This is a genomic window from Pseudomonas sp. NPDC096950, assembly GCF_044762525.1.
Taxonomy (GTDB): domain Bacteria; phylum Pseudomonadota; class Gammaproteobacteria; order Pseudomonadales; family Pseudomonadaceae; genus Aquipseudomonas.
In genome coordinates, this window is the sequence record NZ_JBIWEL010000017.1 from 56,401 (window position 1) to 111,727 (window position 55,327).

Consider the following 55,327-nt stretch of genomic DNA (forward strand, 5'->3'; position numbering starts at 1 on the left):
ATAATCATGCGTGAATTGATTCGTTTGATCTCGAGCGCCGGTACTGGTCACTTCTACACTACCGACAAGAACAAGCGTACTACTCCGGACAAAATCGAGATCAAGAAATTTGATCCGGTTGTTCGCAAGCACGTGATCTACAAGGAAGGCAAAATCAAGTAATTGATTTTTCCGACTTATGAAAAAGGCCCGTATCGCGAGATACGGGCCTTTTTTATTGCCTGCGGGTTTTGCGTTGCCTGTTCGGGCCCCTTCGCGAGCAAGCCCGCTCCCACATTGGATCGCGGTCTAATGTGGGAGCGGGCTTGCTCGCGAAAGCGTCGGCCCAGACAACAAAAATCCTCAAGCCTTCTGTTCAAACACCACATAGATTTTGCGGCACGCTTCCAGCACTTCCCAAGTCCCTCGGAACCCTGCCGGAATGACAAAGCGATCGCCCACCCGCAACGTCTTGCTGTTGCCATCGTTGTCGCGCAGCACCGACACGCCCTGAACAATCTCGCAGTATTCATGTTCGGTGTAGTTCACCAGCCACTGGCCGATTTCACCTTCCCACACGCCGGCGCTCATCTGGCCGCACGGGCTGTTGTAGTGGTTGTACACCGCTTGCTCGGGGTCGCCCTTGAGGACTTTGGCCGGGTCTGGCCGATAGCGATCGGGCTGGGTGGTGGCCTGGCTGAAGTCGACGACGTCCTGGATGTTCATTTTGTTGTAATCCCCCGTGATTGCGGCGCGATGGCTGAAAAGACCCAAAGTCTATGTTTATTAAAATGAACACCGCAAGGCCGTTTACCGACCTTGTGTCAAATATATTGAAACAACCCCGGCCACTGGTTTAGGGTGGCAGGTGCCTTGGGCCGAAAGCAGGCTGGCCGGGCAGAATTCCTGAAAGCACCCGCGAAAAACGCGGGGCACTCGTATTCAACAAGAGGAGGACACTCGTATGACCACCCTGACTCGTGCCGACTGGGAACAGCGGGCTCGCGATCTGAAGATCGAAGGCCGCGCCTACATCAATGGCGAATACACCGATGCTGTCTCCAGCGAGACCTTCGAGTGCATCAGCCCGGTCGATGGCCGTCTGCTGGGCAAGATTGCCAGCTGTGACGCCGCCGACGCCCAGCGCGCTGTGGAAAACGCCCGCGCCACCTTCAATTCCGGCGTGTGGTCGCGCCTGGCGCCGACCAAACGCAAAGCCACCATGATTCGTTTCGCCGGCCTACTGAAACAGCACGCCGAAGAGCTGGCCCTGCTTGAAACCCTGGACATGGGCAAGCCGATCAGCGACTCCCTGTACATCGACGTTCCCGGCGCGGCGCAAGCCCTGAGCTGGAGCGGCGAAGCCATCGACAAGATCTACGACGAAGTCGCCGCCACCCCGCACGATCAACTGGGCCTGGTCACTCGCGAGCCGGTTGGCGTTGTTGGCGCCATCGTGCCGTGGAACTTCCCGTTGATGATGGCCTGCTGGAAACTCGGCCCGGCGCTGTCCACCGGTAACTCGGTGATCCTCAAGCCGTCCGAAAAATCGCCGCTGACCGCCATCCGCATCGCCGCGCTGGCCGTTGAAGCCGGCATTCCGAAAGGCGTGCTGAACGTCTTGCCAGGCTACGGCCACACCGTCGGCAAGGCCCTGGCCCTGCACAACGATGTGGACACCCTGGTGTTCACCGGTTCGACCAAGATCGCCAAGCAACTGCTGATCTACTCCGGCGAATCGAACATGAAGCGCGTCTGGCTCGAAGCCGGCGGCAAGAGCCCGAACATCGTGTTCGCCGATGCCCCGGACCTGCAAGCTGCCGCCGAATCCGCCGCCGGCGCCATCGCCTTCAACCAGGGCGAAGTCTGCACCGCTGGTTCGCGTCTGCTGGTCGAGCGTTCGATCAAGGACACCTTCCTGCCGCTGGTGATTGAAGCGCTGAAAACCTGGAAGCCAGGCAATCCGCTGGATCCAGCAACCAACGTCGGTGCGCTGGTGGACACCCAGCAGATGAACACCGTGCTGTCCTACATCGAATCCGGCCACACTGACGGCGCCAAACTGGTGGCCGGCGGCAAGCGCATTCTTCAGGAAACCGGTGGCACCTACGTTGAGCCGACGATTTTCGACGGCGTGAACAACGCGATGAAAATCGCCCAGGAAGAAATCTTTGGCCCGGTGTTGTCGGTCATCGCTTTCGACACCGCCGAAGAAGCCATCGCGATTGCCAACGATACGCCGTATGGCCTGGCCGCTGCGGTATGGACCAAGGACATTTCCAAGGCACACCTGACCGCCAAGGCACTGCGTGCCGGTAGCGTTTGGGTCAACCAGTACGACGGCGGCGACATGACTGCGCCGTTTGGTGGTTTCAAACAATCGGGCAACGGTCGCGACAAGTCGCTGCACGCGTTCGACAAGTACACCGAGCTGAAGGCGACCTGGATCAAGTTGTAAGCACCACACAACGCAGATCCCCTGTGGGAGCGGGCTTGCTCGCGAAGGCGCCGTAACAGTCAACGAAGATGTTAAATGTGATGGCCCCTTCGCGAGCAAGCCCGCTCCCACATTTGTTTTGTGCCGTCTGAAAAATCATATCCACAGGAGCGTGGAACATGCGTTGGGCGACTTATTTCGCCGTGTTGGCGTCTGTCTTGAGTGTCGGGCTGGCCCTGGGTGTCAGCATGCCGCTGGTGTCGTTTCGCCTGGAAAGCTGGGGCTACGGTTCGTTTGCGATTGGCGTGATGGCGGCGATGCCGGCCATTGGCGTGTTGCTGGGAGCGAAGATTTCCAGTCACTTGGCGGCGCGCTTCGGCACGGCCAATCTGATGCGTCTGTGCCTGTGGGGCGGCGCGGTGTCCATTGGTTTGCTGGCGCTGTTGCCGAGTTATCCGATCTGGCTGGTGTTGCGGCTGATGATCGGGGTCATCCTGACTTTGGTCTTCATTCTCGGCGAAAGCTGGATCAATCAACTGGTGGTCGAGCAGTGGCGTGGGCGCCTGGTGGCGTTGTATGGCAGCAGCTATGCCTTGAGCCAACTCGGCGGGCCGTTGCTGCTGGGGGCATTGGGCACCGAGCATGATTACGGCTTCTGGGTCGGCGTCGGCTTGCTGCTGACGGCACCGTTGCTGTTGCTGGGCCGCAGTGGCGCACCAAGCAGTGAAGCCAGCAGCGTGACCTTCGGTGATTTATGGACCTTCTGCCGGGGTCTGCCGGCGATTGCCTGGGCGGTGTCACTGTTCGCCGCGTTCGAAGCGATGATCCTGACCCTGTTGCCGGTGTATTGCCTGCGCCAAGGGTTCACTGCAGAAATCGCCTTGGCGATGGTCAGCACCGTGGTGGTCGGCGATGCATTGTTGCAACTGCCGATCGGAGCCTTGGCAGATCGGCTGTCACGGCGCAGTTTGTTTACCGGGTGTGCCGTGGTCCTGCTGGTTTCGAGCCTGGCGATTCCGCTGCTGATCGATACGTTGCTGATCTGGCCGTTGTGGGTGCTGTTCGGGGCGAGTGCCGGTGGCTTGTTCACCTTGTCGCTGATCCTGATCGGCGAGCGTTATCGCGACGATGCACTGGTGCGGGCCAATGCGCATATCGCGCAGTTGTGGGGGATTGGATGTCTGGTCGGACCGTTGGCGGCCGGGGCGGGGAGTCAGTGGATTAGCGGGCATGCATTGCCGTTGTTGATGGCCGCGGGGGCGTTGGGGTTGGTGATTCTGCTGATGCGCCAAGGCGCGTTTGGTGCGGTGGCCGAGCCGGCATAAAAACCTGTGGGAGCGGGCTTGCTCGCGAAGAGGGAGTGTCAGTCTCTATCTATGCGGCCTGACACACCCCTTTCGCGAGCAAGCCCGCTCCCACAGGGTTACAACATTCGCTCCAATCCTACGGTGGTGCTCATCCACGCATTAAACCGTCGCCACCAACTCCCCGGTTCCTTGGTCAGCGTGTGCAGTTTGCCGTTGTCCTCGGTCACCCAGACAATCTGCCCGTTCTCCAGTTTCGCCTCATAGCTGAGCGGTGGCGCCATGCCTTGCAGGGCCAGTTCGCGCACATGCGCGGCCAGTTCCGGGCTGTCGACCAGCACGCCGACTTCGGTGTTCCACAAAACCGAACGCGGGTCGAAGTTGAATGAGCCGATGAACGACTTTTGCTGATCGAAGATCATCGCCTTGCTGTGCAGGCTTGAATCCGAGCCCTGATAGGCCGAGCGCCGGAACAGGTGCGGACCACTGCCGCTCCCCGCACCGGGCTGACGCCGCAGTTCGAACAACTTCACGCCATGTTCCAGCAAGGCCTTGCGATACGGTGCATAACCGCCGTGCACCGCCGGCACGTCGGTGGCTTCCAGCGCGTTGGTCAGCAGACTGACCGAGACACCCGCATCGGCGCGCCCGGTCAGGTACACCAGCCCCGGTTGGCCGGGCACAAAGTAGGCCGAAATCATGATCAGCTCTTTGCTGACCCCGTTCAGTTCCGGCGCCAACTGCGTGGTCAGCAACAATTGCGGGTCGGGTTCGCCCTTGGATAGCACCTTGCTCGGCGCGTCCCACAGCGCCTGGTTCCAGGCCCAGATCAGCTCCCGGCGCCAGATATCCAGGCGCGGGTGCTTGTCGTAGACCATCAGCTGTTGGTACAGCGCGTGGTTCTGCTTGCGGGTTTCTTCCAGGGATTCTTCCAGGCGCGTGCGGGTGTTTTGCAGATCCTTGGCGGTCGGTTTGCTGGAGAGGAATTCGTCGATCGGCTTGCTCAGGGCGCTGTTCCAGTATTGGTCGAAACTGTGCCCGAGCTGCTCGGCCACCGGCCCGACGCTGAGCATGTCGATGTCGGTGAAATTCAGATTCGGCTCGGCATCGAAATACTCATCGCCCAGGTTGCGTCCACCGACGATGGCCGCGCTGTTGTCCGCCAGCCACAGCTTGTTGTGCATGCGCCGGTGTTGCAGCGACAGGTCGAACAAGCGGCCCATGGTCCGCGTCACGCCGGTGCTGCGGCCCAGGTGCAGCGGGTTGAACAGGCGAATCTGAATCTGCGGATGGGCCGCCAGGGTAGCGATGATTTGGTCCAGGCCATCGCTGGTGGTGTCATCAAGCAGGATACGCACCCGCACGCCGCGATCGGCTGCCTTGAGCAATTCCTCCACCAGCATTCGCGTACTGATGCCGTCGTGGACGATGTAGTACTGCAAGTCGAGGCTGGTTTGCGCGTTGCGGATCAGCTCGGCCCGGGCCATGAAGGCTTCGGTGCTGTTGGAGAGCAGGCGAAAGCCCGATTGCCCCTTATGGGGCGCAGCTTGGGCCTGGATCGAGCGACCGAACGCCGAACTCGCCGCCGGCAATGCCTGGCTGGGCTCACGGGGGACGTCGAGGCTCACACAGCCATTGAGCAGCAAGGCGAGCAACAGAGCGAAGGGCAGGGCCGGGTTGACTCTCAAATCGGATCGTCTCAGGTGATTGCAAAGGCCGAAGTATGGCACGTCATCGCGTTTGCAGGACGCGAAGCCTGTGGTTGTCGGACGGTTCTACGTGAACCCTTAGAAACTACAAAGCCTGTGGATAAAACCACTTTTATTTGCCTTCTTTTCCTACATAAAAGTCCTACAAAACCCGGAATGATGGCGGGGCATTGGATGCGTTGGCAGGCTGTGGCTTTTTCCTGGCGCGGCCCGGGCGTCCATGTTTCCAGCTATTTCACAGGTAAGTGATTATGAAGAAGTTGTATTGGGTAAGCGTTTTCGCTGCTGCATTGGCGCCGATGGCGGCGCAGGCTGCCAGCGTTGATCTGACAGTCTCCGGCACGGTCATTCCGACCTCGTGCATTCCGGCTTTTGCCGGCGGAAGCAATGTCGATCTGGGTCGAATCTTTTCCGCCACCTTGAACCCTGCCGCGCAAAACAACCTGCCGCCACGGGACATCACCCTGAAGATCGCTTGCGATGCGCCGGCAGCGGTGGAAATCGCCGTTACCGACAACCGTGCTGCCACCAAAGTACCGGGCCTGACCTTCAATGGTCGCACCAATAACGATCTCTACTACGGCCTGGGCAGCACGCAAGGTATCGGCATCGGTGGCTTTGGTCTGTTGACCGGTCAACCATTGACCGATGGCAACCCGCAAATGTTCCTCGTGCGTTCGCCGGCCGACCCGACATGGCGCCCGCCAGTCAGCGGCCTGGTTTCCAACGCACCGGTTTCCTACTCCTGGGGCCCGAGCGCGGCGGCAGGTCCGGCCGCAGCCCGTCTGCACACCTTCCCGATGAAAGTGGCCGCGGCCATTCGCGCCACCTCCGAGCTGCCACCGACCACCGACGAGTTCCTGCTCGATGGTTCGGTCACGTTTGACGTGTATTACCTCTGAGCCGACGCAGCCCCTGCGTCACTGTGCTCTGAACCTGCCGGATTGACGGGGTTTGCCTGGCGCAAACCTGGGCGGCGGCTCGCCTGAAAAACAGGCGTCATTGCATCACCGGGTATCGGCCGGCACTGGATTCAACAGCGTCGGTCGATGCCTTCTGGAGCCTTTCATGTATCCCTTTAAATTCTTCAAGGTGCGCGGCGCCGTTGCCGCTGTGTGCCTGTCTTTTGCGAATCCGGGTGCGCATGCCGCCGGAATGATCCCGGAAACGCCCGTGGTGGTGGTCGACCAGGGGTTGGGCGAGGCGACCCTGAACGTCAAAAACTCCGATGACCAACCGGCGCTGCTGTACAGCTCCATCGAACATATCGCCGAGGACGATGAGCCTCTGTTGCTGTTGAACCCGCCAGTGGCGCGGGTCGAGCCGGGCCAGAGCCAGCAAGTGCGCTTCATCCTGCACAGCGCCAAACCCCTGGAAACCGAACGGCTCAAGCGTGTGGTGCTGGAAGGTATCAAGCCTCAACAGAATTCGAGTGGTGCACACGTCAGCCTGGGGATCCGGCAGAACATCCCGGTCATCCTGCGTCCAGCCAATCTCCCGGTCGAACGCATGCCCTGGAAGCACTTGGTCTGGACCGGCGCCGGCGACCAAGTGCGGGTCAGCAATCCCAGCCCCTATGTGGTGCGGCTGGCCAGGTCGGTGAACCTGATTCCCGGCGGCGCAACCCTGGACCTGGGGCGCACTTATATCCTGCCGGGGGAGGTGCTGAGCTTCAGTGCTCCGTCGATTCTGGCCACCCATGTACGGCTGTTTCCCGCGACAACCTATGGGTTTGCCGTCGGCAACTACGATGCGCCGCTGAGTCTGCAATAGTGAGTCAGGTGAGCGGTTGGCGCCTGGCCGGTGGCTTTGCCCTGTTCATGCTGGCGATGGAAAACGCTTGGGGCGAGGCACTCACCGAGTTCGATCAGTCTGTGCTCAAGGCGCGGGGCATTGATCTGAAAGTCGCCGAGCATTTTGCTCGTGCGCCACGCTTTACGGCAGGGCGCAATCGTGTGGCGTTGCAGGTCAATGGCGCACCTTCGGGGCAGGTGGTGGCGACGTTCGATGACGCGGGGCAGTTGTGTTTCGATGCGAATCTGCTGGATCAGGCCGGGATTGCTGCGCCATCGGATGTGCCTGCGAGCGCTGACAGCACGCAGTGCTTGCGGAGTCTTGAGGGTCTGGCGGGGGTGCAGGTTCGGCTCGACCCGGGCCAGCAACAAGTACAGCTGTTGGTGCCAACCGACCTGCTACTGCCATCGGCGCCACACTCGCGAACCTGGTCCACGGGTGGAATGGCCGGGTTGTTCAACTACGACGCGCTGATGCTCACCAGTTCTGCCGCGGGGCAATCCAGCCAGTTCCGCAGCCTGGGCACCGAGTTGGGGTTCAATGCGGGTGACTGGGTGGTGCGCAGCCGACAAAACTACACCTCGTTTCAGGGCGTGGAGCGTTTCGAAACGCTGTACACCCAGCCGTCGCGGACCTGGGAGCGTTTTCAGGCCAACGTGCAACTGGGCCAGCTCAACATGCGTTCGTCGCTGTTTGCCGGGGAAGCGTTCACCGGCCTGCAGATTCTCCCGGAAACGGCCCTCGCATTCCGTAATGAAGGCCTTGGGGGCGGGACGGCGGTGCAAGGGGTGGCCTATTCGCCGGCGCGGGTCGAGGTGCGCCAGAGTGGCGTGGTGATCTACACCACCCTCGTGCCCAGCGGGCCGTTCACCCTGCGTGACTTGCCGTTGCTCAGCAATCGGCTGGACCTTGAGGTCAGCGTCTTCGAGGAGAACGGCGAACAGCGCGACTTCCGCGTACCGGCGGCCAACGTACGCCCCATCAGTGTCGGGGCGTTGCCCGGTTATGGCATCGCGGCAGGCAAGGTCCGACGGTTTGACGGGGACGAGCGCGAGGCGCCGTCATTCTTTGCCGTGAGCAAGGACTGGCAGTGGGGGCCTGCGACTCAGTTGAGTGGTGGATTGATGGGCGCGGGTCAATATCAGTCCGTGGGCTGGGGCTTGCAGCAGGCACTGACGCGTAGCTCGGTGGTGAGCTTCCAGCAGCTGAGTTCGCGCACGCCACAAAGCGGTCACGGGCGGGAGCTGCAAGCCACGTTCAGCACGGCATTGGGCCCGGGATTGTCCGCCAGCCTCACGGCGAGCCAGCGCAGTCATGGGTTCCGCCACTTGGCCGACACCGGATCGGAGGAGATTGCCGATGGATTCGGCAGTCATTCTGAACGTCAGTGGGGGGCATCGTTGCGCCATTCCAACCCGCAATGGGGAGCGTTTTCCGGATCGGTCACGCGCTATGCCGTGGCGGGCGGGCAGGACCGTTCGCGCATCAGCACCTCATGGTCGCGGGCGTTCAGTGGGGCAAATCTGTCATTGAGTTTGCAGCGCGACAGCGGTGACAACGCCCGTGGCACGGGCCTGTATGCCAACCTCAGTCTGCCCCTTGGGCGCAACCGCAGCCTCAGTACCTACGGGCGCCATGATGAGCGAAGCGGCCTGCGCACCGGTGCCCGCTACACCGAACAGCTCAGCGATACCTTGGGCTACAGCCTCGGTGCCGACCGTTCCGACAGTGGCCAGACCGATTTCAACGGGCGCCTGAATGCCTTGCCCCGTTACACCAGCGTTGATCTGGGTTATTCACGCAGCGGCGTCGGCGCCAGCAGTTACGACCTCACCCTGCGCGGCGGCGTGGCCATCCATGAAGGAGGGCTGACGCCATCGCCTTATCCGCTGCGTGACACCTTCGGTCTGCTCAAGGTCGGCGAGGCGGCCGGGGTCAAGGTCAGCACGCCCCAGGGTCCGGTCTGGACCGATGGCGGTGGGCGGGCGGTGGCGGCGAGCCTGCCGGCCTACCAGACCAGCCGGATTGAAATCGATACCGTCAGCCTGCCGCGCCACCTGGACGTGCTCAACGGCTATCAAGAAGTCGAAGCCGGACGCGGCGCAGTGCCTCGACTGGATTTCAGCGTGGGTTCGGTGCGCCGGTTGATGCTGCATGTGCGCACGGCCGAGGGCGACTGGGTGCCCAAGGGTGCATCGGTGCATGGTCATCAGGGCGAGTACCTGACCAGTGTGGTGGACGCCGGACTGGTGTACCTGGCCGACGCACCTGGCGATGTCCGGTTGCAAGTGATGCTGCCGGATAGCCGGCCTTGTCATCTTGAACTCGACGCCGCCGAGCTTCCCGAGTCGTCGATGCCTTACGCCACTGCCGAGGTGGTTTGTCGCGCGGGTTAGTGATCGCTTGGCGTTTCCGCCAACAGTTTGATCGCCGCCGCACCCACCTTGCGCACCGCCTCTTCAATCTGCGCCGTCGGTTTGGCGGAGTAATTCATGCGCAGGCAATTGCGGTATTTGCCCGAGGCCGAAAAGATGCTGCCCACGGCAATCTGTACGCCTTGGTCGTGCAGCGCACGATTCAGTTTCAGGGTATCGAAGCCTTCCGGCAGTTCGACCCACAGCATGAAACTACCCTGAGGACGACTGGCCCGGGTGCCAGTGGGGAAGTAGCGTGTGACCCAATCAATCATCATGTCGCGATTGCGCTGGTATTGGGTACGCATCCGCCGCAAATGCGGTTCGAAGTGGCCACCCTTGAGGAAATCGGCGATGGCGATTTGCGCTTGTGGCGCGGTGGAGCCGGTGCTGATGTATTTCATGTGCAGCACCCGTTCCAGATAGCGGCCCGGCGCTACCCAACCGATGCGCAGCCCCGGCGCCAGGGTCTTGGAAAAGGAACTGCACAGCAGGACACGGCCGTCTTCGTCGAAGGATTTGATCGTGCGCGGACGCGGGTAGGTGTAAGCCAGTTCGCCATACACATCGTCCTCGATGATCGCCACGTCGAAGCGCTGCGCCAGGTTCAACAACGCCCGTTTGCGCGCCTCCGGCATGATGTAGCCCAAGGGGTTGTTGCAGTTGGGGGTCAACTGTATGGCCTTGATCGGCCATTGTTCCAGGGCCAGTTCCAGCGCATCGAGGCTGATGCCGGTGATCGGGTCGGTGGGGATTTCCAGGGCTTTCATGCCCAGGCCCTTGAGGGTTTGCATGGCGCCGTGAAAGCTCGGTGAATCTACCGCGACGATGTCACCGGGTTCGCAGATGGAGCGGATGCTGGTGGACAGCGCTTCGTGGCAACCGGTGGTCACCACCAGGTCGGCGGCGCTCAACTGGCAGCCGGAATCGAGCATCAGCCGGGCAATCTGTTCGCGCAGTTCGAGGTTGCCGTGGATGTTGTCGTAATACAGGCCGGGCATGTCCTGGCGCCGGCTGATCTGCGCAAGCCCGCGCAGCAGCGGTTTCATGGTCGGTGTGGTGACGTCCGGCATACCGCGGCCTAGTTGCACCACGTCTTTGCGCGGCACGGCGCGAATCAATTCCAACACCTGATCCCACTGGGATATGTCCACCGGACGTTGCGCCGGACGGCCGACGGCGGGCAGCTCCGGCAGCTCGCGGCTGACCGGCACAAAGTACCCGGATTTGGGTTTCGGTGTCGCCAGTCCGCTGTCTTCCAGCACCCGATAAGCCTGCTGAACGGTGCTCAGGCTGACCCCGTGTTCAACGCTCAACGCTCGCACCGACGGCAGTCGGTCGCCGGGACGATAGAAGCCCTGTTCGATACGCGTGCCGAGCAATTCGGCGAGATTGACGTAGAGGGTCATGACACTGCCTCGGTGCAGGTGATTCGGTTAACCAGTACAGATGGGGCAAAAATACAGGATTCAGAGCTTTTGATGGTCAATCTGTATGGAAATAATACAGTTGCTTTGAATCTGTAATGCTTTTCGCCGTCCGCGCATCATGAAACCTCTGGCTACCCAAGTAAACAGGAGCGATCAACATGAACGGCTTGAGCGATGTGCGGCTGACGTTACACAGTCAGGAACTGGCAGCAGGGCAGAACCACGGCACCCGTGAGGTGATGCGTAATGCGCCGTCCTGCCTGAGTCGCTGGGATCTGTTCTGGCATCGTCTGCACACGCGCAAGGCGTTGCTGAACCTGACCCCGGAGCAGTTGCGAGATGTGGGGTTGAGTCGGGAGGAGGCGCTGGAGGAGGGGCTTAAGCCTTTTTGGAGGATTTGAAGTCTGTGGTGTTCTTGCAATTCGCGAGCAGGCTCGCTCCCACAAGGGCGCCGCTGTACCTGTGGGAGCGAGCCTGCTCGCGAAGGCGTCAGTAGGCGAGGCGCGCTATCAAACCAACTCTTTAAGCCGATGCCACAGCATCCCCAACGCCAACAACGGCGAACGCAAATGCCGGCCACCGGGGAAGGTGATGTGCGGCACCTGCGCAAACAGATCAAACCCGCCACTGTGCTGCCCACTGATCGCCTCGGCCAACAACTTGCCCGCCAGGTGCGTGGCATTCACCCCGTGACCGGAATACGCCTGGGCGTAATACACATTCGGCTGGTCCTTGAGCCGGCCGATCTGCGGCAAGCGGTTGGCGCCGATGCCGATCATGCCGCCCCACTGATAATCGATCTTCACCTCGGCCAGTTGCGGGAACACCTCCAGCATCTTCGGCCGCATGTACGCGCCGATGTCCTTCGGGTCCCGACCGGAATAATGGCAGGCGCCGCCGAACAGCAAGCGGCGATCCGCCGAGAGCCGGTAGTAATCCAGGGCCACGCGTTGGTCGCACACCGCCATGTTTTGCGGCAACAGGGCGTGCGCCTGTTCTTCGCTCAACGGCTCGGTGGCGATGATGTAGCTGCCGGCAGGCAGCACTTTGCCGCTGAGTTCGGGGTTGAGATTATTCAGGTAAGCGTTGCAACCGAGCACCAGGGTCTTGGCGCGAACCGTGCCCTGGGCGGTATGGACCTTCACTTCGCTACCGTAATCGATGCGGGTGACCGCCGACTGTTCGAACAGCTTCACACCCAATTGCAGCGCGGCCGCGGCTTCGCCGAGGGCCAGGTTCAGCGGATGCAAATGCCCGGAACCCATGTCGATCAAGCCGCCGACGTAACGATCCGAACCCACCACGCTGTGCATCTCGTTGGCTTGCAGCAGACGGGTTTCATAGCGGTAACCGAGGCTGCGCAGTTCTTCGGCGTCTTCGGCGAAGCCTTCGAGATCGCGAGGTTTGTTGGCGAGGTCGCAATAGCCCCAGGTCAAATCGCAAGGGATCTGAAAACGCGCGACACGCTGTCGGACGATTTCCACCGCTTCCAGGCCCATGAGTTTCATCTGACGCACGCCGTCGGCGCCGATGACATTGGCGAACTGATCAAGGCCATGGCCGACGCCGCGAAGCAATTGCCCGCCATTGCGCCCGCTGGCGCCCCAACCGATCTTGTGCGCTTCCAGCAGCGCCACGCTGAGGCCGCGTTCCGCCAGTTCCAACGCCGTGTTCAACCCGGAGAACCCGCCGCCGACTACGCATACGTCCGCAATCAACTCGCCCTGGAGCACCGGGTGATCGGGCTGCGGCAAGCTGCTGGCGGCGTAGTAAGAGTCGGTGTGCCGGGCAGGGGCATTCATGCGTGGGTTCCTGATTCTGGTGTTTGAAAAAGTTGACGGAGCATAAGCCGGACCTTCCGGCGCGGGCAACATTGGTCGGGCGGCGCTGTCTGGATCGGGGCTTTTGCGTCAGAATCGCGCTCTATTCCGCTTTTGGTCACCGCTTCGATGAGCTGCAACAGTCAGAAAATTCGCACGCTACGGCAGCAGATTCCCTCGTTCGAGTGCGTGCCCGGCTGTCATGACTGCTGCGGTCCGGTGACCACCTCGCCGGAAGAAATGTCGCGCCTGCCGCGCAAGACCCGCGCCGAGCAGGATGCGGCGATGGACGAGCTCAATTGCGTACACCTGGGGCCCAACGGTTGCACCGTGTATGACGAGCGGCCGCTGATCTGCCGGCTGTTCGGCACCACCAAAACCTTGCCATGCCCCAATGGGCGCGGGCCGGTGGAGCTGATTCATCCGCGGGTGGAGAAGCAGATTCATGAGTACATGGCTTCGACGCGGCAGGTTCTGGTCTAAGGGACGACCGAGTCGCCTGCCTTCGCGAGCAGGCTCGCTCCCACAATGGATCTGTGCAAGACACAGAATTTGTGGCCAATGAAGATCACTGTGGGAGCGGGCTTGCTCGCGAAGAAGTCCGCCCAGGCACCGCTGGGCTCAATCCGGAATCGGCAAGCTCAAGCTCTCTTTCACTTCTTCCATCACGATATAGCTCTTGGACTCCCGCACATGGGGCAGTTTGAGCAGGATGTCGCCGAGCAATTTGCGGTACGACGCCATCTCGGAAATCCGCGCTTTCACCAGATAGTCGAAATCCCCTGACACCAAATGGCATTCCAGCACATGGGGCAGTTTCAGTACCGCGCGTCGGAACTCTTCGAAAGTGTCGCCGGATTTGTAGTCGAGACTGATCTCTACAAATACCAGGAGACTACCCTTGAGGTGCTGCGGGTTGAGCCGGGCGTTGTAGCTCATGATGATCCCTTCGCGTTCCAGGCGCCGGACCCGCTCAGTGCAAGGCGTGGTCGACAGGCCGACCTTTTCCCCCAGCTCGGTGAAGGAGATGCGCCCGTCCGCTTGCAGGATCCGCAAGATGTTGCGGTCGATCTTGTCCAGCTCACGTTTGGTCTGAGTGTTGGTACGCATAGGGGATGCGCCTCCGTGAAAAGGGTTTTTGCCGAGAATTGTCGCCAAATATAGGCACTTATATAGTGAAATGCACTGGCTAATCTTTTTTAAACTGCCCACATCTTCGGTCTGCACAACACACGTCAGCGGTAAGCCGCGATGAGGGATATGAAAATGCGCGTTATGGTCTTGGGTAGCGGCGTCATCGGTACCGCCAGTGCTTACTATCTGGCACGTGCCGGGTTTGAAGTGGTGGTCGTGGACCGGCAGCCGGCTGCGGCCATGGAGACCAGTTTCGCCAACGCCGGGCAAGTGTCGCCAGGCTATGCCTCGCCGTGGGCCGCGCCGGGTGTGCCGCTCAAGGCCATCAAATGGCTGTTGCAACGCCACGCGCCGCTGGCGATCAAGGCCACCGCTGACATTGACCAATACTTGTGGATGGCGCAGATGCTGCGCAACTGCACCGCCAACCGTTATGCGGTGAACAAAGAGCGCATGGTCCGTCTGTCCGAGTACAGCCGTGACTGCCTCGACGAATTGCGCGCCGAAACCGGCATTGCCTACGAAGGCCGTAGCCTCGGTACGACACAGTTGTTCCGTACCCAGGCTCAGCTTGATGGCGCCGCGAAAGACATCGCCGTGCTGAAAGAGTCCGGCGTGCCGTTCGAACTGCTCGACCGCGCCGGCATTGCCCGGGTTGAACCGGCCCTGGCCGCCGTCACCGACATTCTCGCCGGTGCCCTGCGCCTGCCGAACGACCAGACTGGCGACTGCCAGATCTTCACCACCCGCCTGGCCGAAATGGCCGTGAAACTGGGTGTGGAATTCCGTTATGGCCAGGACATCCAGCAACTCGACTTCGCCGGTGATCGCATCAACGGCGTGTGGATCGACGGCAAGCTGGAAACCGCTGACCGTTACGTCCTGGCACTCGGCAGCTACTCGCCGCAATTGCTCAAGCCGCTGGGCATCAAGGCCCCGGTGTATCCGCTCAAGGGTTACTCCCTGACCGTGCCGATCACCAACCCGGCGATGGCCCCGACCTCGACCATTCTCGACGAGACCTACAAGGTCGCGATCACCCGTTTCGACAACCGCATCCGCGTCGGCGGCATGGCTGAAATCGCCGGTTTTGACCTGTCGCTGAACCCGCGCCGGCGCGAAACCCTGGAGATGATCGTCAACGACCTTTATTCTCAGGGCGGCGATCTGGCCCAGGCGAGTTTCTGGACCGGCCTGCGTCCGACCACCCCGGACGGTACGCCGATCGTTGGCGGAACCAAATTCAGCAACCTGTTCTTGAACACTGGCCACGGCACGCTCGGTTGGACCATGGCCTGTGGTTCCGGTCGCTTGCTGGCTGACCTGATGGCGAAGAAAACTCCACAGATCAGCGCCGAAGGCCTCGATATTTCTCGTTATGGCAGCAAAATCAAGGAGTCCGCAAAACATGGCAATCCAGCGCCAGCTCACCAATGAACGCATGAGTCAGATCGTAGCCCACAACGGTACGGTGTACCTGGCGGGGCAGGTCGGCGATGACATGAGCGCCGGGATTGAACAGCAGACCCGTGAAACCCTGGCCAACATCGAGCGCTTGCTCGACCTGGCCGGCACCGACAAGAGCCACATACTGTCGGTGACGATTTACCTGAAAGACATTAACGCCGATTTCGCCGGTATGAATTCGGTCTGGGACAAATGGCTGCCAAAAGGCGTCGCGCCAGCCCGTGCCACCGTTGAGTCGAAGTTGTGCGAACCGGAAATCCTGGTTGAGCTGTCAGTGGTTGCCGCACTGCCTTAACCCGTTGTAACGATCCCTCTCCCGGTGCTGTTGGCGGTTCACGCCGCCAGCCAGCGCCGGTTTTTTATTCCCATGACCGCCTAGAAGTCTGCCGCCATGCGTCCTGCCCGTGCCCTGATTGACCTTCAAGCCCTGCGTCACAACTACCAGATCGCCCGTGAAGTCACGGCGGGGGCCAAGGCCCTTGCGGTGATCAAGGCCGATGCGTACGGCCATGGCGCGGTGCGTTGCGCCCAGGCGCTGGAAGCCGACGCGGACGGGTTCGCAGTGGCCTGCATCGAAGAGGCTTTGGAGCTGCGCGCCGCGGGCATTCGGGCGCCGGTGTTGTTGCTGGAAGGTTTTTTCGAAGCTGATGAACTGGCACTGATCGTCGAACATGACTTCTGGTGCGTGGTGCATTCGCTGTGGCAGCTCGAAGCGATCGAGAAAGCCACGCTGTGCAAGCCGATCACGGTCTGGCTCAAGCTCGATTCGGGCATGCACCGGGTGGGCTTGCACCCAAAGGATTATCAGGCCGCCTATCAACGGCTGCTGGCCAGCGGCAAAGTGGCGAAAATCGTCTTGATGAGTCACTTCGCCCGGGCCGATGAGCTGCACGCGCAGGCCAGCGCCGAGCAGGTGGCAGTGTTCGAAGCGGCGCGTCAGGGTTTGGCCGCCGAAGTCAGTCTGCGCAACTCGCCGGCGGTACTCGGTTGGCCACAGATCACGAGCGACTGGGTGCGTCCGGGCATCATGCTCTACGGCGCCACGCCTTTCGAAGAAGCCAACGCCGTGGCCTCGCGCCTGCAACCGGTGATGACCCTCGAATCGAAAGTGATTTGCGTGCGCGAACTGCCGGCCGGCGAGCCCGTCGGCTATGGCGCGAAGTTCATTACCCAGAAACCGATGCGCATTGGCGTGGTGGCGATGGGTTATGCCGATGGCTATCCGCGCCACGCGCCAACCGGTACGCCGGTGCTGGTCGCCGGGCAGCGCAGCCAGTTGCTTGGCCGGGTGTCGATGGACATGCTTTGCATCGACCTGACCGATGTGCCGCAAGCCGGTCTCGGTTCGACCGTCGAGTTGTGGGGCAAAAACGTCCTGGCCAGCGAAGTGGCCATGGCCGCGGACACGATTCCTTACCAGATCTTCTGCAACCTGCGCCGGGTGCCGCTGCTCTATTCCGGGGCTTGAGGCTAAGCACTCCAGACCGGAAGTCGCCTCGCTGAACAGGATTCAGGCCCAAGTGTTGTAAATACTGAACGCTGTCGCCATGATAACGCTCAATATTCCTACAACCTGAATCCCTGGAGGCTCCAGCATTGGACGTCGGTGAACGACTGCAATCCATCCGTAAGCTCAAAGGTCTTTCGCAGCGTGAACTCGCCAAGCGCGCGGGCGTCACCAACAGCACGATTTCGATGATCGAGAAAAACAGCGTCAGCCCCTCGATCAGTTCGCTGCGCAAAGTACTGGGCGGGATTCCCATGTCCATGGTCGAGTTCTTTTCCGAAGAAATCCTGCAGGAAAAACCGACCCAGATCGTCTACAAGGCCAACGAGCTGATCGATATTTCCGATGGTGCCGTGACCATGAAACTGGTCGGTCGGGCGCACCCGAGCCGGGCCATCGCATTCCTCAATGAAATCTACCCGCCTGGCGCCGATACCGGTGACGAGATGCTCACCCACGAGGGCGAGGAAACCGGGATTTTGGTGGAAGGGCGACTTGAACTGGTGGTCGGCGCTGAAACTTTTGTGCTCGAAGCCGGCGACAGCTACTACTTTGAAAGTACCAAGCCGCACCGTTTCCGGAATCCGTTCGACGCACCGGCGCGACTAATCAGCGCAGCCACGCCGGCGAATTTCTAAGAAAAGAGGCGTCCTGCCAGCACTGCCGAGGCGCCCGAGCTGTTTTCCACCGCACAACAAGACCCCTTCGACTTTGGGGTTGTTTCAGTGCGGCGGGCTTGCCGTTATACTTGCGCCCGCCTGCGAACCGTGGCCGCGGGCGTGAATAGCCACCATTGAGGGTGAACGCGTGAACCTAATTATGAAAATGCTGGCTGCACCAGCAACTGTATTGGCCCTTTGGGCTGTGAGCGCACAAGCTTCTACCACTGACGACATCGCCAAACGCCTTGAGCCTGTCGGCCAGGTCTGTGTAACGGGTCAGGAATGCAAGGGGATGGAAGTCGCAGCTTCGGCTGGTGGCGGTGGAGCCAAGACCCCGGATGAAGTGATTGCAAAACATTGCAACGCTTGCCACGGTACCGGCCTGCTGGGCTCGCCGAAAATCGGCGACGCGGCTGACTGGGGCAAACGTGCCAAAGAACAAGGTGGTGTTGACGGCCTGCTCGCCAAAGCGATCTCGGGCATCAACTCCATGCCGCCAAAAGGCACCTGCGCCGACTGCTCGGATGACGAGCTGAAAGGCGCGATCTCGAAGATGTCCGGCCTGAAATAAGCCTTAATCTTCAGCGAAAAGCCGCTTGCGAGCGGCTTTTTTGTGCCTGCTGATCCGCGCAGGAGCTGCCGCAGGCTGCGATCTTTTGATCTTGTTTTTTAAGATCGCAGCCTGCGGCAGCTCCTACACAGGTTTTTGGTGTTGGCTGATCAGCTTTTTTGTGGCCAATGCAGCAAAGACCCGGCAAGCTCGGTCCAACCCCAATTCACGGAACGTGCGGGAGGATCAGATGGTGCAGTTGTGTTCTATCGAACAAGCGGTCGATGACGTACTGGCGCGGTTGCCGGCGCATATTCACATGGGCCTGCCCCTGGGCCTGGGCAAACCCAACCACTTCGTCAACGCGCTGTTCCAACGCATCGCGCAACTGCCCGAGCGGCGGCTGACGATCTACACCGCCCTGTGCCTTGGCCGTCCTTCGTTGGGTGATGGTTTGCAAAAGCGCTTCCTCGAACCCTTCATCGAGCGGGTCTTCGGCGATTATCCGGAATTGGATTTTCTCGCCGAGCTGCAAAAAGACAACCTGCCGCCCAACATCCAGATCCAGCAATTCTTCATGCAACCCGGCAGCCTGTTGCACAGCGCCCAGGCCCAGCAGGACTACGTCAGCAGCAATTACAGTCACGCCGCGCGGGACATCAACGCCGCCGGGCTGAACCTGGTGGCGCAACTGGTGGCCAGCCATGCCGACCACCCGGATCGCCTGAGCCTGAGTTGCAACCCGGACATCACTCTCGACCTGTTCCCGATGATCGCCAAGCGCCGCGAGGCAGGGGAGACCATTCTGGTCGTCGGCCAGGTACACAACGATTTACCCTACATGCCCGGCGACGCGGAAGTCGGCATGGACGCGTTCGACCTGCTGATCGACGCGAAGGACAACACTACGCTGTTCTCCACGCCGAACATGCCGGTAGGTTTCCAGGACCATTTCATCGGCCTGCACGCCAGCACGTTGGTGCGCGATGGCGGCACGTTGCAGATCGGCATCGGCTCCATGGGCGATGCGTTGACCGCGGCATTGCTGGCGCGCCAGGCGGATAACGCCGGGTACAAAGCGTTGCTGGCGGACCTGAACCTGAGCCAATGGGCGCAGTTAATCGAGCGCGAAGGCGGCGTCGAACCGTTCGCCAAGGGCCTTTACGGTTGCAGCGAAATGTTCGTCAACGGTTTGCTGGTGCTGGCCGACGCCGGGATCGTGCGGCGCAAGGTTTACCCGGACGTGCCGACCCAGCAACAGGCCAACGACGGCACCCTCGACGAAGCGGCGCAAACCGACGGCATCTCGGTGCATGGCGGGTTTTTCCTCGGCCCGCGCAGTTTCTATGAGCGCCTGCGGGAGTTTCCCCAGAGCAAGCGGCTCGAATTCAACATGACCCGCATCAGCTACATCAACGAACTCTACGGCCAGGAAGAGCTCAAGCGTTTGCAGCGCCTGGATGCGCGGTTTATCAACACCGTGTTCACCATGACCCTGATGGGCGCCGGCGTCGCGGATCAACTGGAAGACGGACGGGTGCTCAGTGGCGTCGGCGGGCAGTACAACTTCGTCGCCCAGGGCCATGCGCTGGAAGGTGCACGTTCGGTGCTGATCCTGCGTAGCTGGCGCGAGTCGGGCGGCGAGGTCAATTCGAACATCGTCTGGGAATACGGCCACTGCACGATCCCGCGGCATCTGCGGGACATCGTGGTCACCGAGTACGGCATCGCCGATTTGCGAGGCAAGACCGATGCAGCGGTGATCGAAGCGCTGCTCAACATCAGCGATTCGCGCTTCCAGCCGGGGCTGATCGAACAGGCTCAGGCGGTCGGCAAGTTGCCGAAGAATTTCCGCATTGACCCTCGGTTCGCCGACAACAGCCCGCAGCGTTTGCAGGCGATTCAGGCGCGACACCCGAACCTGTTTCCGGAGTATCCGCTGGGGTGTGATTTCACTGAGGTGGAGCGGGACGTGTTGCGGGCGCTCAACTGGTTGAAGAGCAAGTTCAAGCTGAGCGAGATTCTGGAACTGGGCAAGGCTGCGCTGGATGCGCCGGAGGCTTCGCAATACCCGGAACATCTGGAGCGGATGCAACTGACCAACCCGGAAGGGCTGAAGGAGGATTTGTTTCAGCGGTTGTTGCTGACGGGCCTGAAGGCCACCGGGCAATAACTGCGCAAACAAAAACCACTGTGGGAGCGAGCCTGCTCGCGAAAGCGTCGGGTCAGTCAAAGATGATGTCGACTGACACTCCGCATTCGCGAGCAGGCTCGCTCCCACAGGGAGATTGTGGTGTGGCTTTATTCGATGAAGGTCACGACACCGCCAGCCAGGGATTGCACCCGAGCCAACGATTCAACCCGATAACCCTGCGCATCCAGCTCCGCACGCCCACCCTGGAACGACTTCTCGATCACGATCCCCAAACCGGCCACGGTCGCGCCGGCCTGTTTGATGATCGAGATCAGCGCTTGGGACGCCTTACCGTTGGCCAAAAAGTCATCGATGATCAACACGCGGTCGCTGCTGGTCAGGTGACGCGGGGAGATCGCCACGGTGCTTTCGGTCTGCTTGGTGAACGAGTAAACGGTCGCCGACAGCAGGTTTTCAGTCAGGGTCAGGGATTGGTGCTTGCGGGCGAAGATCACCGGCACGCCGAGGTTCAGGCCGGTCATGATCGCCGGGGCGATGCCCGAAGCTTCGATGGTGACGATCTTGGTGATGCCCGAATCCTTGAACAGCGTGGCGAATTCGTCGCCGATCAGCTTCATCAGGGCCGGGTCGATCTGGTGGTTCAGAAAGGCGTCGACTTTCAGGACCTGATCGGAAAGCACGATGCCTTCTTCGCGAATTTTCTTGTGCAGTGCTTCCATGAAGCTTTCCTCTAAGGACGCTTGTGCGTCCAGGGCTGGTTAAAAAGTAGTCGATTCTAGCGCTTTAACATCGCGCGTATATCCGCCAATGCGGTGTTGCCGCGAACGGCTTTGACTTCCACGGGGGTGTCGTCGTTGCCTTCCCACGCCAGGTCGTCCGGCGGCAGTTCATCGAGGAAGCGGCTGGGCGCGCAATCGATGATCTCGCCGTATTGCTTGCGCTTGGCGGCGAAGGTGAACGCCAGGGTCTGACGCGCCCGGGTAATCCCGACGTAGGCCAGCCGGCGTTCTTCTTCGATAGTGTCGGCCTCGATGCTGGAGCGGTGCGGAAGGATTTCCTCTTCCATACCCATGATGAACACGTAGGGAAACTCCAGACCCTTGGAGGCGTGCAAGGTCATCATCTGCACGCCTTCGGCGCCGTCCTCCTCTTCCTGCTGACGCTCCAGCATGTCGCGCAAGACGAGTTTGCCGATGGCGTCTTCGACGGTCATCTCGCCTTCTTCGTCTTTCTCCAGGGTGTTTTTCAACGCCTCGATCAGGAACCAGACGTTACCCATGCGGTAGTCGGCGGCCTTGTCGCTGGAGCTGTTGGTGCGCAGCCAGTTCTCGTAGTCGATGTCCATGACCATGCTGCGCAGGGCCGAGATCGGATCTTCGCCGGCGCACTGCTCGCGGACCTTGTCCATGAAGCGCTTGAAGCGCGACAGGCGATCGGTGAAGCGCGTGTCCAGATGTTCGCCCAGGCCGATTTCGTCGGTGGCGGCGTACATCGAGATTTTGCGTTCGGTGGCGTAGTTGCCGAGTTTTTCCAGGGTCGTCGAACCGATCTCCCGGCGCGGTACGTTGATCACTCGCAGGAAGGCGTTGTCGTCGTCCGGGTTCACGATCAAGCGGAAGTAAGCCATCAGGTCTTTCACTTCCTGGCGTCCGAAAAAGCTGTTGCCGCCGGAAAGTCGGTAAGGAATCTGATGGTGTTGCAGCTTCAGCTCGATCAGCTTGGCCTGGTAGTTACCGCGATACAGGATCGCGAAATCGCTGTACGGCCGATCCGTGCGCAGGTGCAGGGTCAGCAGTTCCACGGCCACGCGCTCGGCTTCGGCGTCTTCGTTGCGGCAGCGGATCACGCGGATTTCATCGCCGTGACCCATCTCGCTCCACAGTTGTTTTTCAAACTCGTGGGGATTGTTCGAGATCAGCACGTTGGCGCAACGCAGGATGCGGCTGGTGGAGCGGTAGTTTTGTTCGAGCATGACGACTTTCAGGGACGGGTAATCGTCCTTGAGCAGCATCAGGTTTTCCGGGCGGGCGCCGCGCCAGGCGTAGATCGACTGGTCGTCGTCGCCCACCACGGTGAACTGGTTACGCGTGCCGATCAGCAGTTTCACCAGCAAATACTGGCTGGCGTTGGTGTCCTGGTATTCGTCCACCAGCAGGTAGCGAACCTTGTTCTGCCACTTTTCGAGGATGTCGGCGTGTTCCTGGAACAGCTTCACCGGCAACAGGATCAGGTCGTCGAAGTCCACCGCGTTGAACGCCTTGAGCGTGCGCTGGTAGTGGGTGTAGACGATGGCGGCGGTCTGCTCCTTGGGGTTGCGCGCATTTTCCAGGGCTTCGGGCGGCAGGATCAGGTCGTTTTTCCAGGAGCCGATCATGTTCTTGATCTCGTCGACGCCGTCGTCGCCCGAGTATTCCTTCTGCATGATGTCGGTCATCAAGGCTTTGACGTCGGTCTCGTCGAAGATCGAGAAGCCCGGTTTGTAGCCCAGCCGCACGTGTTCCTTGCGGATGATGTTCAGGCCCAGGTTGTGGAAGGTGCACACCGTCAGGCCACGGCCTTCGCCGCCCTTGAGCAGGGTGCCGACCCGTTCCTTCATCTCGCGCGCAGCCTTGTTGGTAAAGGTCATGGCGACGATGTACTGGGCACGGATGCCGCAGTTCTGGATCAAGTGCGCGATCTTGCGCGTGATCACGCTGGTCTTGCCGGAGCCTGCACCGGCGAGCACCAATAGAGGGCCGCCGACGTAGTTCACGGCTTCTTGCTGCCGGGGATTGAGTCGGGACATACAGGATCAGGGAGTCATTTGCGAAATGGGCCGGCATTTTAACAGGCTCAGCGAATTGTGCTGCTCTCTCCGACTTGTGACGCAGCACGCGATCTCTAATTGCCGGTTTTGTTACTTTCACGCAGGATGCGCGGAGAATTTGCGGCTAATGTACGTAATTCCAGATACACAGCCGTGTTTGATAACCGATGTCATTTGGTCATTGGTTACCGTCGCGGCATAATGCCCGCCGCCTACATCTATTGCAGAGTCTAGGGAGCTAGCTTGTCTACGCCTGTCGAACCCTTGCGTTTGCTGCTACTGGCCGAAGAGCCGGCGTGGGCAGCGTTGTTGCGCGAGTGTCTGGCTCCAATGGGGAGCTCGGCAGTGCTGATCAGCGCGCCGAGCTGGGAGTCGGTCAGCAGTCTGTTTGAAGACAACCGCAGCGCGGTGTTATTGACGATCCCGGCCCTCCAGCCAGCGCCCGGCCGTTGCAGCCTGCCGACGGTGTTGCTGCTCGAACACGAGCCGCTGACTCCGCCCGACGGCGTGAGCGACTGGCTGGTGCGCGATGTGCTCGACCCCGGCATGCTGCGCCGCTGCCTGCGCCATGTGCGCGAGCGCGGCGTGCTGGAAAACACCCTGCAACGCCTGGCCGAACAAGACCCGCTGACCGGCATCGCCAACCGCCAGGGTTTCCAGACCTTGCTGGCGGCGCGCCTGGCGGAAAACGACGGTCGCGGCCTGGCCCTCGGGCATCTCGATCTCGACAACTTCCGTCACGCCAATGACGCCCTCGGCCATCAGGCCGGCGACCGCTTGATCCTGCAAGTGGTCGCGCGGCTGAAAAGCCAGCTCGAGGCTGGCGATCAACTGGCGCGCCTCGGCAGTGATGAATTCGCCCTGCTGATCGACACCCGCCGCGCGCCACAACGCGCCGAATGGATGGCTGAACGCATTACCGAAGCCTTGTCCGAGCCCTACTGGGTCGACGGCGAAAGCCTGTTGATCGGCTCCAGCCTTGGGATTGCCCATGCGCGGGCCCAGGCTGGCGCCGACCCGTTGATGTGGCACGCGCACATTGCGATGCAGCAGGCCAAAAGCACCCAGGGCTGCACTTTTCACATCTTCAACGAACGCATCAACCGTAATGCCCGCAGCGTGGCCGACCTGGAAAGTGAGCTGCGCCGGGCCTTGCGTCGCGATGAGCTGGAACTGCATTACCAGCCGCGCCTGAACCTTGAAGACGGCAAGATCGTCGGCCTTGAAGCGCTGGTGCGCTGGCGTCACGCCGAACGTGGCTTGCTGCCGCCGAGCGAGTTCGTGCCGCTGGCCGAGCAAAGTGGGTTGATCGTGCCGTTGGGTTACTGGGTGATTTCCCGGGCCCTGCGCGACATGCAGGCGTTGCGCGAACGGGGTTTGCCGGCGCTGCACATGGCGATCAACCTGTCGTTCCGGCAGTTTCAGGACAGCCAGTTGCTTTCGACGCTTAGTCGTTTGATTGCCGAACGTGGTGTCGAAGCGCAATGGCTGGAATTCGAACTGACCGAAACCGCCGTGATGCGCCGCAGTGATCTGGTCAAGCAGACCATGGATGCCCTCGGACGCCTGGGCGTGCGCTTCTCGCTGGATGACTTCGGCACTGGATTCTCGTCGTTCGTGCACCTCAACAGCCTGCCGATTACCTTGCTCAAGGTCGACAAGAGCTTCGTCGGCGGCATGGAAGAGCGCGAAGAGAACCGCAAACTGGTGCACGCCATGATCAACCTGGCGCACAACCTCAACCTGGAAGTGGTGGCCGAAGGCGTGGAAACCCCGGAGCAGCTGGATTTGTTGCGCGGGTTTGGCTGTGATCAGGTGCAGGGGTATTTGATCAGCAAGCCGTTGCCGTTGCCTGAGCTGGTGGAATACCTGACCTTCGGCTCGAGCCAACAGCCCGCGATGGAAGTCGTGAGCTAACCCAGAACCCAATGTGGGAGCGGGCTTGCTCGCGAAGAGGCCGTGTCAGGCAACATCACTGTCGACTGACACTCCGCCTTCGCGAGCAAGCCCGCTCCCACAGGGGATCTCATTTCCACAGAGGGATCTCAGTCAGGCTGGGCGACCTGAAAATGCTGCGGCGACGCCGGCTCCCGCCGAATCATCCGCTTCATCTTCCACTCAAACGCCAGCGTCAGACTCACCGCCGCGCACGCCAGCCCCAGCGCCAACCCCCACCAGACGCCCGTCGGCCCCCAATTCAAGTTGAAGGCCATCATCCACGCAGCCGGCGCGCCGATCAGCCAATAGCAACCGAGCCCGACCAGAAACGTGGTCTTGGCATCCTTGAGCCCGCGAATGCAGCCCATGGCGATGGTTTGCGTGCCGTCGAACAGCTCGAACCACGCGGCCACCGCCAACAGGCTCACGGCCAGGTCGATGACCGGACGAAACGCCGGGTCGTTATGGTCCAGGAACAAGCCGATCAACTGATTCGGCAGCAACCAGAAGACCATGGCGAAGGCGAGCATCGAGGCGCCGCCAAACGCGATCCCGACCCGGCCGGCCAGCCGTGCATCGAGCAACTGTCCGGCGCCGTAGTGCTGGCCGATGCGCATGGTGATCGCATACGAAAGTCCCGCCGGCACCATGAACGCCACCGAAACAATCTGCAGGGCAATCTGATGCGCCGCCAATTGCGTGCTGCCCATGGTGCCCATGCACAGCGCGGCGAACGCGAACAACCCGACTTCCACCGCATAAGTGCCGCCAATCGGCAGGCCCAGGCGCCACAGTTCTTTCAGGTACTGGCGATTCGGCCGCGACAGGCCCTGGCGCAGTGGATACGCGTCATACGCCGGATGCCGACGAATGTGCAGCGCCAGCGCCACGGCCATCAGGTTGGCGACGATCGCGGTCACTAGACCGATCCCCACCAGACCCATTTTCGGCAAACCGAACATCCCAGTGATGAACGCGTAGTTGAGGGCGAAGTTGGCCACGGTGCCGCCCAGGCTGATCACCATCACCGGCGTCGCCCGGCCGATCGCGCTGGTGAAACCGCGCAGGGCCATGAAACTCAGGTAGCCGGGCAGGGCGAACGGCAGGAACGTCAGAAACAGCCCGGCTGAGTGGACGTTGGTTTCGGTCTGGCCAAACATCAGCAGCACCGGTTTGAGGTTCCACAGCAGCAATCCCGCCACCAGCGCCATCAGCCAGGCCAGCCACAATCCGGCTTGCGTCAGCCGCGCCGCGCCGACGATGTCGCCCGCGCCCTGACGGATCGCCACCAAAGTGCCGACTGCCGCAATCACGCCGATGCAGAAAATCGACACGAACGAGTAAGTCGCCGCGCCCAGGCCGCCGCCGGCCAGCGCCTCGGGGCTCAGGCGCGCCATCATCAAGGTGTCGGTGAGGACCATCAACATGTGCGCCAACTGCGAGGCAATCAACGGCCCCGCCAGCCGCAGAATGGCCCAGAGTTCGGTACGTGCTGGATGCTGCATGGTCATCACGCTCCTCTGTTACAGCGAACTGGAAAGGCTCGATTCTCGGCGCTTGGCGGGGTTTGCACAAAGGGATAAAAAGGATGGGTGGCATGATTAAAGCTCATCCAGCGGACTTTCTGATAAGTTGGCCTCATCCCGCTATAAGAGCTTTCTCCATGTCTCGTCGGCTTCCTCCGTTGTATGCCCTGCGCGCATTCGAAGCGGCGGCGCGGCACAGTTCGTTTACCCGTGCGGCGGAAGAGCTGTCGATTACACAGAGTGCGGTCAGTCGGCATATTCGTACGCTCGAAGAGCATTTCGCCTGTCGGCTGTTTCACCGCAGCGGACGCAACCTGCAATTGACCGAATCGGCGCGGCTGATCCTGCCCGGCATTCGTGAAGGCTTCACCGCCCTGGAACGTGCCTGCAACACCTTGCGCGCCGAAGACGACATCCTGCGCATGAAAGCCCCGTCGACCCTGACCATGCGTTGGTTGCTGGCGCGGCTCAGCCGCTTTCGGCACTTGCAACCGGGCAACGAGGTGCAACTGACCAGCGCCTGGATGGACATCGACACCGTGGACTTCAACCACGAACCGTTCGATTGCGCCGTGATCCTCAGCAACGGAAATTTCCCACCGGACTGGGAGACGACTTTGCTTTTTCCCGAAGAGTTGATTCCGGTGGGCGCTCCCAATCTGCTGGACGACCAGCCTTGGGACGTTGCGCGGCTGGCCAGCACCGAATTGCTGCACCCGGCACCGGATCGTCGCGACTGGCGCAGTTGGCTGGAACGCATGGGGTTGTCTGATCAGGTGTCGCTCAAGGGCGGGCAGGTGTTCGACACGCTGGAGCTGGGCATGATCGCGGCGGCCCGAGGTTATGGTGTGTCGATGGGGGATTTGTTGATGGTAGCGGAAGACGTGGCGCAGGGTCGTCTGAGTTTGCCGTGGCCGACCGCCGTCGCCAGCGGTGAGAAATATTACCTGGTCTGGCCGAAAACCCGCCCCGGGGGCGAGCGCATGCGCCGGCTCAGCGATTTCCTGCAAGGGGAAGTCCGGGCCATGGAGTTGCCGGACGTTGAACGTCTGAGCTGAAACGATATAGTGGCTATGCGCTATAACCGTGTTAATAACTCAAGTATTGAGTTTTGCCGCCGAAAATCTGCAGGTGGAACCTTCGTGCAGGTTTCACGTTAGTCCCACTATTCGAAATTTTGCTGAGCGTCGAGCCGGATCAAGGAGGATCCGGTCGCTCGGCCAGGAGCTGTCATGTCTCAACCCCGTGCCCGGATCGCCTCACAGCTTGGTCTTGCGCTTGCCGTGATTCTGGCGATTGTCATCAGCGGCAGCACCGTGTTTGCCCTGCGCTCGCTGGACACCGCCAACCTCGCCACCCGCGAAGAGCATCTGGCCAGCGAGGCGCGGTTGCTGGCGGATCAGCTCAGTACGTTCCACGGCACGCTGCGGGAAAGCACCCAGCGCCTGAGCGGTCTGTTCGAAAAGCGCTTCAGCGCCGGCATCAGCGTGCATCCGGACGAGCCAGTAACGGTGGCGGGCGTGCAGACCCCGGGCCTGCATCTGGGCAGCGAAGTGTTGAACAACAACTTCAAGGAAGTCGACGAGTTCAAGCAAATGACCGCCGGCGTGGCCACGTTGTTCGTGCGCAGCGGCGAAGACTTCGTTCGGGTCAGTACATCCCTGAGCAAACAGGACGGCAGCCGGGCTATCGGCACTTTGCTGGATCACGCTCACCCGGCCTATGCACGGTTGATCGCGGGGCAGAGCTACGTCGGTCGTGCGTTGTTGTTTGAACGCTCCTACATGACTCAGTACACCCCCGTGCGTGACAGCAGCGGTAAGGTGATTGCCGTGCTGTTCGTAGGATTCGATTACACCGACGCGCAGAATGCGCAGTTCGAGAACTTGAAACGCTTCCGCATCGGCAAGACCGGCTCTTTGGCGCTGCTGGACGAACAGGGCAAGTGGCTGGTGCCGATCGCTGGCGTGCAAGCGCTGGATAAGGCTGCCCCGACCATTACTGCACTGGCGAAGACGCCGGGTAAAGGCGAGTTCTGGAGCGACACCTCGGAAGATTTCTACAGCCTCGCCGTGCCTTTCGAAGGCGGGCCGTGGTCGGTGGTGGCGAGCATGCCGCAAGCCGAAATCAGTGCGGTGACCTGGAGCGTCGGTATTCAACTGGCCATCGGCAGCCTGTTGGCGATGTTGATCGCGGTGGGTTCGGCGGTCTGGTTGCTGCGCAGCAAACTGGCGCCGCTGGGGGATCTGGTGCGTCAGGCCGAAGCCTTGGGCGCCGGTGATTTGAGCGTGCGCTTGAACGTGTCGAGCAACGACGAAATCGGTCAGTTGGCCCGGGCTTTCAACCAGATGAGCCAGGCGCTGTCGACCATGGTCGAGCACATCCGCAAGGCTTCGGTAGAGGTCAACAGCCGTGCCCAGGCCTTGTCCGGTTTGTCCGGTGGTGCTTATGAAGGGATGGAGCAGCAGTCCGGCGAAATCACCAGCATGGCTGGCGCTGTGGAAGAATTCAGCGCGACCTCCCTGAACATCGCTGACAACATGAGTAACACCCAGCGCATGGCGCAGGAAAACGCACAGCAAACTCAGATCGGTCGTACATCGATGCAGGAAGCGTCTTCCTCACTGGAGCAAATCGCCGGCGCATTGAACAGCACCGCGACCGTGATCAACACCCTCGGCCAGCGTTCCCAGGAAATCGGCGGCATTGTAGGGGTGATTACCGCGATTGCCGATCAGACCAACCTGCTGGCCCTCAACGCCGCCATCGAAGCCGCCCGTGCCGGCGAGCAAGGCCGGGGTTTTGCGGTGGTGGCCGATGAGGTGCGCAACCTGGCTTCGCGCACCCGTGAAGCGACGGATGAAATCTCCGGGATGATTCAGAGCATCCAGCAGGAAACCGGCAACGCGATCAGCACCATGGAGCAGGGCAATGTGCTGATGCAGGAAGGCTTGTCGCGAAATGCCAACGTCGCGTCGGCACTGGCGCGGATTGATGAGCAGAGTCGTTCGGCGGGCCAGCAATTTGCGGCGATCACCACCGCGACTCAGGAGCAGAGCAGCACGGCGACGTTGCTCAGCAGCAACTTGCAGAGTATTGCGCTGGCAAACAGCGAGCAGCGTGAGGTTGTTTCCAATCTGGCCATCACCGCCAAAGAGCTGGAATCACTGGCGGCGGACTTGCGGCATGAGGTTGACCGGTTTCGTTGAGGCGCCTCTGACATAGCTTTCGCGAGCAAGCCCGCTCCCACATTGGATCTACGGTGAACGCAGAATTTGTGAACACTGAAGATCCAATGTGGGAGCGGGCTTGCTCGCGAAGGCATCGACTCAATTCCCAGGTTTTAACCGCTCAAACCAGCATCACCATCAATTTGCCTTCGGCGTAGTGTTTTTTAAGCTTGATGAATCGTTTCAGCAAGACTATAAAAATGGCACAACTCCAAGAAAGGCTTCTCCCATGACCCCGCTCAGACTCATCGTTGCCCTCAGCGCACTGTCCGCTGCCTCCCACGCCATGGCCTGGGATTACGTCCTGCTCGACACCGATAAAGCCGCCCAGAACTGGCAAATCACCAGCCAACAACTGGGCGTGAAAACCGACAAACCCTTCTCCGTGACCCTGCGCACCTTGCATGGCGGTCGGCAGGAGGGCGTCAGCATCGTCGACATCGATAACGGCACGCTCAAACTCTCGGTGGTGCCGACTCGCGGGATGAACGTCCTACAGGCGTCTGTAGGCAATGTGCGCATGGGCTGGGATTCGCCGGTCAAGGACGTGGTCAATCCGTCCTTCATCGAGCTCAACGGTCGCGGCGGTCTCGGCTGGCTGGAAGGCTTCAACGAACTCGTCGCCCGCTGCGGCTACGAATGGGTCGGCCACCCCGGCATAGACAACGGCGAACTGCTGACCCTCCACGGCCGCGCCGCCAACATCCCGGCCAGCAAAGTCACCCTGCACATCGACGAAAAGCCACCGTACGCCATCAGCCTTCGCGGCGAATTGAAAGAGCAGGCATTCAAGAAAGTCGACTTCTCGGTACAGACCGAACTGGTCACCGAACCCGGCAGCGTCGCGTTCGCCCTCAACGACACCTTGACCAACAACGGCGACTATCCGAAGGAATACCAGGCGCTGTACCACAGCAACTTCAGCACCCCATTCCTGGAACAGGGCGCCCGTTTTGCCGCGCCGGTGAAACAGGTTTCACCGTTCAACGACAAGGCCAAGGGCGACCTGCCGGACTGGCAAACCTACCGCGCGCCGACCAAGGATTACGACGAGACCGTCTACGACGTCGTGCCGTATGGCGACGCCAAGGGCGACACATTGACCGTGCTGCACAACAAGGCGGGCAGCCTCGGGGTTTCGGTTGGCTTCAACACCCAGCAGTTGCCAGTGTTCTCGTTGTGGAAAAACACCGATACCCAAGGTCAGGGTTATGTCACCGGGCTGGAGCCGGGCACGAGTTTTTCCTACAACCGTCGGTATCAACGGCCACTTGGTTTGGTGCCGACGATTGGGGTGAAGGAACAGAAACAGTTCCAGATTCACTACAGCCTGTTGGCGGATAAAGGGGCTGTGGATAAAGCGTTGGCGCGGGTGAATGAGATTCAGGGCGGGCGGGCGACTGAGGTCAGGCAGGCGCCGTTGGTGGATTTGACCAAGGAGTAAGCCATCAGTTGGCAGTCGGCCGATATTGCAGCGCTTCGGCGAGGTGATCGCGGGTAATGCAGTCGACTTGCTCAAGGTCCGCCAACGTGCGCGCAACCTTGAGCAATCTGTGGGCAGCTCGCAGTGACAACGTCAGTCGTTCACAAGCGGATTCCAGCCAACTTTCATCGGTTGTGGATAACTTGCAGTGGCGACGCAGGCCCGGCAGATCGAGGAAGGCATTGGCGCAGCCTTGGCGTTTGTGTTGCCGCTCCCTTGCGTCGGCGACCAGCGCGGCAGCGGTGGCGGTGTCGTCGCCGGGTTTGGGCGAAGGATTCAGTGCCGTGGCTTCTCGTGCGACGGTCAGGTGCAGGTCGATTCGGTCCAGCAGTGGGCCTGACAGTTTGTTGCGGTAGCGCTGGACCATGTCCGGGGTGCAACTGCATTTGCCGCTGGGTTCGCCAAGATATCCACAGGGGCAGGGGTTCATTGCGGCCACCAGTTGGAAGCGTGCAGGGAAGCGCACGCGGTCCTTGGCGCGGGAGATCACGATGTGGCCGGATTCGAACGGGGGGTAGTATCATCACATTTTTACAATCAGAGAGATGGCATGATAAAGGCGTATGCATACGTAAGGTATTCGTCGACTGTGCAAGCGGATGGTGATTCCGTGGAGCGGCAAGTCAATCCGCTGGAAGCCTTTGAGCGTAAATTTGGAATCAAAATAGAAGAGGTATTTCTAGATGCAGGTGTATCTTCTTTTCGGGGTGATAATGCCCGTAAGGGGCAACTTAAAGTTATCTTGGATCGCATTGAAAAAGGGTCAATAACTCGTGGCGATTATATTGTGGTTGAGTCGATTGACCGGATCACACGCCAACGATTGATAGATGGTGTTGAATTGATTCAGTCAATTCTAAAAAAGGGAATTCGAATATATACCACGTTCGATCGTCAAACATATTCTTATGACGACCCTGACCAAGATTTTAAAACTTTGATGATGATAAGCCTGATCGCACAAAGGGCAAATGAAGAATCGGCTACGAAATCGAGGCGACGTAAGTCGGCGTGGAACAAAGCTAAGCTCAGCGCGGCAGTCGAAGGTAAGCCATTCAATATGCTTAATCCTCCTTATGGCCTCAGATTTGACACAGTAAGTGACCGCTTTGTTATTGAGGAAGATGAGGCTAATGAAATTCGAACTATATTCAGCCTTTTGAAAGTGATGGGCGTCTCGCGGGTTATTAAAAAAATCAATGAGTCAGCAAAGCGGAAGTGGACTAATAAAGCAGTTCAGAGTTTGATTAAAACTAAATATCCTCTTGGTGTGCTGATGTCACAAAGGCGGGATGAGAATCGCAAAAAGGTATTCTTGGAGTTTGTAGAGGGGTATTACCCGAATATCATCACGCATACGGATTACAACAGTGCTGTGAGCGCGATGACAACAAGACGGTCTCGACGCTATTATGGAGTGTCAACAATTGGAAGTGTTAATATTTTTAAGCACGTCGTAAAGTGCGGGAAATGTGGACAAAGCCTAATTTTTGAAAAGCAGAAGAATCAAAAGGGAGAGCTTTATACATATTACAACTGTCTTACTAGAAAGGAATTAAAGGGCAATTGTGATCAGCGCTTTAGATTTGATTTGGCATTCGGCATGTTGATGTCTGTGACGATGTTACTGCGTCCGAATCAACAAAGGATGACCGCGCCGAGAAAAATAATTCTACCAGCGTATGCAGAAAAATATCTTCGTGAGAAAAATGGGAAAGCTTGGGGGGATGCAGGCCCCGGCAGTAATATAGACCACATCATACATATACCGGTGAAGCCTAGTGATTCGCAACTTAGAGCGGCCCAGGCCGAACTTGGTATTAATTTATTCTCGCTGTTAGGTGCGGAAAGGAATAAAAGTCCAGAAGTTGCGAGGAAATTGAGGGCAGAGTCTGAAAAGCTAGCTAGGTTAAAAACAATTCTTGCCAATCTAGAACAGACTCTTGATGCAAGTATTGAGGAGCATTCTGGAAAAATTCCTGATGTAATCATCAGAAAATTGACTGCTTTAACATTTGATATAGAGAGTCAGGAAAAAGTAGTTGACGGTTTAAGCGTTGAGCACGAAGAATCATTAGTTGAACTGCCGATTGCTTCACATATTGATCTTATAGAGAAATTCAGCAGCGAAGAAGGGCGATTAGAGCTGAACGGCTTCTTTATCGCGCAAAAGCTCGATTTTCAGTTTGTATATGACAGTAAGTTACGTGTCTTGAAAATGAACGTAATGAAAGATGGGGAAACAATAATAAGCGTGGAACGTAATTTTTTATTACATAAGCCACTCAGGGAATTTGGGATTGACCGATTACGGGACCTTTACGAGTCAGAGGGACCCATTACTGGCCTTTAGACCGATATCTGACACCCCTACATTTTGGCACCCCCCCGTACCCTCCTAGGCCGGGGCAGCTGCTTTTCGAATCCTATAAACCGTAGCGGACCCGCAACCTGCTAGCTTGGCAACATCTTCCGCGTTCATGTTCGGGTGTTTCGACATGATGTGAAGTACCTTCTCCCATAAAATTTCATTCTTCTGTTTGCCCCTCGGTTTCCAACTAGGATCAGCGTTTCTTTTGTTTTGCAACCCTTGACGAATCCTCTCAACTCTTTTTTCTTGTTCCAATCTTGCCATTGTTGCCATTAAATCAATAAGCATGGCGTTTATTACGCGCATAACTTCGTTCGCGATCCCTTGCCCGAACATCTGGTGTGTGGTCGGCAGGTCAGCAATAACTAATCGTAAACCCTTTGAGTTAATCGCGCCTTTCAAGACGTTCCAATCTGTCGCAGACAGCCTGCTAAGGCGGTCTACCGATTCAACGAGAAGCACATCACCTTTGTTAGCGCTATCCAGCAAACGCATCAACTCAGGTCGTTCCAAAGTTGTACCGCTGATATTCTCGGAATAAGTTTCGTGCACAACCAACCCATGCGTTTTCGCAAATGCTAAAAGCATTGTCTTCGCTCGAGCTGCGTCTTGGTCTTTGGTGCTGGCTCTCAAATAAATGTGTGTGTTCATGATTTTTATTTGTCTATATGTTTGATAGGTTTATGATAAATTGATCGTATAGGTATCGTCAATAGCCTTGTGATAAAGCAATTTTTGTTTTTTGCTTTGATTGGTTTAGCTATACATCTTTGATAGTTACTATTGCCTCAGGTTGAAAATCCCTTCACTGATAGCAGAAGCATTTACGTCTAGAGTGGTGAGGGCTTCTATCGCGTTGGCGTGTGCTTCAGGGCTACCACTCGCCCTTGCCCACAATGCGATCTCTTCAATTGCAGCGGCCAACGCGTATTGGTTATGTAATATCAAGGTTAGTACATCTGCTGTTGCGATGTTTGAGTCTTGATTGTCTGGCATGTTGATCATCCTTGAGCGTGGAGATGGGCTGCCATTTAGCTTTTCAGGGGCGCGTATAAGTCAAGGTTATTTGTGTGCTATGTCAAAAAACCTAGCGTGCCTTGGGTTTGTGGAAGTTACCTAGATTCTTCGATTTTTTTTTCACTACTCAATGAGCGCAACGCGCTTCGTAGCCTTTTCACATCACTGCAAGCATATGCCCGGTCAATGATTTCATGCCGCAGTGTTTGCACCTCGAACGCTTCAGTATTCATAGAGCTGATAAAAGCACCAAGATCGACCTTCAAGGCGTTGCCTATGGAATATAAGGCTTCAAGGCTGGGGCCATAAGCACCGCGCTCAAAACGGCTGATTGTCAGTGGTTCGTAGCCTGTAATTTCGGCTAGTTGAGCCTGCGTAAGGCCCCTGGCAACTCTCAAGGCTTTAATGCGGCTACCAACGATTTGCAGCACGTTTCTTGACATTGAGGCCCCCTTAAAGGGCCAGATGCTCACAGGTGCGGGAGGTACAGAGAAGGTCTCAAAATGATCAGTTATTTGAAAATACTAGTCATTTTATGTACATTGCGTTGCTCGGTGCCTGGTTAGGTGTGAGGCACGACGTAATCTCACAATCTAGGAGAAGCCATGCTTAGCAAGGTTCAAGTCACGTTCTTCATCCTGATGGGCTTTATCTCTCACGCAACAGCGGAAATCAGTGACGTTACCGGCAACTTAGACGTTGGCCCTACGCGTGAGATCGTTAGTGGTGGCTATCTGTGCCGCGATGCTTTGGATATCTTTCGCATTTATGAGTTACGCGCGACTGGTGGTAGCGCTGCCCAAATGACTGTGGCTGTAAAAAGCATGGAAAAAAACGGAGCTTGTAAGGAGTTGCCACCAACTTCTGTATGGGTCACAGGAGTCAAATTGGCAAAAATAAACGGCAAAGCTATGCCCCAAAGGTCTTTATACGTTGTGGTCAGGGTAAGGGTTAACGGCGATTATTATTACGTAGCTCCGCACTTCCTAAACGAGACAGGGTTTGAAATTATTAAGCAAGCTCAAATACAAAATAAACGGAATGGCACTCCGTTAGTTCAGTAGTTTTGATTATGAGTTAGGTAAAGCTATGCTGATTTTTCGCGGGAAGATGAAAGTTGTTGCCAGAGGGATAAGTTTGTAAGGAATAAAATTCCTTGGCTGACCAATAGAAACTAAATCACGAGATCAAAGAGCCCCGCCATGCGGGGCTCTTTCACTTTACCAGTTGCAATGCGGGGCGAGTTCGATGGGAGTCGTCTCTGTGTAAGCTCAACTGGCTAGGAAGAATTTCGGAGAGAAATTCTGGGGTGACGCCTAGGTTTTCCGCTAGTGCATCGTGGGTTATACCGTGATGTTCGTATAAAACCTTGAGGGCCGCAGCAATTGTTTCCGGTTGCTCACGGACACAATAAGGGTCTTCCTTTTCAGTGATACCTTCTCCCTGATTCTTTAGGTAGATTACGGCGCCCCGATACTGATAGTCATCAATGAGGCCCAATGACTTGGCACGGTAGACAATAGCTGCTTTGCTGACTTGGAAGTCCATTTTCATTTTGCTAATGCCGACCCAATCGAGTCTGCTACCTCGCCTAGGAAACGCTTTTAAAAACGTTGATCTAGGTATCAAAAAAGCTGACGCGAAACGATTAGCTTCCGACTCCGTTTTACGGTCACCGGTTACCTGGCCTTCATGCAGCACCAAGTGCCCTAACTCATGGGCGATATCGAACCTAAGCCTGAACGGACTTTGCTTCGCTTCATTTCGTACAATTACTGGTCTACGAGACGTTATGGAGAGCGCATCAACTTCAGTAGATGTATCCTGGAAGAGTGTTACGACAGCGCCAGCTCGCTCCACAACTCTTACCATATGAGATATCGGGCCAAAACCCAGTCCCCAGTAAGCGCGCAGTCGCTCAGCAGCTTGTTCAATTTCCTCTGTGGTTTCTGCTCCAGATTCATCTGGAAAGTCGACCGCAGGTAATCTTACTTTTTTGTCAATAAACTCTACAAGCTGATCAAATACAGTACCTCTAGCTAGCACTTTTTGCTTCATGCTTGCCTTGGTTGTTGCCAGCTTACGGAAATGAGCCTGTTCCTCTGATAGCGAAACTCCGACGGGTCTGAAAAAAAACGTCGGTACAACATGTAAGAAATATGCCAAATCCTTGGTAATAGGATCATCAAGCTTCAGGTTGCCCTTGCCATTTTCTAGTTGGGATACGTACTGCCGTGTTTTACCAATCTCTTCCGCAATATCGTTTAGGGTTTTTCCCCAATAATGACGGGCTAGCCGTAACTGACTGCCCTTAAATGTCCCGTCCATTTCCATCAACGGCTTCATCATTTTTACCTTCGGCCGCGTCTTCGTCTATCGGATAAAGTTCCAGAGGTACAAGTTCCGCAGCCGCTGGGATTTCATCATCAACTGCCGCTAGCGCTCTGACACGCTCAGCGTTATAGCGCCATTCAGCAATCAAAATGCCATCACGCTCGGCATGAGCCTCGTATCCGACAAAGTAGACTTGATGGTCGTCTTCTTCCGTCAAAGCGCGCTCGATGATAAATCGCCATAGGTACTCGGAATGAGCATCCTCTTCAAATAACTGCAACTGTTTAGTTTCAGAGTTTGTGGGGTTAAGCACGCGCATTTTCTTAGGATTTTCGTGATCGTCAAGGAAAAAACGCACCGTTTCGCTACCAATGCCCAAAAGGAGATCGTTTCCTGAATGCTTGATGGTTAGCCAAGGGTGTTCGTCCGACTGCGCCAGCTGAAGCAATGCATTCTTGATCCTTGCCCAAGATAGTGTGCCTCTAGCGTACGAGCAGTCTAAATCAGTGCTGGCTGTACGAAGGGCGTCATCCAGCACGTCAAGCATGCGTTTCGAAATAATGCTCAGGCGGCTTGACGTCAAGCTTGAAGAGATTTCGGATGGTTTATTCATGGAATTCGCCTGACTGTTCTCGTACAGTGATTTGTAAACCATAATTGTGCCAAAGCGGAAATTTGTCAAGCTTCGTCGCTGTTCATCCATACAGATAGCTATCATTGGGTATGGATGGCGGATAGCTGCCCCTATGAAATGCCCATTTGCTTCAATGGGGCATGGCCGCAGGGGGCATATCAAGGGGCCGTTTGCGAGTTCAGATGACGTTTTTTGCGTCAAAAAACTCATGAGGTGGCTCTATCATTTCTTGGCAATATTTACGTATCCGGTTTCACAATCCAATGAGATTGGATAGCAACGATCCCTCAGCTTGGTCGTTCGCTGTTGGAGCAATTGTCTTATCTTTTCTTGATAACCTTGATAGTGAGTAATTTTTTGCCGTGGATCCCTGCCCGAACTGTTTGTCACGTACCTTGGCTAGATAACTCAAATGATAAATGCAGTTGTTGATTTGAATGCGATTTGATCGATTAACTGTATGCGTGCCTGCGAACTCAACGTGTCCGTCTACGACGCTACTCCAGCAATCTTTTATCAGTCCGTATAGTCCGGTATAGGTGCCGCCCTTAAAGCTGCCCAGGCGATAGTAAAGGGCCTTAAAAGCTATAAAGTAATGGTAGTGACCTCGCTTGCTTTTGTCCCCAACCTCATAGGCCCACCCTTGAACGATATTTTTGTGCTCTAGCCACTTCTTTGATCCAAGTTTTTGCCTAAGCATCTTGGTTAGTTGTGAGACTCTTTCATTTTCCAGCTTATGATTGGTCGTCCAATTTTTTGGGAAATGGCAGTCAAAACGAATCACACTAATTCGACTATGGTGACTAAGAATGTGCTCAATTTGGTCAATGATGTTTTTCATGATATCGGTTATGACACCATATTCTTTGGTTTTGCAGGCGTTGATACTGTAGCCACGATATGTTGGCTCGTAAGTGACCGTAATCGTCAATCATCAAAATTCAATTGTGAATCCTCTCAAGTTTAAGTTTTATAAAATTTTAACAGCAGAAAATAGATGGGCTTCGTTGGAAGGCATTCTGTCTGTCATGGCTTTATAGATATTAGTAATATACAGGCTCAAAAAAGCCTGCCGCCCTTTATATTTCAATGGGGGGCGAGTGGTTTTTTCTAGTGAAAACAGGAATGGGTTCAGTTGTTTGGTTCAAGCTCTACGAGGTAGTACCACAGCTTAATCCGCCGAACTGCGAAGCCAGGTACTTAGCATACCGTATGGAAGGTGCTATCTAAACATTGAGCAGAGAAAAATCTGCCAGTAGGGGAGGTCGCACAGCGCTGCTGCGGGCGAATAACGAAGCACCCTGTGGGGTGGCTAGGGTGGGCGTCCTATCGCCCGTCTTGGTGGCCTTTAGAGGTGCTGCGGTCGCTTATTAAATGGGTTTAGTCACGCCAATTAAATCTCGTAGGCTATTTTCCATCATCTATAGAGTTTAGATAGGAAGCAATAATATCACCATGGCATGCAGCTGGTTTACAATGGCAGGCAATAACCTTACCTCGAACGATATCAAGGTTTTTTTCAAGGTTAGTGGATGCTTTGAGCATGCCATTCTCGAAGTCATACTTAAATTTTCGTATAACTTCGTCTCGGTCACCGTCCACGCCCATTTGGTATGGGTTTCCCCAGATCGTTCCTCTGCCGATATAAACCTCGTACTCGTCACCGCGATCTTTGTTTACAACCACTGTCAAATCTAAAACGATAGTGCGATATGGAATTCCAAGGTCAAAGACCTGTTGCTTCAAAGTAAAGTATGACTCGCGGTCTTCGAAAAAAACTGCGTGTGTCGATCCCTTGATTGCGTTTTCTGCTTTATCAAAAAATTGGGCTGGGAATCCATGTGAATCGCAAAACTTCGAAATATACCCGTTGGAATCCTCGTTGTATGCAATAGAAAATTCACCACTTTCAAGGATTCTAAGTAGTTTTCTTTCGAACTTGCTATAGCAGAGGAACTCCGCTGGGTATATTACAAAGGCAGTTTTCACGTTAGATGTTTCACTTCAAATTTTAGGTTTGGCCATTGTGACTGAAAATATTCCACCACTAACCTTCGGTGGCATTGATGAGGCAAGTGTTCGCTGCATAATAAGCATGTCCCATCTAACGACTCCGGGGTTAGGAGTTTTTCGATCTTTCTTTTTGCCATTAGTTCCATAAACTGATCAGCATATTTTTCCCATGTGATCTCCTTCTGCTGATATGGCTTCAGCAGCTGTTTTGTTGGTGCGAGATCAGGTTCATGCCTGTAATCAACATTGCAGATTTCAGAAAGAAAATATTTTAAATCTTCTTTTTTTGCGAATCCCGCCAGCTGTGAGACGTTATTTAATCTGACATCAATTAACTGCCTACAGCGCGATAGCTGGATAAGGGAAAAGAATTTTTCAGCCTTTTTTTCGGTAAATCCGATAGTGGATATTTTCATTTTCCCCTCGTCCACTCAGAATACTGCGGCAATGAGTTTGTATGCGAAGCCTTCGAAAGGCTCACCCAGGCTTATAGTTAGATACTCGATGCTGACATCAAATTTGCCAGCCTTATCGAAAAGCTGCTCAAACTTCGGGTCAGTAATTTTCAGCCTATATTGCACTCCATTGTAGACGAATTCACCTCTGACCTTGCGTTTTTCATCAATGAACTCGACGTGTACGATGAGGTCTGTGACGGGAATCAGGTAAAGAGTGTCAATTTGTTGGGTCAGTTTCAATACCGATACCCGATCATTCAGTCCTTTTAAAGAGTCTGTGCAAGTATTTGTCCAAAGGCTAGCCGGAGCATCAACCAACTTAGCCAAAAATTGCTTTGTCTGTTTCTCTTTTCCCGCAAGCTTCCATTGGCTGGGTTCTAGGATTAGGTGGTTTTCTGATTGGAATCCCCCTGTTTCTTGCTTTGTAAATTCAGCTGTAACGTAGTCCAAAACTACTGCGCTGTAACCGTTAGGGTATTTTCGTTGGTCGTTAGTGACTGCTGAATGACCTCCCGGAGTAACAGGTCTGATCCAGCCTCCGAATGCCCCGTTTACGAGTTCTTTCCCCGCGACGCAACGACCGTCTGGCTTGCGAGAACAAGCTAGACAAATAAACGTTTTCGAATATGACATGTGAACCTTCCTTGGGATGATGGCAAATAGATGTCATTTGTACACTCCAAATGGCCACTACAGCAAGAAACCTATTTCTCAATATGTGATGAATAGCTCTACCGTTCTCCAGTGGCTCTCGCAAAACCTCCAATACCTTTCGATCAAATTCCGGGAGTTCGTCCAGGAACAGCACGCCGTGGTGGGCGAGGGTGATTTCGCCGGGTTGCGGTTTTGAACCACCGCCGACCAGCGCCGGGCCTGATGCGGAGTGATGAGGCTGGCGGAATGGTCGCTGTGGCCAATGACTCAATGGCATACAACTGACGACTGACTGAATCGCCGCGACTTCCAGCGCTTCCGCCTCGGCCAAGGGTGGGAGCAGCCCCGGTAAGCGGCTCGCCAGCAAGGTTTTTCCCGTTCCCGGCGGGCCGCTGAACAGCAGGTTATGAGCGCCAGCAGCGGCAATCAGCAGCGCACGCTTGGCCGACAGCTGCCCCTGCACCTCATTCAAATCGGGATAGGGTTTGCTGGCGTACAGCAAGCCATCGGAAACGTAGGGTTCCACGGGCGTATGGCCATTGAAATGCGCCACCGCCTGAAGCAGATGATCCACTGCAATCACCTTCAATCCCGACGCCAAACACGCCTCTTCGGCATTCGCTCGTGGCACCACCAGCGTCCGCCCTGCCTTGCGCGCCGCCAGCGCTGCCGGCAACACACCGCGAACCGCCCGCACTGCGCCCGACAGTGCCAACTCCCCGAGGCATTCCACGTCATCGAGCGTCAACGTCGGCACCTGCACGCTGGCCGACAGAATCCCCAAGGCAATCGCCAGATCAAACCGCCCGCCATCCTTCGGCAAATCCGCCGGGGCGAGATTCAGCGTGATCCGTCGCGCCGGAAATTGCAGGCCGGAATTGATGATCGCGCTGCGTACCCGATCCTTGCTTTCCTTCACGGCAGCTTCGGGCAAACCGACCATCGTCAGCGACGGCAAGCCGTTGGCCAGGTGGACTTCTACGGTAACGGCGGGGGCATCGACACCAATCTGGGCGCGGCTGTGGACGATGGAGAGGGACATGGTCGTTCCTTGAGCTTTTACGGGATCCGCTTCCTGCGGTTTTTGAAGGGTAGTCGGGTCGAGTGGCGGCGCAGGTGCCAAATTTTCGCAGGATGTTGCGAGTGTCTTTTGGTGGGTGAAGCGTATTGGAGAGGGGAGTACCGGCGTAATCAGTCGCGGGATTAGGTTGTTGTAGGACGTTGCCTAGAGAGATGAAGGACGGCGGCGAAAGCCGAATCGAAGGCGAAAAAAAACCGCCTTGAGTAGACGGTTTTTTTATTTACAGGCTTCGGTGAGGCCGAGGCCTGTGCTTCCTCAACGCATACACCCACGATGGGAAGCCTATTCAAGTTTGCTCAGCCAGGCAAGCGTGGACTCTGCCCGGCGCAGCGAGACTCAGGCTCTCACACCGGCAAGCAGGCCCGGAGGCTCAAGTTCTTTGCCGCGAGCTGCGCCTACTTCAAGAAAGCGCCGTTGATTCGCAGACACATTACCGGCTAAACGGAGCGCCTCGTTATGAAATCCAGCGATGAGTACCAGTTTGGCTTTTCGATTGCCGGGTTTCATAGCGACCTCTTTTGGATCTGAAGTTTGTTTTTCAGGTCGGTCAGCTTAAGAGGTGAGTGCGGTAGTGATGCAATGAGAAATGGTGCTTCTTTTTGTAGGAAACGTCTGTGTTTTGAAGGCGTCTTGAAAGCCCTGGGTAGTCCTTTTCCTAAAATTTTGAAGGGATACCAAAGAGTCGCCCTGGCGCATTTGCGCAAGTGAGTTCAGGCTATACACTCAAGCTTAATGCATAACGTTAAGCTTTAAATTATGATCGTTAGCTTTAAGTGTTCTGAGACCGAGTACCTGTTTCGCAACGGTAAGACCCGTATGTGGTCAGCCCTTCTGAATGTCGTGGAACGAAAGCTGACGATGCTTGATGCTGCTGCCGTTCTGATGGACCTTCGATCACCGCCGGGCAATCGCTTGGAGGCGTTGGAGGGGAGTCGAAAAGGTCAGTACAGCATCCGAATCAACGCTCAATGGCGAATTTGCTTTGTATGGGGTCCTAGCGGACCAGAGAATGTCGAAATCGTCGATTATCACTGAGGTGAGTAATGACTAAAAACGGTATGCGCCCGGTCCACCCCGGCGAGATCCTCAAAGAGGAATACCTTGAGCCACTGAGCCTTACAGCGGCGGCTTTGGCCAGGGCATTGAGCGTTTCGACACCGACGGTGAATGACATCGTGCTCCAGCGTCGAGGCGTCAGTGCTGATATGGCTCTCAGATTATCTATCTGTCTGGACACGACTCCCGAGTTTTGGCTGAACCTGCAATCGACTTACGATTTGCGCAAAGCCGAAATTGAACGGGGGGCTGCGATTCGGGATCAGGTTGAGCGTCTTGCGCACTGCGCCTGATTCTCTGCTCTAGAACGAACCCCACGCCGCAAGCGTGGGGTTTTTTGTGTCGTTCAGAATGCCTGGAGCATTCGGGAAGCACGCTTCCACCAAGGCGCATTCACCGCACGCCGTGGCTGTTCACCCTCCAACAGCATATGCGGCACATCCTGTAACCGAATCCACGGCTGGTTATTCCAGTGCAGCAAGCTCAACGACATCTCTGGCCAGTTCAGCAGGCTCAATATCGGGCGTTCGGTCGAGGTCGGTTGCTGGGCGTCTCTGAGGGCTGGCACCACGTCGTGGGTCAGCCATTCGCGCAGGCCTCGGTATTCGGGGCAGTAGTGGTAGATCAGCAGGGCGTAGACGCCGGATTCGCTGATTAGCAGGGTGTTTTCGATGGTGCCGTGCATGAGCATTTGCACGGTTTGGTGTTGGTCAGGGTCGAGTTTTCGGACGGCGCGTTCGTCGAGGAAAAGGCGCAATAGACGGCCTAGATCTCGGGCGCTAAACCAGGCCTGGTTTTCCAACAGCAGGGTGTGGAGGTGGAGTTTGTGGCGGGTGAAGACGTGAGGGATTAGATAGTTTTCGTGCATGGTGCAGTTCTCGGATGCGAATAAAGAAAACTGCCTCTGATCGTCGCCAAACGAAGAGGGTGGCAGCTGTGCGCGGGTTGGCGAACCGGTGCATCCGCAAAACCGGCAGACACGAAGGTCTCCCACGCACAGCCGCCATAATTCGAGATGGGGAAAAATCCCTTGTTCGAACGTGGTCACGATGCGTTTGGATGCTATCCAGGTCGCCAAACCCAGTGCTGAATATTCAGCTGAGGATGAGCTTAGGAGCCGGGGCTTTGCGACGCTATCGGACGGCGGTGTGATCTTTGTAGGACGTTGCCGAGATTTTTGCGGGGCATAGGATCAAAAGATCGCAGCCTTCGGCAGCTCCTACAGGGGGTGGTCTTTCCAGTGTGGGAGGGCTGGGAGACCGAGGTGACGCTATTCGCGAGCAAGCCCGCTCCCACAGGGGATCGCATTTCACATAGAAGAGAGTGTGTTACTCGACTGGCGGGTTGAGCTTCGCTTCCAGCTCCGCCACCTTCGCCTCAAGGCTCTCCAACCGTGCCCGAGTGCGCGCCAACACAACCATCTGACTATCAAACTCTTCCCGGCTCACCAGATCCAGCTTGCTGAAGCCGCTCTGCAGCAGGGCTTTGAACTGGCTTTCGATTTCGCTTTTCGGCAACGGGGTTTCGCCGCTGAAGAGGCGGGAGGCGGTGCCGCTCAGGGCGTCGAGGAAGTCTTTTGGCGCGAGCATGGGAAAGGTCCTGGAAACAATGGCGGGCAGTGTATCACGCAGTGTCTATAGTCAAATCCGCAGGCAGGGATGCACGCTTTTCGCGCAGGCGGACGGACGGCCGCGCACTGTTGTTGTGCGTAATGTCATCGGCAGATGTGGGAAGTGGCTTGCAGCAGCGGCCAAAGGATTGAATTCAGTGGGTTTTGGCGAGATGGCAAGCTTTCTGCTTAGTCGCTAGTGACCCATGCACTGATGCAGTCGCTGTGACGAATGCAGTGCGCCACGCGGAACGGGGAAGTTTCGTACGGAGTGGTTAGCTGGCGTCGGACGGGCAGGTTAGGCCGACGATGCGTTACAAAGCCAGGCACTGCGCTTAGACTTGAGACGGGTTTGTTTTCCTGGGGCAAGTCCACCAATTCGGGAGAGAGTTTTCATGAAGCTAGTCACTGCCATCATCAAGCCGTTCAAGCTGGACGATGTACGCGAGTCGTTGTCCGAGATCGGCGTGCAGGGCATTACCGTAACTGAGGTCAAAGGCTTCGGTCGGCAGAAGGGTCACACCGAGCTGTATCGCGGCGCGGAGTACGTGGTCGATTTTCTGCCCAAGGTGAAGATTGATGTCGCCATTGACGACAAGGATCTTGACCGGGTTATCGAGGCGATAACCAAGGCAGCCAACACCGGCAAGATCGGTGACGGCAAGATCTTCGTGGTCAATCTGGAACAGGCGATTCGCATCCGTACCGGCGAAACCGATACCGACGCAATCTAAGCCGCCACAAACCCAACGCCCCAGGAGAAAACAATATGACTCTGCGTAAATTCGCAGGGCTAGGAGCCCTGTTGTCCCTCGTAATGCCCAGCCTGGCTATGGCGGCAGACGAAGTGGCGGCCCCAGTCCTCAATTCCGGCGATACCGCCTGGATGTTGACCTCGACAGCCCTCGTGCTGTTCATGACCATTCCCGGCCTCGCGCTGTTCTACGGCGGCATGGTTCGCTCCAAAAACATTCTTTCCGTGATGATGCAGTGCTTCGCCATTACCGGTCTGATCAGCATCCTGTGGGTCATTTATGGCTACAGCGTTGCGTTCGACACCACGGGCATGGAGCAGGGCGTCGTCAACTTCAACTCGTTCTTCGGCGGCATGGGCAAGGCGTTCCTCGCCGGCATCACGCCAGCCAGCCTGACCGGTCCGGCCGCGCTGTTTCCTGAAGCAGTGTTCGTGACCTTCCAGATGACCTTCGCCATCATCACCCCGGCGCTGATCGTCGGTGCCTTCGCCGAGCGGATGAAGTTCTCCGCGATGCTGGTGTTCATGGGCATCTGGTTCACCCTGGTTTACGCACCGATTGCGCACATGGTCTGGTCCGGTAACGGCGGCCTGTTGTGGGACTGGGGCGTGCTGGACTTCGCGGGCGGCACCGTGGTGCACATCAACGCCGGTGTGGCCGGTCTGATCTGCTGCCTGGTGCTGGGCAAGCGCAAAGGCTTCCCGACCACCCCGATGGCACCGCATAACCTCGGTTACACCCTGATGGGCGCGGCCATGCTGTGGGTCGGCTGGTTCGGCTTCAACGCCGGTTCCGCCGCTGCAGCCAACGGCACCGCCGGTATGGCGATGCTGGTGACCCAGATCGCAACCGCCGCCGCTGCACTGGGCTGGATGTTCGCCGAGTGGATCACCCACGGCAAACCAAGTGCATTGGGTATCGCTTCGGGTGTGGTCGCCGGTCTGGTGGCAATCACCCCGGCCGCGGGCACCGTGGGCCCGATGGGTGCACTGGTCATCGGCCTGGCGGCTGGCGTGGTGTGCTTCTTCTGCGCCACCACCCTGAAGCGCAAACTCGGCTATGACGACTCCCTGGATGCCTTTGGCGTGCACGGTATCGGCGGTATCCTCGGCGCGATCCTGACCGGTGTGTTCGCTGCACCGTCCCTGGGTGGCTTCGGCACCGTGACCGACATCGCCGCACAAGTCTGGATTCAAACCAAAGGCGTGGGCTTCACGGTGATCTACACCGCGATCGTCACCTTCATCATTCTCAAGGTCCTCGACGCCGTCATGGGTCTGCGTGTGACCGAGGAAGAAGAAGCGGTTGGCCTCGATCTGGCACAACACAACGAACGCGGCTACAACTTGTAAGACGCGCAGAAAAAAACTTGCCCGGCTCGCCGGGCATTTTTTTGTCCGGGATTTGTCATTAACGAGGTAGCTGAAAGGTTTTTTCCTACGGCTTATGTCGTGTTTACGGCGAGCGTTTTTCTGGGGCGAAAAACTTACAGCAATGCAGGAATATTAGGGCCTTTGTTTTTTCCCAGAGCGCGCTAGAATGCGCCCCGAACGTGCGGAGAACTGTATGTGGCAACAGACTCTGATTACCCTGCGGGCGAGGCCACGGGGCTTTCATCTGGTAACGGACGAGTTACTCGCCGGCCTGCCTGAACTCAAGGCGTGTCGGGTCGGTCTGTTGCATTTGTGGCTGCAGCATACCTCGGCGTCGTTGACCATCAACGAAAACGCCGATCCGGCGGTACGTCGCGACTTCGAACGATTTTTCAATCGTCTGATCCCACAAGGAACAGACGGCTATGAGCATAACGACGAAGGCCTGGACGACCTCCCGGCGCACTTCAAGGCCAGCGTGCTTGGCTGTCAGCTTAGTTTGCCGATTTCGGCAGGCCGACTGGCGTTGGGGACCTGGCAAGGCGTTTATCTGGGCGAGCACCGTGATTTTGGCGGTGCCCGTAAAGTCCTCGCCACCGTGCACGGTGAAGAGGCATAAGTCGCTGGTTGCCAGCGGCTGTTGATTTTTTTCCGGCGGCCTTCGACAGATGGCGAAGCTGGGCTATAACTAATCTGCTTTTCGCAAGTCATGAGGTAGAACATGAGCGACGATGATCTGGAAAACGACGACCTCGAAGTAGGTGACGAAGACGAGGCCGAAGAAGGCTTGGAAGCAGCAGCGGAAGACGTTGCTGACGACGACGGTGGTGATGCGCCGGTTCCGACCGCCAAAGGCAAGGCCAAGGCTGCTGTGTCAGTCGATGAGCTGCCGAGCGTCGAAGCCAAGAACAAGGAGCGCGACGCCCTGGCCAAGGCCATGGAAGAGTTCCTGGCCAAAGGTGGCAAGGTGCAGGAAGTGGAGGCCAATGTGGTCGCCGATCCGCCCAAGAAGCCTGACAACAAGTACGGCAGCCGGCCTATCTAAGCGCCTGCTACTGGCTTGCTTGCTGAAAAAGCCCGCCGTCGCTGCGGGCTTTTTCATGGGCGTAATAAAAGTGGCCTGTGCAACACAACCCCTGTGGGAGCGGGCTTGCTCGCGAAAGCGGTGTATCAGTCGATATCAATGTTGACGGATACGGCCTCTTCGCGAGCAAGCCCGCTCCCACAGGGTGTTACACACCCACAGGGTTTTGGGTCAGGCGGAAGCGGCGTTCCAGCGCGCCAGCAATGCCGGCAAATCTGTCAGGCTACTAATCTCCGCATCCGGCAAGCGATCCGCTTCCCAGGCCTTGCCTGTCGGGTTGAACCAGATCGCGCGCAAGCCTGCCTGTTGGGCGCCGGCAATGTCATCACCGGGATGATCGCCAATGTGCACCGCCGTCTCGGCCGTCGCACCGCCACGCTGCAAGGCCTCGTGGAACAGCCGCGCATCAGGCTTGGCGATGCCGATGTCTTCGGCGCACAGCGCGAACTTGAAGTAATCCGCCAGCCCCAGGCGACGCACATCGGCGTTGCCATTGGTGACCACGCCGAGGGCGTAATGGTTGGCCAGGGTTTCCAGGGTCGGCTGTACTTCCGGGAAGATTTGCAATTGATGCCGGGCGTGCAAAAACACTTCGAAGCTCTGATCCGCCAGGTCCGAAGCCTCGGCGTGATCGTAACCGGCTTCTTCCAGCGCATGGAACAGCACACGCCGGCGCAAAGCGCTGATGCGGTGCTTGAGTCCCGGTTCGTTGTTCAGCACCCGCTCACGGATGGCCCACAAATGCTCCACCGGCACCGCGCCCAGGTTCGGTGCATGCTCGGTCAGCCATTCGCGCAGGGTGGCCTCGGCGCTGATGATCACCGGGGCGGTATCCCACAGGGTGTCGTCGAGGTCGAAGGTGATCAACTGGATTCTCATGACTCATCGCCTTTGATTCGTTTGGCCCGCGGATGGGCGCTGTCGTAGACCGTTGCCAGGTGCTGGAAGTCCAGGTGGGTGTAGATCTGGGTGGTCTTGATGTCCGAGTGGCCAAGCAGTTCCTGCACTGCGCGCAGGTCCTGCGAGGATTCCAGCAAGTGGCTGGCGAAGGAGTGCCGCAGCATGTGCGGGTGCAGGTTTTGCCCGAGTTCGCGTTCGCCGGCGGCTTTGACCCGCACCTGAATCGCCCGTGGGCCGAGGCGTCGGCCTTGCTGGCTGACGAAGACCGCGTCGTCCGCCGGGTTGGTCATGGCGCGCAGTGGCAGCCACAGTTCCAGCGCTTCTCGAGCCTTTTTGCCGACCGGCAGCAGGCGAGTCTTGCTGCCCTTGCCGAGCACTTGGACCATGCCGTCGGCGAGGTCGAGTTGGTCCATATTCAGCCCGGTCAGCTCGGAAAGCCGTAAGCCCGAGGAATAAAACAGCTCCAGAATCGCCTGATCCCGACGGGCCAGAAAGTCATCCTCGACGGCACCTTCCAACAGTTGCAATGCGCGGTCGGTGTCGAGGGTTTTCGGCAGGCGACGCTCACCTTTGGGCGGCGCCAGGCCGTTGGCCGGGTCGTGATCGCACAGGCCTTCGCGATTCAGGTAGTGATAGAGCCCGCGCACCGCCGACAGTAATCGCGCCAGGCTACGGGACGATTGGCCTTGTGAGTGCAGGCGTGCGATCAGGCTGCGCAGGCGCTGGATATCCAGCGCGGCCCAGCTGCTGATGTTCTGTTTGACGCACCAGCCCAGCACTTTGTCGAGGTCGCGGCGGTAGGCGTACAGCGTGTGGGGCGACACTTGCCGCTCACTGCGCAGGTGTTCGCAGTAAGCGTCCAGTTGTCGTTCCACGATCAGCGTACCGAGCGCAGGGAATTGTTGACCCGTGGCAGCACGCGGCCCATGACTTCGGCGATGTAGCTCAGGAACAGCGTGCCCACCGAGCTCTTGTAGTGCTGCGGATCACGGCTGGCGATGGCCAGGACGCCGTGAATGCCTTGATGGCTGATGGCGACGACGGCCGTGGAACCGATCTGCTTGCGTTGCTCTTCGCCGAACAGGAAGTCCAGTTCGTGCTCACGCAGGCTGCCGCTGACGCTTTTGTCTTCCGAGAGCAGGCCACCGATGGCGGTTTGCGCTTCGGCATGCGTAGCCCAGCGACCCACCGGCATGGGGTTGTCGCCCAGCAGGATGAGGCTGACGAAAGGCACCTGGAAGTCCTGGCGCAGGCTGTCTTCGACGCTGATCACCACGTCTTCAAGGCTGGTGGCGTCCATCAGCGCGAGAATCAGGCGGCGGGTCTTGTCGAACAGGCGATCATTGTCCCGCGCCACGTCCATCAGGTGCGACAGGCGATGCCGCAACTCGATGTTGCGATCTCGCAGGATGGTCATCTGGCGTTCCACCAGGGACACGGTATCGCCGCGCTGGTGGGGAATGCGCAAGGCCGGGAGCAGTTCTTCGTGCTCGACGAAGAAATCCGGATGAGCCTCCAGGTACGCGGCAATCGCCGCCGCCTCAAGGCTTTCGGAAGGAGATTCGTCGGGCTGTAGGGCGGGGACCTGGGGCTTATCTTTCATGGATTTGGCTCTCTCAAAGACGCACTTGTCCTTCATATACGCGCACTGCCGGGCCGGTCATCATCACCGGATGGCCTGGGCCTGCCCATTCAATGGACAGGCGCCCGCCGGGCAGGTCGATCAATAGCGGCGAATCCATCCACCCCTGGCTGATCGCGGCCACTGCAGCAGCGCAGGCGCCGGTGCCGCAGGCCTGGGTTTCCCCGGCCCCGCGTTCCCAGACGCGCAGCTGCGCACGGTTCCGGTCGATGACCTGGAGAAAACCGACATTGACCCGCGCCGGGAAGCGCGGATGGTGTTCGATTTTCGGGCCCAGCTCATGCACCGGTGCGTTATTGATGTCGTTGACCCGCAGCACGGCGTGGGGGTTGCCCATGGACACTGCTGCCAATTCGACCGTAGTACCGTCGACTTCGAGCTGGTAGCTCAGGGCCTGGCCTTCGGCTTCGAACGGGATGTCGGCCGGCACCAGGCGCGGTGCGCCCATGTCGACACTGATCTGGCCGTCGCTGCGGATATCCAGTTCGATGATGCCGCTTTTGGTCTCGACGCGAATCTGCCGCTTGGCGGTCAGGCGCTTGTCGAGCACGAAGCGGGCGAAGCAGCGCGCACCGTTGCCGCACTGCTCCACTTCGGAACCGTCGGAGTTGAAGATCCGGTAACGGAAATCCACGTCCGGGTTGCTCGGCGCTTCGACGATCAGCAACTGGTCGAAACCGATGCCGGTGTGCCGATCGCCCCATTGCTTGGCGTGCTTTGGCAGGATGTGCGCGTGCTGGCTGACCAGGTCGAGGACCATGAAGTCATTGCCCAGGCCGTGCATCTTGGTAAAACGCAGCAGCATGGTTTTACTCCGGCAGCAGGCTTTCGCCAGCAAACAACTCGGCTACCGTCTCACGGCGACGCACTTCAAATGCCTGATCACCGTCCACCAACACTTCGGCGGTACGCCCGCGGGTGTTGTAGTTGGAACTCATGACAAACCCGTAGGCACCGGCCGAATGCACGGCCAGCAAGTCGCCTTCTTCCAGGGCCAGTTCACGCTCCTTGGCCAGGAAGTCGCCGGTTTCGCAGATCGGCCCGACGATGTCGTAGGCGCGAGCTTCGGTATCACGCGGGTGCACGGCGGTGACGTCCATCCAGGCCTGGTACAGCGCCGGGCGGATCAGGTCGTTCATGGCCGCATCGACGATGGCGAAGTCTTTGTGCTCGGTGTGCTTGAGGTACTCGACCTGGGTCAGCAACACGCCGGCGTTGGCGACGATGTAGCGGCCCGGCTCGAACACCAGGGCCAGGTCGCGACCGTCGCAGCGCTCGCGCACGGCTTTAATGTAGTCGGCCACCAGTGGCGGCTCTTCATCGCGATAACGCACGCCGACGCCGCCACCGAGGTCGATGTGACGCAGGTAAATCCCGCATTCACCGAGACGATCGATCAAGCCCAGCAGGCGATCGAGGGCATCAAGGAACGGTGGCAGGCTGGTCAGTTGCGAGCCGATGTGGCAATCGACGCCCAGCACTTCCAGGTTCGGCAGCTGCGCGGCGCGGATGTACACGTCTTCGGCGTCGGCGATGGCGATGCCGAACTTGTTCTCTTTGAGACCGGTAGAAATGTACGGGTGGGTGCCGGCATCAACGTCCGGGTTCACCCGCAACGAGATCGGCGCGCGAACGCCCAGTTCGGCGGCGACCACCTGCAGGCGTTCCAGCTCATCGGTGGACTCGACGTTGAAGCAGTGCACGCCGACTTCCAGGGCGCGACGCATGTCTTCGCGGGTCTTGCCGACACCGGAGAACACAATCTTGTCGGCGCTGCCGCCAGCGGCCAGGACGCGTTCCAGTTCGCCACGGGAGACGATGTCGAAACCGGCGCCGAGACGGGCCAGGACATTCAGCACACCCAGGTTGGAGTTGGCCTTGACCGCGTAGCACACCAGGTGCGGCACGCCGGCCAGGGCATCGGCATACGCCAGGTACTGGGCTTCGATGTGGGCGCGGGAGTAGACGTAGGTCGGTGTGCCAAAGCGTTCGGCGATGGCAGACAGGGCAACACCTTCCGCGAACAGCTCACCGTCACGGTAATTAAAAGCGTCCATGGCGTTCCCTTATTGGTAGACGTCGTGCTTGTGTGCTTTAGAGGCAGGCGGCTTTTGCGAGGACTTGGCCTGCTCGGCAGGGTCCTGGTTTTCATCAGGCAGGTACAGCGGGCCTTTTTGACCACAAGCCGACACAAGACAGGCAACCGCGACGAGCGCAGCAAGGGAAGAGATCAGGCGCTTCATGGCGAAATCCTTGAAAATGCGTTAATTGCGCCGGAGTATACCGGCCACCCGGCAGCTTGCCTATGTAACGCGGCTCCCGTCCGGCGGGCCTTGGCCCGATGCCGGCAGTTATGTGCAATCCATTGTGGGAGCGGGCTTGCTCGCGAATGCGGTATGTCAGTCAACATTGATGTTGAATATGATGACCTTTTCGCGAGCAAGCTCGCTCCCACAGTCGTTATCCTTTGCAATCACCGGGGCTCGCCCGTATCTTGCGGCGCTTGAGCGTGATCAGACACTTTTTGAGGTTCCTGCAATGAGTTTGACCGAAGCCCGTTTCCACGACCTGGTCGATGCCACCCAGCAATCGCTGGAAGATATTTTCGACGAGAGTGACCTGGATATCGATCTGGAGAGCTCGGCCGGTGTGCTCACCGTCAAGTTCGAAAATGGCAGCCAGTTGATCTTCAGCCGCCAGGAGCCGTTGCGTCAGCTGTGGCTGGCGGCGGTGTCCGGCGGTTTCCACTTCGATTACGACGAAGAAAGCGAGCGCTGGATGTGCGACAAGAGCGAAGAGCAGTTGGGTGAAATGCTCGAGCGCATCGTCAAGCAGCAAGCCGGCGCTGAATTCGATTTCGAAGGCCTGTGAGATCGTGACCGAGCCTGTACCTGTTCGCCCGCCCAAGCCGCTTTACAGCAATATCAGCCCGGCGGTGCCTTCGCCGTGCAGCGGCGTGTGCCGGCTGGATGAGCAGAAAGTGTGCCTGGGCTGTTTTCGCCATGTCGAAGACATCCGTGAATGGCGCTCGGCCGACGACGACCGCCGTCGTGTCATCTGTGCCCAGGCTGCACACCGCAAAACTTCCGCCTGACCTAAAACCCTGTGGGAGCGGGCTTGCTCGCGAATGCGGTGTATCAGTCGACAACATCGCTGACTGTCACACCGCATTCGCGAGCAAGCCCGCTCCCACAAAGCCCCCTCTGAACCTGATCAAAATTTCCCCCCCCCATCGGGTCCGCCGCGACCTGGCTTGTATATTTATTGAGCTGTGATAGTGTCCAGAAACGCCTCAACCCATCGAGGCTCGTGAAAACCCCGCCTTTTTCTGGCGGGGTTTTGCTTTTTTTGTGCAGAAGAAAGGAGTCTGCCCGGATCATGACCGTACCTTCCATCACCCTTACCCGTCTGGACGTGCAACGTCTGGAGCGCCTGATCGACAGCCTGGATGACACGCTGCCGGGCGTTATCGCGCTGCAAACCGAACTGGATCGCGCCGATACACTGGTCGGTCACGATGAAGTGCCCGCCGATGTCGTGACCATGAATTCGCGCGTGCATTGCCGCGAAGAAATCAGCGGCAAGGACTACCACCTGACGCTGGTTTATCCCAAGGATGCCAATGCCGACGAAGGCAAGATTTCCATTCTGGCGCCGGTGGGTAGTGCCTTGCTCGGCCTGAAAGTCGGTCAGCATATCGACTGGCCGGCACCGGGCGGCAAGACGTTGAAACTGACGCTGCTGGAAGTTGAATCGCAGCCAGCCCATGGCGGCGACTTCCCGGAATAACTCCCCTCAGACCTGCTCGAGCGCTTCGTTCAATGCGCGCTCCAGGTCAGCCTTGTAGCGCAGATACAGATTGCTTGAACTCTGCCCATCACCGAGCAGGCCCGAGAGGTCCAGGTCGGTGATGTAGCAGCGATAGCGTTCCGTCTCGCGGCGCTGATCGATGATCTCCCGGGCGACCACGGTAAACAGCTGATCGCCAAACTCCAGCTCCGAAAACTCCCGCTGATTGCAATACAACGTGACCTGCACCTGGCCCGGTGCGGCTTTGCCGATGATCGCTTGCACGTCGTAGAACGGTTTGTTGACTGGCGTTTGCGGCGCCGGCCGCGCTTCGACCCGGCGCGCCCGCCCGGTGCCTGACGGCAATAGTTGGTAATACAACGTCTCGAGGCTCAGAGGCTGGGCGGCTTCCATCGGCAGCAAGGCGTCCCGGCGATACAGGATCGACTGCAGGAAACGTTGCAGCGGCACCAGCAGGCTTTGCTCGTCGTGGTAGGGCAGGCGCTGCTGCCACAACGCGTTGAACTCATCCAGCACGTACAGATCGGCCTGCTGTTCGTTGATCCGGTAGAACACCTGAATGCATTCGGGCTGGCCCATGGGCAACAGCAACGCGAGGTCCTGTTCTTCAAGGGCCATCGGGTCCAGATGCAGCGGGCTGTAGCTCGCCTGCTCTTCGCCCAGGTAGTCGAACAGCGCCGGCAGGGTGGCGAGGGCGATATGGTTGACCTGGCCGGGCACCAGTTCCAGCACGTGGTAATGCTGCTGCACCTGAATCAGATAGCGATGGTTGAGCTTGCTCAACAGCAGGTTCTGCGCGGTATCGATGATTTCTTCGACCCGCCGGGCGATGAACTGCGCGCGGTTGTGGCAGAAGCAACGGACCCGCAAGCGCGGTTGATCCAGGCCTTTGGGCAGGTTGTTGAGGTAATCGCGCAGGCAGTCGAGCAGCGCGTGAGGGCCGTCGTAGCGACTGACCAACACTTCGTTCCAGCTGTTGAGCGTGACCTGATCCAGGGTCAGCACCAGGTTTTCCCGCACGCCGGCGTAGCTCAGGGAGTCGGTGCGCTCGGTGGTCATCAGGATATTCAGGTCGCGGTGATGCTTGAGCGGATCGACGCCGACGTTCACCAGGATCAGCACTTCGCTCGGCACGGCGGCCCGCAGCAACGGTTCCTCGGCAACGGTGGTCAGTGGCAGGGCGACGCTTTG

At 58.0% G+C, this 55,327-nt stretch carries 56 protein-coding genes and 2 pseudogenes (1 of these 58 cut by a window edge); 29 read left to right on the plus strand and 29 right to left on the minus strand.

The window, feature by feature from the left end; translation table 11 throughout:
• Window positions 1–6: 6 nt before the first annotated feature.
• Window positions 7–162, plus strand: coding sequence for a 50S ribosomal protein L33 (rpmG, locus tag ACIQY3_RS23280; RefSeq protein ID WP_007894709.1), 156 nt, complete (start codon window positions 7–9; stop codon window positions 160–162).
• A gap of 180 nt (window positions 163–342) precedes the next feature.
• On the opposite strand, the gene ACIQY3_RS23285 is transcribed toward rpmG, so the two are convergent.
• A complete protein-coding gene (locus ACIQY3_RS23285) occupies window positions 343–705 on the minus strand; it encodes a cupin domain-containing protein (RefSeq protein WP_123403799.1) in 363 nt (120 codons plus the stop codon).
• Between the two features lie 238 nt (window positions 706–943).
• Here ACIQY3_RS23285 and ACIQY3_RS23290 point away from each other — a divergent pair, with 238 nt between their 5' ends.
• Both ACIQY3_RS23290 and ACIQY3_RS23295 read left to right on the plus strand, forming a co-directional pair.
• Complete coding sequence (locus ACIQY3_RS23290) at window positions 944–2,437, plus strand: aldehyde dehydrogenase (protein ID WP_133835398.1); 1,494 nt, start codon at window positions 944–946, stop codon at window positions 2,435–2,437.
• Window positions 2,438–2,595: 158 nt separating this feature from the next.
• Window positions 2,596–3,741 (plus strand): MFS transporter, encoded by a 1,146-nt coding sequence (locus ACIQY3_RS23295; protein ID WP_163910650.1) that lies wholly within the window; start codon window positions 2,596–2,598, stop codon window positions 3,739–3,741.
• 98 nt (window positions 3,742–3,839) lie between these two features.
• On the opposite strand, the gene ACIQY3_RS23300 is transcribed toward ACIQY3_RS23295, so the two are convergent.
• Window positions 3,840–5,408: a phospholipase D family protein gene (locus ACIQY3_RS23300; protein WP_403024126.1), complete on the minus strand. Its 1,569-nt coding sequence runs from the start codon at window positions 5,406–5,408 to the stop codon at window positions 3,840–3,842.
• 272 nt (window positions 5,409–5,680) lie between these two features.
• Here ACIQY3_RS23300 and ACIQY3_RS23305 point away from each other — a divergent pair, with 272 nt between their 5' ends.
• The 3 genes from ACIQY3_RS23305 (at window position 5,681) to ACIQY3_RS23315 (ending at window position 9,619) form a co-directional block, all read left to right on the plus strand.
• A complete protein-coding gene (locus tag ACIQY3_RS23305) occupies window positions 5,681–6,331 on the plus strand; it encodes a DUF1120 domain-containing protein (RefSeq protein WP_403024128.1) in 651 nt (216 codons plus the stop codon).
• A 166-nt stretch (window positions 6,332–6,497) separates the two neighbouring features.
• Window positions 6,498–7,202 carry a fimbria/pilus chaperone family protein gene (locus tag ACIQY3_RS23310; protein ID WP_403024131.1) on the plus strand — a complete coding sequence of 235 codons (705 nt, stop codon included), beginning with the start codon at window positions 6,498–6,500 and terminating at the stop codon, window positions 7,200–7,202.
• A gap of 8 nt (window positions 7,203–7,210) precedes the next feature.
• The gene (locus ACIQY3_RS23315; protein WP_403024134.1) at window positions 7,211–9,619 is read left to right on the plus strand and encodes a fimbria/pilus outer membrane usher protein; all 2,409 of its coding nucleotides are present in this window, start codon (window positions 7,211–7,213) and stop codon (window positions 9,617–9,619) included.
• Here the strand turns inward: ACIQY3_RS23315 and ACIQY3_RS23320 are convergent.
• On the minus strand, window positions 9,616–11,046 hold the full coding sequence (locus ACIQY3_RS23320) for a PLP-dependent aminotransferase family protein (protein WP_403024137.1): 1,431 nt from the start codon (window positions 11,044–11,046) through the stop codon (window positions 9,616–9,618). The genes ACIQY3_RS23315 and ACIQY3_RS23320 overlap by 4 nt on opposite strands.
• A 179-nt stretch (window positions 11,047–11,225) precedes the next feature.
• On the opposite strand from ACIQY3_RS23320, the gene ACIQY3_RS23325 reads away from it, so the two are divergent.
• Window positions 11,226–11,468 (plus strand): DUF1127 domain-containing protein, encoded by a 243-nt coding sequence (locus ACIQY3_RS23325; protein WP_403024140.1) that lies wholly within the window; start codon window positions 11,226–11,228, stop codon window positions 11,466–11,468.
• Window positions 11,469–11,576: 108 nt separating this feature from the next.
• Here the strand turns inward: ACIQY3_RS23325 and ACIQY3_RS23330 are convergent, their stop codons facing one another.
• The gene (locus tag ACIQY3_RS23330; protein WP_403024143.1) at window positions 11,577–12,869 is read right to left on the minus strand and encodes an NAD(P)/FAD-dependent oxidoreductase; all 1,293 of its coding nucleotides are present in this window, start codon (window positions 12,867–12,869) and stop codon (window positions 11,577–11,579) included.
• Window positions 12,870–13,016: 147 nt separating this feature from the next.
• Between ACIQY3_RS23330 and ACIQY3_RS23335 the strand changes: the two genes are divergently transcribed.
• Entirely contained in the window at window positions 13,017–13,370 is a 354-nt protein-coding gene (locus ACIQY3_RS23335) for a YkgJ family cysteine cluster protein (RefSeq protein ID WP_007947437.1), read from the plus strand.
• 138 nt (window positions 13,371–13,508) lie between these two features.
• Here the strand turns inward: ACIQY3_RS23335 and ACIQY3_RS23340 are convergent, their stop codons facing one another.
• Entirely contained in the window at window positions 13,509–13,997 is a 489-nt protein-coding gene (locus ACIQY3_RS23340) for an Lrp/AsnC ligand binding domain-containing protein (protein WP_123403812.1), read from the minus strand.
• Window positions 13,998–14,153: 156 nt separating this feature from the next.
• Between ACIQY3_RS23340 and dadA the strand changes: the two genes are divergently transcribed.
• The 6 genes from dadA (at window position 14,154) to ACIQY3_RS23370 (ending at window position 20,380) form a co-directional block, all read left to right on the plus strand.
• Window positions 14,154–15,458, plus strand: coding sequence for a D-amino acid dehydrogenase (gene dadA, locus ACIQY3_RS23345; protein WP_403024147.1), 1,305 nt, complete (start codon window positions 14,154–14,156; stop codon window positions 15,456–15,458).
• Complete coding sequence (locus ACIQY3_RS23350; RefSeq protein ID WP_123403816.1) at window positions 15,430–15,783, plus strand: RidA family protein; 354 nt, start codon at window positions 15,430–15,432, stop codon at window positions 15,781–15,783. The genes dadA and ACIQY3_RS23350 overlap by 29 nt, the downstream gene beginning before the upstream one ends.
• Window positions 15,784–15,879: 96 nt before the next feature.
• On the plus strand, window positions 15,880–16,956 hold the full coding sequence (alr, locus tag ACIQY3_RS23355; protein WP_403024150.1) for an alanine racemase: 1,077 nt from the start codon (window positions 15,880–15,882) through the stop codon (window positions 16,954–16,956).
• A gap of 128 nt (window positions 16,957–17,084) precedes the next feature.
• Window positions 17,085–17,633 carry a cupin domain-containing protein gene (locus tag ACIQY3_RS23360; RefSeq protein WP_047226150.1) on the plus strand — a complete coding sequence of 183 codons (549 nt, stop codon included), beginning with the start codon at window positions 17,085–17,087 and terminating at the stop codon, window positions 17,631–17,633.
• Between the two features lie 181 nt (window positions 17,634–17,814).
• Window positions 17,815–18,228 carry a c-type cytochrome gene (locus ACIQY3_RS23365; RefSeq protein WP_403024155.1) on the plus strand — a complete coding sequence of 138 codons (414 nt, stop codon included), beginning with the start codon at window positions 17,815–17,817 and terminating at the stop codon, window positions 18,226–18,228.
• A gap of 229 nt (window positions 18,229–18,457) precedes the next feature.
• Complete coding sequence (locus ACIQY3_RS23370) at window positions 18,458–20,380, plus strand: acetyl-CoA hydrolase/transferase C-terminal domain-containing protein (RefSeq protein ID WP_403024158.1); 1,923 nt, start codon at window positions 18,458–18,460, stop codon at window positions 20,378–20,380.
• A gap of 128 nt (window positions 20,381–20,508) precedes the next feature.
• Here the strand turns inward: ACIQY3_RS23370 and ACIQY3_RS23375 are convergent, their stop codons facing one another.
• Window positions 20,509–21,081, minus strand: coding sequence for a xanthine phosphoribosyltransferase (locus tag ACIQY3_RS23375; protein WP_020799401.1), 573 nt, complete (start codon window positions 21,079–21,081; stop codon window positions 20,509–20,511).
• Window positions 21,082–21,137: 56 nt separating this feature from the next.
• The gene (gene rep, locus ACIQY3_RS23380) at window positions 21,138–23,147 is read right to left on the minus strand and encodes a DNA helicase Rep (protein WP_054048492.1); all 2,010 of its coding nucleotides are present in this window, start codon (window positions 23,145–23,147) and stop codon (window positions 21,138–21,140) included.
• A 264-nt stretch (window positions 23,148–23,411) separates the two neighbouring features.
• On the opposite strand from rep, the gene ACIQY3_RS23385 reads away from it, so the two are divergent.
• Window positions 23,412–25,085, plus strand: coding sequence for a putative bifunctional diguanylate cyclase/phosphodiesterase (locus tag ACIQY3_RS23385; protein WP_403024163.1), 1,674 nt, complete (start codon window positions 23,412–23,414; stop codon window positions 25,083–25,085).
• 128 nt (window positions 25,086–25,213) lie between these two features.
• Here ACIQY3_RS23385 and ACIQY3_RS23390 read toward each other — a convergent pair whose 3' ends face one another.
• Window positions 25,214–26,611, minus strand: a complete 1,398-nt coding sequence (locus tag ACIQY3_RS23390) for a NorM family multidrug efflux MATE transporter (RefSeq protein ID WP_403024166.1) — start codon at window positions 26,609–26,611, stop codon at window positions 25,214–25,216.
• A gap of 158 nt (window positions 26,612–26,769) precedes the next feature.
• Here ACIQY3_RS23390 and ACIQY3_RS23395 point away from each other — a divergent pair, with 158 nt between their 5' ends.
• The 3 genes from ACIQY3_RS23395 to ACIQY3_RS23405 all read left to right on the plus strand — a co-directional run bounded on the left by ACIQY3_RS23395 (window position 26,770) and on the right by ACIQY3_RS23405 (window position 31,306).
• Complete coding sequence (locus ACIQY3_RS23395) at window positions 26,770–27,690, plus strand: LysR substrate-binding domain-containing protein (protein ID WP_403024169.1); 921 nt, start codon at window positions 26,770–26,772, stop codon at window positions 27,688–27,690.
• Between the two features lie 174 nt (window positions 27,691–27,864).
• Complete coding sequence (locus ACIQY3_RS23400; protein WP_403024172.1) at window positions 27,865–29,841, plus strand: methyl-accepting chemotaxis protein; 1,977 nt, start codon at window positions 27,865–27,867, stop codon at window positions 29,839–29,841.
• A gap of 250 nt (window positions 29,842–30,091) precedes the next feature.
• On the plus strand, window positions 30,092–31,306 hold the full coding sequence (locus ACIQY3_RS23405) for an aldose 1-epimerase family protein (RefSeq protein ID WP_403024175.1): 1,215 nt from the start codon (window positions 30,092–30,094) through the stop codon (window positions 31,304–31,306).
• Window positions 31,307–31,310: 4 nt separating this feature from the next.
• Here ACIQY3_RS23405 and ACIQY3_RS23410 read toward each other — a convergent pair.
• Window positions 31,311–31,856 (minus strand): annotated as a pseudogene (locus tag ACIQY3_RS23410) (ATP-binding protein); the annotation flags it as partial.
• Window positions 31,857–31,895: 39 nt separating this feature from the next.
• On the opposite strand from ACIQY3_RS23410, the gene ACIQY3_RS23415 reads away from it, so the two are divergent.
• Window positions 31,896–33,698, plus strand: coding sequence for a recombinase family protein (locus ACIQY3_RS23415; RefSeq protein ID WP_403024348.1), 1,803 nt, complete (start codon window positions 31,896–31,898; stop codon window positions 33,696–33,698).
• Between the two features lie 45 nt (window positions 33,699–33,743).
• Here ACIQY3_RS23415 and ACIQY3_RS23420 read toward each other — a convergent pair whose 3' ends face one another.
• The 3 genes from ACIQY3_RS23420 to ACIQY3_RS23430 all read right to left on the minus strand — a co-directional run bounded on the left by ACIQY3_RS23420 (window position 33,744) and on the right by ACIQY3_RS23430 (window position 35,176).
• Window positions 33,744–34,367 carry a recombinase family protein gene (locus ACIQY3_RS23420; protein ID WP_403024178.1) on the minus strand — a complete coding sequence of 208 codons (624 nt, stop codon included), beginning with the start codon at window positions 34,365–34,367 and terminating at the stop codon, window positions 33,744–33,746.
• 129 nt (window positions 34,368–34,496) lie between these two features.
• Entirely contained in the window at window positions 34,497–34,712 is a 216-nt protein-coding gene (locus tag ACIQY3_RS23425; RefSeq protein WP_403024181.1) for a hypothetical protein, read from the minus strand.
• Between the two features lie 116 nt (window positions 34,713–34,828).
• The gene (locus tag ACIQY3_RS23430; protein WP_403024184.1) at window positions 34,829–35,176 is read right to left on the minus strand and encodes a helix-turn-helix domain-containing protein; all 348 of its coding nucleotides are present in this window, start codon (window positions 35,174–35,176) and stop codon (window positions 34,829–34,831) included.
• Window positions 35,177–35,338: 162 nt separating this feature from the next.
• On the opposite strand from ACIQY3_RS23430, the gene ACIQY3_RS23435 reads away from it, so the two are divergent.
• A complete protein-coding gene (locus tag ACIQY3_RS23435; protein ID WP_403024189.1) occupies window positions 35,339–35,797 on the plus strand; it encodes a hypothetical protein in 459 nt (152 codons plus the stop codon).
• A gap of 151 nt (window positions 35,798–35,948) precedes the next feature.
• Here the strand turns inward: ACIQY3_RS23435 and ACIQY3_RS23440 are convergent, their stop codons facing one another.
• The 8 genes and pseudogenes from ACIQY3_RS23440 to ACIQY3_RS23475 all read right to left on the minus strand — a co-directional run bounded on the left by ACIQY3_RS23440 (window position 35,949) and on the right by ACIQY3_RS23475 (window position 42,414).
• Window positions 35,949–37,079: an XRE family transcriptional regulator gene (locus ACIQY3_RS23440; RefSeq protein WP_403024194.1), complete on the minus strand. Its 1,131-nt coding sequence runs from the start codon at window positions 37,077–37,079 to the stop codon at window positions 35,949–35,951.
• Complete coding sequence (locus ACIQY3_RS23445) at window positions 37,045–37,911, minus strand: hypothetical protein (protein ID WP_403024197.1); 867 nt, start codon at window positions 37,909–37,911, stop codon at window positions 37,045–37,047. Before ACIQY3_RS23445 ends, ACIQY3_RS23440 begins: the two co-directional genes overlap by 35 nt.
• A gap of 43 nt (window positions 37,912–37,954) precedes the next feature.
• On the minus strand, window positions 37,955–38,632 hold the full coding sequence (locus ACIQY3_RS23450) for an inovirus-type Gp2 protein (RefSeq protein ID WP_403024199.1): 678 nt from the start codon (window positions 38,630–38,632) through the stop codon (window positions 37,955–37,957).
• Window positions 38,633–39,108: 476 nt separating this feature from the next.
• On the minus strand, window positions 39,109–39,690 hold the full coding sequence (locus tag ACIQY3_RS23455; protein ID WP_403024202.1) for a DUF4326 domain-containing protein: 582 nt from the start codon (window positions 39,688–39,690) through the stop codon (window positions 39,109–39,111).
• Window positions 39,687–40,130, minus strand: coding sequence for a DUF488 family protein (locus ACIQY3_RS23460; protein WP_403024205.1), 444 nt, complete (start codon window positions 40,128–40,130; stop codon window positions 39,687–39,689). The genes ACIQY3_RS23455 and ACIQY3_RS23460 overlap by 4 nt, the downstream gene beginning before the upstream one ends.
• A 15-nt stretch (window positions 40,131–40,145) precedes the next feature.
• A complete protein-coding gene (locus tag ACIQY3_RS23465; protein ID WP_403024208.1) occupies window positions 40,146–40,805 on the minus strand; it encodes a dual OB domain-containing protein in 660 nt (219 codons plus the stop codon).
• 91 nt (window positions 40,806–40,896) lie between these two features.
• Window positions 40,897–41,868, minus strand: a pseudogene (locus ACIQY3_RS23470) (YifB family Mg chelatase-like AAA ATPase); the annotation flags it as partial.
• Window positions 41,869–42,243: 375 nt separating this feature from the next.
• Window positions 42,244–42,414 carry a hypothetical protein gene (locus ACIQY3_RS23475; RefSeq protein ID WP_403024211.1) on the minus strand — a complete coding sequence of 57 codons (171 nt, stop codon included), beginning with the start codon at window positions 42,412–42,414 and terminating at the stop codon, window positions 42,244–42,246.
• Window positions 42,415–42,663: 249 nt separating this feature from the next.
• Between ACIQY3_RS23475 and ACIQY3_RS23480 the strand changes: the two genes are divergently transcribed.
• Both ACIQY3_RS23480 and ACIQY3_RS23485 read left to right on the plus strand, forming a co-directional pair.
• Window positions 42,664–42,942 (plus strand): type II toxin-antitoxin system RelE/ParE family toxin, encoded by a 279-nt coding sequence (locus ACIQY3_RS23480; protein ID WP_163910680.1) that lies wholly within the window; start codon window positions 42,664–42,666, stop codon window positions 42,940–42,942.
• A gap of 8 nt (window positions 42,943–42,950) precedes the next feature.
• Window positions 42,951–43,256, plus strand: coding sequence for a HigA family addiction module antitoxin (locus ACIQY3_RS23485; protein WP_054617025.1), 306 nt, complete (start codon window positions 42,951–42,953; stop codon window positions 43,254–43,256).
• A 53-nt stretch (window positions 43,257–43,309) separates the two neighbouring features.
• Here ACIQY3_RS23485 and ACIQY3_RS23490 read toward each other — a convergent pair whose 3' ends face one another.
• Entirely contained in the window at window positions 43,310–43,831 is a 522-nt protein-coding gene (locus tag ACIQY3_RS23490; protein ID WP_403024216.1) for a Bro-N domain-containing protein, read from the minus strand.
• Window positions 43,832–44,291: 460 nt separating this feature from the next.
• A complete protein-coding gene (locus ACIQY3_RS23495; RefSeq protein WP_403024219.1) occupies window positions 44,292–44,552 on the minus strand; it encodes an accessory factor UbiK family protein in 261 nt (86 codons plus the stop codon).
• Between the two features lie 415 nt (window positions 44,553–44,967).
• On the opposite strand from ACIQY3_RS23495, the gene glnK reads away from it, so the two are divergent.
• The 4 genes from glnK to sutA all read left to right on the plus strand — a co-directional run bounded on the left by glnK (window position 44,968) and on the right by sutA (window position 47,745).
• A complete protein-coding gene (glnK, locus tag ACIQY3_RS23500) occupies window positions 44,968–45,306 on the plus strand; it encodes a P-II family nitrogen regulator (protein ID WP_002555808.1) in 339 nt (112 codons plus the stop codon).
• A 35-nt stretch (window positions 45,307–45,341) separates the two neighbouring features.
• Window positions 45,342–46,679, plus strand: a complete 1,338-nt coding sequence (locus ACIQY3_RS23505; protein ID WP_403024222.1) for an ammonium transporter — start codon at window positions 45,342–45,344, stop codon at window positions 46,677–46,679.
• A gap of 214 nt (window positions 46,680–46,893) precedes the next feature.
• Entirely contained in the window at window positions 46,894–47,319 is a 426-nt protein-coding gene (locus ACIQY3_RS23510) for a secondary thiamine-phosphate synthase enzyme YjbQ (protein WP_008030499.1), read from the plus strand.
• A gap of 102 nt (window positions 47,320–47,421) precedes the next feature.
• Window positions 47,422–47,745: a transcriptional regulator SutA gene (gene sutA, locus ACIQY3_RS23515; protein WP_403024226.1), complete on the plus strand. Its 324-nt coding sequence runs from the start codon at window positions 47,422–47,424 to the stop codon at window positions 47,743–47,745.
• A 210-nt stretch (window positions 47,746–47,955) separates the two neighbouring features.
• Here the strand turns inward: sutA and ACIQY3_RS23520 are convergent, their stop codons facing one another.
• Genes ACIQY3_RS23520 through ACIQY3_RS23545 form a run of 6 tightly spaced genes read right to left on the minus strand, consistent with a single transcriptional unit; the run spans window position 47,956 to window position 52,569 of the window.
• Window positions 47,956–48,663, minus strand: a complete 708-nt coding sequence (locus ACIQY3_RS23520) for an HAD family hydrolase (protein WP_403024229.1) — start codon at window positions 48,661–48,663, stop codon at window positions 47,956–47,958.
• The gene (gene xerC, locus ACIQY3_RS23525) at window positions 48,660–49,559 is read right to left on the minus strand and encodes a tyrosine recombinase XerC (RefSeq protein WP_265041653.1); all 900 of its coding nucleotides are present in this window, start codon (window positions 49,557–49,559) and stop codon (window positions 48,660–48,662) included. The genes ACIQY3_RS23520 and xerC overlap by 4 nt, the downstream gene beginning before the upstream one ends.
• Window positions 49,560–49,561: 2 nt before the next feature.
• A complete protein-coding gene (locus ACIQY3_RS23530; protein ID WP_403024232.1) occupies window positions 49,562–50,287 on the minus strand; it encodes a DUF484 family protein in 726 nt (241 codons plus the stop codon).
• Window positions 50,288–50,300: 13 nt separating this feature from the next.
• Window positions 50,301–51,131, minus strand: coding sequence for a diaminopimelate epimerase (gene dapF, locus ACIQY3_RS23535; protein WP_403024235.1), 831 nt, complete (start codon window positions 51,129–51,131; stop codon window positions 50,301–50,303).
• Window positions 51,132–51,135: 4 nt separating this feature from the next.
• The gene (gene lysA / locus ACIQY3_RS23540; protein ID WP_403024238.1) at window positions 51,136–52,383 is read right to left on the minus strand and encodes a diaminopimelate decarboxylase; all 1,248 of its coding nucleotides are present in this window, start codon (window positions 52,381–52,383) and stop codon (window positions 51,136–51,138) included.
• 9 nt (window positions 52,384–52,392) lie between these two features.
• A complete protein-coding gene (locus ACIQY3_RS23545; RefSeq protein WP_403024241.1) occupies window positions 52,393–52,569 on the minus strand; it encodes a lipoprotein in 177 nt (58 codons plus the stop codon).
• A 295-nt stretch (window positions 52,570–52,864) separates the two neighbouring features.
• Between ACIQY3_RS23545 and cyaY the strand changes: the two genes are divergently transcribed.
• From cyaY to rnk, 3 genes are all read left to right on the plus strand, one after another.
• Window positions 52,865–53,197 carry an iron donor protein CyaY gene (gene cyaY, locus ACIQY3_RS23550; protein ID WP_017341439.1) on the plus strand — a complete coding sequence of 111 codons (333 nt, stop codon included), beginning with the start codon at window positions 52,865–52,867 and terminating at the stop codon, window positions 53,195–53,197.
• 4 nt (window positions 53,198–53,201) lie between these two features.
• Complete coding sequence (locus ACIQY3_RS23555) at window positions 53,202–53,420, plus strand: DUF1289 domain-containing protein (RefSeq protein ID WP_403024245.1); 219 nt, start codon at window positions 53,202–53,204, stop codon at window positions 53,418–53,420.
• Window positions 53,421–53,704: 284 nt separating this feature from the next.
• A complete protein-coding gene (gene rnk / locus ACIQY3_RS23560; RefSeq protein ID WP_054048529.1) occupies window positions 53,705–54,115 on the plus strand; it encodes a nucleoside diphosphate kinase regulator in 411 nt (136 codons plus the stop codon).
• Between the two features lie 6 nt (window positions 54,116–54,121).
• Here rnk and ACIQY3_RS23565 read toward each other — a convergent pair whose 3' ends face one another.
• Window positions 54,122–55,327: the final stretch of a class I adenylate cyclase gene (locus ACIQY3_RS23565; protein WP_403024249.1), read on the minus strand. It continues 1,641 nt past the right edge of the window; the window shows 1,206 of its 2,847 coding nt (coding positions 1,642–2,847); its start codon lies off the right edge, out of view; it ends in the stop codon at window positions 54,122–54,124.

Excerpts from the sequence above, each read along its gene's own strand:
- ACIQY3_RS23420 (WP_403024178.1), bottom strand. The coding sequence starts at position 34,367 with ATGAACACACACATTTATTTGAGAGCCAGCACCAAAGACCAAGACGCA.
- ACIQY3_RS23305 (WP_403024128.1), top strand. The coding sequence starts at position 5,681 with ATGAAGAAGTTGTATTGGGTAAGCGTTTTCGCTGCTGCATTGGCGCCG.
- ACIQY3_RS23520 (WP_403024229.1), bottom strand. The coding sequence starts at position 48,663 with ATGAGAATCCAGTTGATCACCTTCGACCTCGACGACACCCTGTGGGAT.
- ACIQY3_RS23430 (WP_403024184.1), bottom strand. The coding sequence starts at position 35,176 with ATGTCAAGAAACGTGCTGCAAATCGTTGGTAGCCGCATTAAAGCCTTG.
- ACIQY3_RS23295 (WP_163910650.1), top strand. The coding sequence starts at position 2,596 with ATGCGTTGGGCGACTTATTTCGCCGTGTTGGCGTCTGTCTTGAGTGTC.
- rpmG (WP_007894709.1), top strand. The coding sequence starts at position 7 with ATGCGTGAATTGATTCGTTTGATCTCGAGCGCCGGTACTGGTCACTTC.
- ACIQY3_RS23510 (WP_008030499.1), top strand. The coding sequence starts at position 46,894 with ATGTGGCAACAGACTCTGATTACCCTGCGGGCGAGGCCACGGGGCTTT.
- ACIQY3_RS23485 (WP_054617025.1), top strand. The coding sequence starts at position 42,951 with ATGACTAAAAACGGTATGCGCCCGGTCCACCCCGGCGAGATCCTCAAA.
- ACIQY3_RS23330 (WP_403024143.1), bottom strand. The coding sequence starts at position 12,869 with ATGAATGCCCCTGCCCGGCACACCGACTCTTACTACGCCGCCAGCAGC.
- ACIQY3_RS23335 (WP_007947437.1), top strand. The coding sequence starts at position 13,017 with ATGAGCTGCAACAGTCAGAAAATTCGCACGCTACGGCAGCAGATTCCC.
- ACIQY3_RS23505 (WP_403024222.1), top strand. The coding sequence starts at position 45,342 with ATGACTCTGCGTAAATTCGCAGGGCTAGGAGCCCTGTTGTCCCTCGTA.
- ACIQY3_RS23340 (WP_123403812.1), bottom strand. The coding sequence starts at position 13,997 with ATGCGTACCAACACTCAGACCAAACGTGAGCTGGACAAGATCGACCGC.
- ACIQY3_RS23460 (WP_403024205.1), bottom strand. The coding sequence starts at position 40,130 with ATGAAAATATCCACTATCGGATTTACCGAAAAAAAGGCTGAAAAATTC.
- dapF (WP_403024235.1), bottom strand. The coding sequence starts at position 51,131 with ATGCTGCTGCGTTTTACCAAGATGCACGGCCTGGGCAATGACTTCATG.
- ACIQY3_RS23495 (WP_403024219.1), bottom strand. The coding sequence starts at position 44,552 with ATGCTCGCGCCAAAAGACTTCCTCGACGCCCTGAGCGGCACCGCCTCC.
- lysA (WP_403024238.1), bottom strand. The coding sequence starts at position 52,383 with ATGGACGCTTTTAATTACCGTGACGGTGAGCTGTTCGCGGAAGGTGTT.
- rnk (WP_054048529.1), top strand. The coding sequence starts at position 53,705 with ATGACCGTACCTTCCATCACCCTTACCCGTCTGGACGTGCAACGTCTG.
- ACIQY3_RS23440 (WP_403024194.1), bottom strand. The coding sequence starts at position 37,079 with ATGAAGCCGTTGATGGAAATGGACGGGACATTTAAGGGCAGTCAGTTA.
- ACIQY3_RS23445 (WP_403024197.1), bottom strand. The coding sequence starts at position 37,911 with ATGAGTTTTTTGACGCAAAAAACGTCATCTGAACTCGCAAACGGCCCC.
- ACIQY3_RS23435 (WP_403024189.1), top strand. The coding sequence starts at position 35,339 with ATGCTTAGCAAGGTTCAAGTCACGTTCTTCATCCTGATGGGCTTTATC.
- ACIQY3_RS23415 (WP_403024348.1), top strand. The coding sequence starts at position 31,896 with ATGATAAAGGCGTATGCATACGTAAGGTATTCGTCGACTGTGCAAGCG.
- ACIQY3_RS23320 (WP_403024137.1), bottom strand. The coding sequence starts at position 11,046 with ATGACCCTCTACGTCAATCTCGCCGAATTGCTCGGCACGCGTATCGAA.
- ACIQY3_RS23545 (WP_403024241.1), bottom strand. The coding sequence starts at position 52,569 with ATGAAGCGCCTGATCTCTTCCCTTGCTGCGCTCGTCGCGGTTGCCTGT.
- ACIQY3_RS23350 (WP_123403816.1), top strand. The coding sequence starts at position 15,430 with ATGGCAATCCAGCGCCAGCTCACCAATGAACGCATGAGTCAGATCGTA.
- ACIQY3_RS23285 (WP_123403799.1), bottom strand. The coding sequence starts at position 705 with ATGAACATCCAGGACGTCGTCGACTTCAGCCAGGCCACCACCCAGCCC.
- ACIQY3_RS23490 (WP_403024216.1), bottom strand. The coding sequence starts at position 43,831 with ATGCACGAAAACTATCTAATCCCTCACGTCTTCACCCGCCACAAACTC.
- glnK (WP_002555808.1), top strand. The coding sequence starts at position 44,968 with ATGAAGCTAGTCACTGCCATCATCAAGCCGTTCAAGCTGGACGATGTA.
- ACIQY3_RS23395 (WP_403024169.1), top strand. The coding sequence starts at position 26,770 with ATGTCTCGTCGGCTTCCTCCGTTGTATGCCCTGCGCGCATTCGAAGCG.
- ACIQY3_RS23375 (WP_020799401.1), bottom strand. The coding sequence starts at position 21,081 with ATGGAAGCACTGCACAAGAAAATTCGCGAAGAAGGCATCGTGCTTTCC.
- ACIQY3_RS23425 (WP_403024181.1), bottom strand. The coding sequence starts at position 34,712 with ATGCCAGACAATCAAGACTCAAACATCGCAACAGCAGATGTACTAACC.
- ACIQY3_RS23290 (WP_133835398.1), top strand. The coding sequence starts at position 944 with ATGACCACCCTGACTCGTGCCGACTGGGAACAGCGGGCTCGCGATCTG.
- ACIQY3_RS23530 (WP_403024232.1), bottom strand. The coding sequence starts at position 50,287 with ATGAAAGATAAGCCCCAGGTCCCCGCCCTACAGCCCGACGAATCTCCT.
- ACIQY3_RS23370 (WP_403024158.1), top strand. The coding sequence starts at position 18,458 with ATGGTGCAGTTGTGTTCTATCGAACAAGCGGTCGATGACGTACTGGCG.
- ACIQY3_RS23310 (WP_403024131.1), top strand. The coding sequence starts at position 6,498 with ATGTATCCCTTTAAATTCTTCAAGGTGCGCGGCGCCGTTGCCGCTGTG.
- cyaY (WP_017341439.1), top strand. The coding sequence starts at position 52,865 with ATGAGTTTGACCGAAGCCCGTTTCCACGACCTGGTCGATGCCACCCAG.
- ACIQY3_RS23325 (WP_403024140.1), top strand. The coding sequence starts at position 11,226 with ATGAACGGCTTGAGCGATGTGCGGCTGACGTTACACAGTCAGGAACTG.
- dadA (WP_403024147.1), top strand. The coding sequence starts at position 14,154 with ATGCGCGTTATGGTCTTGGGTAGCGGCGTCATCGGTACCGCCAGTGCT.
- ACIQY3_RS23405 (WP_403024175.1), top strand. The coding sequence starts at position 30,092 with ATGACCCCGCTCAGACTCATCGTTGCCCTCAGCGCACTGTCCGCTGCC.
- ACIQY3_RS23390 (WP_403024166.1), bottom strand. The coding sequence starts at position 26,611 with ATGCAGCATCCAGCACGTACCGAACTCTGGGCCATTCTGCGGCTGGCG.
- ACIQY3_RS23480 (WP_163910680.1), top strand. The coding sequence starts at position 42,664 with ATGATCGTTAGCTTTAAGTGTTCTGAGACCGAGTACCTGTTTCGCAAC.
- rep (WP_054048492.1), bottom strand. The coding sequence starts at position 23,147 with ATGTCCCGACTCAATCCCCGGCAGCAAGAAGCCGTGAACTACGTCGGC.
- alr (WP_403024150.1), top strand. The coding sequence starts at position 15,880 with ATGCGTCCTGCCCGTGCCCTGATTGACCTTCAAGCCCTGCGTCACAAC.
- ACIQY3_RS23465 (WP_403024208.1), bottom strand. The coding sequence starts at position 40,805 with ATGTCATATTCGAAAACGTTTATTTGTCTAGCTTGTTCTCGCAAGCCA.
- sutA (WP_403024226.1), top strand. The coding sequence starts at position 47,422 with ATGAGCGACGATGATCTGGAAAACGACGACCTCGAAGTAGGTGACGAA.
- ACIQY3_RS23365 (WP_403024155.1), top strand. The coding sequence starts at position 17,815 with ATGAAAATGCTGGCTGCACCAGCAACTGTATTGGCCCTTTGGGCTGTG.
- ACIQY3_RS23400 (WP_403024172.1), top strand. The coding sequence starts at position 27,865 with ATGTCTCAACCCCGTGCCCGGATCGCCTCACAGCTTGGTCTTGCGCTT.
- ACIQY3_RS23475 (WP_403024211.1), bottom strand. The coding sequence starts at position 42,414 with ATGAAACCCGGCAATCGAAAAGCCAAACTGGTACTCATCGCTGGATTT.